This is a genomic window from Variovorax multivorans, from assembly GCF_051216835.1.
Lineage (GTDB): Bacteria > Pseudomonadota > Gammaproteobacteria > Burkholderiales > Burkholderiaceae_C > Variovorax.
Genome location: NZ_JBPJZL010000011.1, coordinates 113,616 through 168,906, shown reverse-complemented (window position 1 = coordinate 168,906; position 55,291 = coordinate 113,616). Strand labels below are relative to the sequence as shown.

Below are 55,291 nucleotides of genomic sequence, written 5' to 3'. Positions count from 1 at the left end.
CAGCGCGAGCACCGAGGTGCGCGAGGTCAGCGGCAGCGCCACCACCACGCCCAGCCCGAGCATCAGCACGAAGGCCGGAATGGCACGCAGCGGCTTGTGCGCGGCGATCTGTGCAATGCCCCACACGGCGGCGGTGGATGCCACCACGCTGAACAGCAGGGCGTTGCTGATCGACTTGTTGCCTACCTCCATGACCACCGCGCGCAGCGGCGACCAGATCGGAAAGCCGATGGCGTAATAGGCCATGATCAGCAGGATATTCAGCGCGGCGATCAGCAGGAAGCCGCGCAGCGCCCATATCGCTTCTTCGCGCGTGAGCGCCATCGCCATCAATATCGTGAGGCCGATGCGCACCCCGTGGAACAGGTTGGAGCCGGTTTCGGGGTAGTGCCGCCCGAAGGCCAGTACGAGGAAGGTCCAGGCCAGGTACGCCATCACCGGCCACCACAGCGGGTTGGCGCGCAGCCGCGCGTAGCGCTCGCGCAAGCCGCCGGCCACCAGCATGGTGAGCAGCAGCAAAATGGCCGAAAGGTAGGTGACGCCGACCGGCATGAACACCACCAGCCCCCAGAACATGGCCGCGGGCCGAACGATGTGCGATCTCTGCATAGGGGCGGGATTTTAGGTTGGCATCTGGGAGCCAACCTGACCACGGCCCTGCGCGGGCGAGGGTGGCGTACTCAGTGCCCGCGCGCTGCGGCCGGCAGCCGGATCACGAAGCTCGCGCCGCCACCGGGCCGGTCTTCGCAGCGCACGGTGCCGCCGTGCCGTTCGGCGATCGACTTCACCAGCGCCAGCCCCAGGCCCACGCCGCCGTTGCGCTCGCTGGCGCCTGGCAGGCGGTAGAAGGGCTCGAAGATGCGTTCGCGCAGGGCCGTGGGCACGCCGGGGCCACGGTCGTTGACGCGCACGGTGGCGTAGCCGTTGGCACTGCCCAGCTCCACCGCGATTTCGCCGGCGCCGTAGCGGCGGGCGTTTTCCAGCAGGTTGCGGATCGCCCGGCGCAGCAGGCGCGACACGCCGGGCACGGTGAGCGTGGCGTTGTCGGTGCCTTCGGCCAGGTCGAGTTCGGCGTTCACCTGCGAGCACTCTTCGGCCGCCAGGCCGGTCAGGTCCACCGCCTCGATGGTGCCCATGTCGGCCTCGCTGGCGTCGAGCCGGCTGGCCAGCAGAATCTCGTCGATGAGCTGGTCGAGCTCGCCGATGTTGCGCGAAATTTCTTCCCGAGCGGCCGGGCTCGGGCGCTCGCCCATCAGCTCCAGGCCCATGCGGATGCGTGTGAGCGGCGAACGCAGCTCGTGCGAGGCGTTGGCCAGCAGCGATTTGTGCGAACGCACCAGTTGCTCGATGCGTTCTGCCGACGCGTTGAATCGTTTTGAGAGATCAGCCACTTCGTCCTGCCCTTCTTCGGTCACCCGCACCGAGAGATCGCCCTCGCCCCATCGCTGCACGCCGCGCTGCAGCGATTCCAGCCGCTGCGTGATGCGCCGCACGATCGGGTACACGCCCAATGCCACCGCCACGCCCACCAGCGCGATCATCCAGCCCAGCCCGAAGGGCGTGCGCCACGGCGCGAAGCCGCCGGAACCGGTGGGCCGCTCGCGCGGCGCCACGCGCAGCGTGATGGCCTTGCCGTCGCTGAGCGTCACGTCGAATTCCAGGCCCTGGCCCGGTACGCGCAGGGCGGTGCCCGCGCCGATCGGCTTGTCCTGTGCGTCCAGCACGACCACGTTGCGCGGCACCGGCGCCAGGCGCTCGCGTTCGGCTTCGGCCGCTTCGCGCACGATCCAGTTGGCCATCAGCGTGAGGATGACGACGCCCCCCACCACCGCGAGCCAGATGCGGACGTAGAGGTGGCGTGAATAAAGGCTGCGCAGCATCGGCAGCCGCTCAGTCTTGTTGCTTGGCGAACACGTAGCCCACACCGCGCACCGTGAGGATGCGCTTGGGGTTCTTCGCGTCGACTTCTATGGCCGCGCGGATGCGGCCCATGTGCACGTCGATGGAACGGTCGAAGGCTTCGAGCTCGCGGCCGCGCACGGCCTCCATGATCTGGTCGCGCGTGAGCACGCGGCCCGCGCGCTCGGCCATCGCCACCAGCAGGTCGAACTGGTAGGAGGTGAGATCGGCCAGCGCGCCGGCCACCGACACGGTGCGTGCATTGCGGTCGATCTCCAGCGTGCCGAAGCGCATCACCGTGGAGGCTTCGGCCTCGGTGGCGTTCTCGCTGCGGCGGCGCAGCACGGCGCGGATGCGCGCCAGCAGCTCGCGCGGCTCGAAGGGCTTGGGCAGGTAGTCGTCGGCGCCGATTTCGAGGCCGATGATGCGGTCCATCGGGTCGCCCTTGGCCGTCAGCATCAGCACCGACACCTTCGACAGCGGGCCGGGCAGCGCGCGGATGCGGCGGCAGACTTCGAGCCCGTCGGTGTCGGGCAGCATCAGGTCGAGGATCACCAGGTCGGGCGCGTGCTGCTGCAGCTGCTCGAGCCCGGCGGCGCCGTCGCCGGCATGGTTGAACGCGAAGCCCGACTGCGTCAGGTATTCGCCCACCATCTGCGCCAGGCGGGCGTCGTCTTCGATCATCAGGAGTTGGGGGGTGCTCATGCGCTTCATGGTCGTCCACAGGGAGCAAGCAGGCTTGAACGCTCCGTAAAGTTGGGTAAACCTCGAATATCCCTGTCAACCGGCGATGCTGCGAAAAGCATAGCGCCGGGGGCAGGGGGCACGGTACTCAGCCCCGGCTGTGCGGCCTCAGCTGCAGCCGCAGCGACAGCGTGGGAGACAGCGGCAGGTCGATGGGGGCCGAACCGTTGCCATTGTCGATGTGCGCCAGCGATTCGAACAGCGGCAGCGCCTGCGCCATGGGGTTGATTTCGGCGAGCGACTTCGCGGCCTCCGAGCGCGGCGGCGTGGCACTGTTGTTGTCGCTGCTGGCCAGCGACCAGTCCAGCGCCGCCACGGTGCGTTCGGTCGGCTCGCTGGCGATCACCAGCGCCAGCGCCAGCAGGCCGCGGCTGTCGGTGACGGAGGTCAGCGCACCCACCGTGGGCGCGTCGTAGCCCACCAGCAGTACTGGCTCCTGGTCGCAGGCGCATTGCACCGCCGCCTCCAGCAGGCCCGAGGCAAAGCTGTGCTCGTAGGCCGACACAGCATTGCTGGCCGCCATGCAGCCGGTGCCGATGGTCCAGTAGCCCACGGCCGCGTTGTGCACCGAGTTGTGGAACTTGGTGGGCGACAGCATCTTCGGGTCGCCCGCGAGCGTGCTGCACATGTAGTCGTTGATCGACAGGTCGCCGTGCGCCGACGTGAACACGCAGGGCACGTCGGCTGCGTTGCGGCCCGAGCCGGCCAGGGCGGCGGCCGCCACCTCGAGCGCCAGCGCCACGGTGTCGGGCGCGCGGCGGCGTTCGGCCGGAGCCAGCACCTGCGGCGACGGGCGCTTGGCGGGCGGGTCGGACAGCGTGCCTTCGCCGCGGAAAGCGGCGCGCGCGGCCTCCCAGCCGGGCAGCGTGGGCGTCCAGAAGGCGGGGCCTTCGATGTAGAGGGTCGGGGGCGTGGGGGCTTGGTTCATCTCGCTCATGCCGCTTTGCCGAAAACGAGCGAACAGTTGTTGCCGCCGAAGCCGAACGAATTGGTCAGCGCATAGCGCACCTCGCCGCGCGCCGGTTCGAGCCTGATCTGCGGGCCGAAGCCTTCGTCCAGCGTGTGGGTGTTGACGGTGCCCGGCATCACGCCGCGCTCGATGGCCAGCAGGCTGATGACGGCCTCGACGATGCCCGCCGCGCCCAGTGTGTGGCCCATGAAGCCCTTGGTCGAGCTGGCGTGCGTGCGCGCCGGGAAGCGGCGCGCCACCAGCGCGCCCTCGACCTCGTCGTTCTTCTGGCTCGCGGTGCCGTGCATGTTGATGTAGTCGATGGCCTCGGGCGCGAGGCCGGCGCGCGCCAGCGCCTCGTCGAGTGCGCGTTCGGCGCCCAGGCCCTCGGGGTGCGGCGTCGACATGTGGTGCGCGTCGCTCGCCTCGCCGTAGCCCAGCAGGTGCAGCGGCGCGGCATCGGCGCCGGTCTGCACGCGCTCGACCAGCGCGAAGCCAGCGGCCTCGCCGAGGCTGATGCCCTTGCGGGTGGCGTCGAAGGGCCGGCACGGCTCGCTCGACACCAGTTCGAGCGAGTTGAAGCCGAACAGCACGCTGCCGCACAGCGTGTCGGCCCCACCGACCACGGCCGCGTCGGCCAGGCCCAGGCGGATCAGCCGCTCGGCCGAGGCGAACACCTTGGCGCTCGACGAGCAGGCGGTGGAAATGGTTTCGCTCGGGCCGCTGATGCCCAGCACCTGCTGCGTGAACATGGCCAGCGAATGCGGCGTGTGCACCGCGGCGCGGCGCTGGTTCACCGGGAACATGCCCTGCTCGTCGAGCTGGGTGTAGGCCAGCTCGGTCTCGCCGATGCTGGCGGTCGAGGTGCCCAGGATCAGCGCGATGCGCGAGGCGCCGTACTTTTCGCGCGCGGCGGCCACGGCCTCGATGAAGCCGTCGGCATGCAGGCCCAGCCAGGCGAGCCGGTTGTTGCGGCAGTCCCAATGGGCGAGGGATTCGGGCAGGCGGATCTCCTCGAGGCCGTCGACGCGGCCGATCCAGGTGGGCAGCGGTGCATCGCCGAAGTCATTGGCGCGCAGCCCGCTGCGCGACTGCGCGAGCGCGTCGGCCAGCACGTCCTTGCCGACACCGACGGCGGAGGTCGCCGTGTAGGCGCTGATTTGGAGAGGAGAAATTCGGGACGGCACGATCTTGTAGGGGCTTGCTGGCTGGCTCGCGGACGATGGGTGCGCAGGAAGAGGGCGCAGGAGGGAAAGGAGAATGAAAGAAACGAATGTATACCGGCACAGCCTACCAGTTGCGCGGCGCGTGCAGCGTCGGCTGTTTCCTATAGGGCCCAGGCCCTATTGACGGTCCGTGGGGCTTGTGATGGCCGTCATTCGCGAGGCCAGCGCCACCAGCACCAGCACCGGCGCGCCCAAGAGCGCGGTGGCGACGAAGAAGGTGCTGTAGCCGTAGGCATCGACGAAGACGCCTGAATAACCGGCGATGAACTTCGGCAGCAGCAGCATCAGCGAGCTGAACAAGGCGTACTGCGTGGCCGAATAGCTGATGTTCGTGAGGCTCGACAGGTAGGCGATGAAGGCCGCCGAGGCGATGCCGCCGGCCAGGTTGTCGGCCGAGACCACGGCGATCAGCGCCGTCAGGTCGTGCCCGCGCGAGGCCAGCCAGGCAAACAGCAGGTTGCTGGCCGCGCTGAGCACCGCGCCCAGCATCAGCACCCGCATCACGCCCAGGCGCATCGACAGCACGCCGCCCACGAAAGCGCCCACCAGTGTCATGATCACGCCGTAGATCTTGCTGACCGAGGCCACCTCGTCCTTGGTGAAGCCCATGTCCACGTAGAAGGGGTTGGCCATGATGCCCATCACCACGTCGCTGATGCGGTAGATGGCGATCAGCGAAAGGATCAGCATGGCCTGCCATTTGTAGCGGCGGATGAAGTCGGCGAAGGGCTCCACCAGCGCGCTCTGCAGCCATTCGGCGGCATTCTTCGCCTTGGGCAGCACGCGCGGCACCGGTTCGGGCGACAGCAGCACCGTGATCACGCCCACCGCCATCGAGGCCGCCATCACCAGGTAGGCCGTCTTCCAGGCACCGTTCTGGTACGCCGCCGCGCCCGTGACTGCGGCGGCCGGCGCCACCTCGGCCCAGGCCGCGACCCACAGCACGCCCGCGCCGGCCCAGATCATGGCGAGGCGGTAGCCGGTCTGATAGGCCGCCGCCAGCGCGGCCTGCTTGCGCGTTTCGGCCGATTCGATGCGGAAGGCGTCGAGCGCGATGTCTTGCGTGGCCGAGCCGAAGGCCACCAGCAGAGCGCACCAGATCAGCGGCGTGAGTCCCAGCCGCGGGTCGTTCAGCGCCATGCCTATCAGCCCGGCAATGACCACGCACTGCGCCAGCAGCAGCCAGCCGCGCCGGCGCCCCAGCAGTGTGGTCAGCGGCGGCAGCGGCAGCCGGTCGACCAGCGGCGCCCAGACCCACTTGAAGCCGTAGGCCAGGCCGACCCAGCTCAGGTAGCCGATGGTGGTGCGGTCGATGCCCGCTTCGCGCAGTCGGAAACTCAGGGTGCCGAGCACCAGCAGCAGCGGCAGCCCGGCCGAGAAACCCAGCGCCAGCATGCGCAGGGTGGCGGGTTCCAGGTAGACCTTCAGCGCGTCGCGCCAGGGCGGAGAGGGGGTGGTGGGGGTTTCTGCGGGCGAGGCGGACATGAACCCCGGATTGTCCATGAGTGGCGGGGGACATCGGCCAGGGCCTTTGTCTTCATTTGTTCCTATGATCCGCCTCCTATGTGCACACGCTGCGATCGCCCTGTTTCCGCCATCTCTGCCGCTTCTGGGTGGAATCCCCGGCGGGCCTTTCTTCTGGCCGCCGCCGGCGCGGCCCTGAGCGCGCCGGCGCTGGCGCAGGTCGATGTCGGCAACGCCTCGGTGGCGCGCAACCTCGTGCCGGCCGACAGGATCGAGGCGGCCGGCGTGCAGCAATACGGCCAATTGCTCGAACAGGCACGCGCCAAGAATGCGCTCGCGGGCGACAGCAACCCGCAACTGCAGCGCCTGCGCGCCATCGCCAAGCGGCTCATTCCTTTCGCCACGCCGTGGAATTCGCGCGCCCGCGACTGGAAGTGGGAGGTCAACCTGATCGGCAGCAAGCAGATCAACGCCTTCTGCATGCCCGGCGGCAAGATCGCCTTCTTCACCGGCATCCTCGAACAGCTCAAGCTCACCGACGACGAGGTCGCGATGGTCATGGGCCACGAAATGGCCCACGCGCTGCGCGAGCATGCGCGCGCCCGCATGGCCAAGAGCGCGGGCACGGGCGCGGCGCTCTCCATCGGTGCGCAACTGCTCGGCTGGGGCCAGGTGGGCGACCTGGCGGCACGCGCTGGCACGCAGCTCCTCACGCTCAAGTTCAGCCGCAGCGACGAGTCCGAGGCCGATCTCGTGGGGCTCGAACTCGCGGCGCGCGCGGGCTATGACCCGAAGGCTTCTGTGTCGCTCTGGCAGAAGATGGCCGCGGCGTCGAAGAACCAGGGCAGCCTGAACTTTCTTTCGACGCACCCGAGTGGGCCGGATCGCATCACGAAGCTGGAAGCGAACCTGCCGAAGGTCGAGAAGCTCTACCGCGACGCGAAGAAGAGCTGACCTGCATGACTCCCTCTCCCCTGGGGAGAGGACGGGGGTGAGGGCGGCGGCCTCTAGATAAGAGCCGCGCTTCATCGTCCGCACTTGCCCTCACCCCAACCCTCTCCCCGAGGGGAGAGGGAGCCGATCGCAACGCATTTCCGCTGGCACGCCGCTTGCATCTCAACTTGTACACATGTTTGGATGCCTAATGATGGTGCATGAAGAAAACGGAGAAAGCGGATCGCCCGCCGCCGCCTGGATCGCGAAATTCGCGGCCCCCGTGGCGGACGCCGCGGCCGGCAAGGCCCTGGGTTTCGCCCTGCCGCTCGCCGGGCTGAGCTTCGCGGTCAAGGACAACATCGACGTGGCCGGCGCGCCCACCACGGCCGCCTGTCCAGCCTTCGACCGCCTCCCCAAGGCCCACGCAGCAGTGGTGCAGCGCCTGCTCGAAGCCGGTGCATCGCTGGCCGGCAAGACCAACCTCGACCAGTTCGCCTGCGGCCTGAACGGCACGCGCTCGCCGTACGGTGAGGTGCCGAACGCCTTCGACGCGCGATACGTTTCGGGCGGCTCCAGCTCGGGCTCGGCCTATGTGGTGGCGGCCGGCGAGGTCGACTTCGCGCTGGGCACCGACACCGCAGGCTCTGGCCGCGTGCCTGCCGGGCTCAACAACATCGTCGGCCTCAAGCCCTCGCGCGGCCTGCTGAGCACCTTCGGCGTGGTTCCCGCGGCGCAGAGCGCAGATTGCGTTTCGATCTTCGCGCGCACTGTCGCCACCGCGGTCGACGTGCTGCTCGCCGCAGTCGGCCACGACGCGCGCGACCCGTACTCGCGCGACCTGGCCCTGAGCCGCAAGCCGCTGCCCGCGCACTTCCGCTTCGGCGTGCCCGACAGGCTGAGCTTCTTCGGCGACGCCGCCGCCGAACGGGCGTTCAACGACGCGACCGCGCGCCTGCTGGCCATGGGCGGCTCGCCGGTCACCATTTCCTACGCCCCGCTCGCCGAGGCCGCCGCGCTGCTCTATGAAAGCGCGCTGGTCGCCGAACGCTACGCCGCGGTGCGCGAGTTCTTCGATGCGCACGGCGACGAGGTGATCGAGCCCGTGCGCGGCATCCTCGCGAGCGGCCGCAACTACAGTGCTGCCGACGTGTTCGAGGCCCAGACGCGGCTGCGCGCCATCGCTCAACAGGTCGAGCCGATGTGGCGCGACATCGACGTGCTGCTCGTGCCCACCGCGCCCACGCACTACACCCGCGAGCAGATGCGCGCCGACCCTGTGGTGCTCAACCGCAACCTCGGCGCGTACACCAACTTCGTCAACCTGCTCGACTACGCCGCGCTCTCCGTGCCCAGCAGCCTCCGCCCGGACGGCCTGCCCTTCGGCATCACGCTGATCGGCCCCTGCGGCAGCGACCTCGCGCTGGCCGACCTGGGCCAGCGCTACCACCACGCCACCGGGCTCGCGCAAGGCGCGACCGGCGTGCCGCTGCCCGAGCCGCGCGCCATTCCCGGCCTCGCCGCGCCGGACGCCGGCACCCTGCCCATCGCCGTGGTCGGTGCGCATCTCTCGGGCATGCCGCTCAACGCCCAGCTCACCGAGCGCGGCGCCAAGTTGCTGCGTGCCACCACGACCTCGCCCTTCTATCGCCTCTACGCGTTGCCGGGAACCGTGCCGCCTAAGCCCGGCCTGCAGCGTGTGGTCGAAGGCAATGAAGGCGCCGCCATCGCGCTCGAAGTGTGGGCCGTGCCACTGGCGCAGGTCGGCAGCTTTCTCTCCCTCATTCCACCGCCCCTGGGCCTCGGCAGCGTCGAGCTGGCCGATGGCAGCTGGGTGAAAGGCTTCATCTGCGAGGGCCATGCGCTGGCCGGCGCGCAGGACGTGACCTTCCATGGCGGTTGGCGCGCATACGTCGCGAGCCGCGCTACCCCGAGTTCCAACTGACCAGGAGTTCCGATGAGCACCCAAGACAAACCTCCCGCATCGCGTCGCCGACAGCTGCTGCAGGCCGGCGCCGCAGGCCTGGCCGTGCTGGCCGCGCCAGCCATCGTGCGTGCGCAGGGCGCGGTGAAGCTGCGCATCGGCTTCTGGCCAGTGGCCGCCGGCCTGCCGTTCTTCGCCGCAGTCGACAAGGGCTACTTCAAGGAGGCCGGCCTCGAGGTGGAGCCACTCAAGTTTGCCGGCGCACAGCAGGTGATGGAAGGCATGCTCGCCGGCCGCTGCGACGGCAGCGCCAACGGCACCGGCTCGGCCAACCTCGCCATCGGCGAGATCGCGCAGCCGGGTCTCTTCAAGATCTTCTGCACCAATCCGAGCAACGCGAAATACGTGCTCGACGAATTCATCGTCGCCAAGGACAGCCCCATCAAGACCATGGCCGAGCTGGCCGGCAAGAAGGTCGCCTCGGGGCCCGGCATCCAGAACGTCACTCTGTGCAAGACCATGCTGGAACGCGCGGGCGCCAAGGGCGCGACCGTGAGCGAACTGCCCATCGGCCAGCACGTGGCCGCACTGGTCGCGGGCCAGGTCGACGCCTGCTACACGCTGGAGCCCACCGGCACCGTCGGCCGCATGAACGGCACCACGCGCGTCATCGAGGCCGGCGTGGTTGCCAAGTACATCCTCGGCGACCCGATGGCGCCCTGGCACGGCGGCGCAGCCAGCCTGACCACCGAGTTCATCAAGAAGAACCCCGAGATCTCGAAGAAGTACATCGCCGCCTATGCGCGCGGCGTGGAACTGGTGCGCACCAAGCCAGACGAAGCCCGCCAGTTCATGAAGGGCTACACCGCCATCGAAGGCAAGCTCACGGCCGAAGTGCCGCTCGCGTCGTACATGCTCTACAACGAGTTCAAGCCCAGTGACGTCGCGTACTTCCAGAAGTTCTACGACCTGTTCACCGACAAAGGCATCTTCGAAAAGAAGGTCGCGGTGGACGCTTTGCTCTACAAGGCCTGAAGACCATGGCCGAAGCAAGCACGACCACGGCCGCGCCGTGGACCCCGCCGACCAGCGCTGCCACTGCGGCGCCGAAGCCGCCGCTGCGCGACCGCATGCTGCCCTTCATCGGCCCGGTGGTGCTGTTCATCGTGTGGGACCTGGTGGTGCGGCTCGGCTTCATCAAGCCGATCTTGCTGCCCACGCCCGCCGACACCATCGCCGCGCTCATCACCGGCCTGGCTGGTGGCCCGCTGCTCACCGACTTCGCCATGACCGTGTGGCGCACTGTGCAGGCCTTCGTCATCGCGGCGGCCATCGGCGTGCCGCTGGGCGTGCTGCTCGGCAGCAACGAGAAGGCGTACCGCAGCGTGGAGTTTCTGATCGACTTCTTCCGCTCCACGCCGTCGTCCGCGCTCATTCCGCTGTTCCTGCTGATCTTCGGCGTGAGCGACGTCAACAAGGTGGCCATCGCGGCATTCGGCGCGCTGCTCATCGTGGTGTTCAACAGCGCCTACGGCGTCATCAACGCACGCAAGCAGCGCGTGATGGCGGCGCGCGTCATGGGCGCATCGCGCTGGCAGATCTTCAAGGACGTTCTCGTGTGGGAAAGCCTGCAGCCCAGCTTCGTGGGCCTGCGCTCGGCGGTATCGATGGCGCTGGTGATCGTCATCGTGGCCGAGATGTTCATCGGCTCCGACACGGGGCTCGGCCATCGCATCATCGATGCGCAGCAGGTGCTCAACGTGAAGAGCATGTACGCCGCGATCCTTGCGGCGGGCGCGCTGGGCTATGCGCTCAACATCCTCTTCCTCATCGCCGAACGCCGCATCGTGCACTGGAGCGGAAGATGAAAGTGACGCCTGACATCGTTCTCAACGGCCCGGTGTACGCCGACGTGCCCAAGCCCGCATTCAAGCCCGGCCCGGCCGGCACGCACATCACCATCCGCGGCCTCACCAAGTACTTCGCGGGCTGGCCGCTGTACGAGAACTTCGACCTCGACATTCCCAAGCACGCCATCGTCTCGGTGTTCGGGCCGAACGGCTGCGGCAAGTCCACGCTCATCAACATGATCGCGGGGCTCATTCCCATCGACTCGGGCGAGATCCTGTTCGACGGCAAGCAGCGCAAGGACACCAAGATCGGCTACGTGTTCCAGAACTACCGCGAGGCAATGTTCCCGTGGATGCGCACCATCGACAACATCGCCTATCCGCTGAAGCTCGAAGGGCGTAGCAAGGCCGAGGTCGACCGGCGCATGGAAGAGCTGGTGGCCTCCTTCGACGTGAAGTTCGACTTGAAGCGCTTTCCGTACGAACTCTCGGGCGGCCAGCAGCAGACCGCGTCGATCATGCGTGCGCTCGCGCCCAACCCCGAGGTGCTGTTTCTCGACGAACCTTTCTCGGCGCTCGACTTCGAGATGACGCTTTTCATCCGCGAGAAGCTGCAGGAGGTGTTCATGCAGACCGGCACCACCATGCTGCTGGTGTCGCACGACCTCGAAGAGGCGGTGTACCTCGCCGACGAGGTGCTGCTGCTGACCAAGCGGCCCACCAAGGTCGCCGAGATCCTGCGCTACGGCGATGCGCGCCCGCGCACCGTCGAGACGCTGAGCACCGAAAGCTTCGTCGCCATGAAGAAGCTCAGCCTCGACATCTTCCAGCGGGAGGTTCGCCGGTGACAGCCGAGATCAACATCCCCGACGTGCTCGCCGAAGTGCAGGCCGTGTTCGCGCGCTACGAGGCGGCGCTGGTCGGCAACGACCGCGCGGTGCTCGACGAGCTCTTCTGGAACAGCCCGCACACGCTGCGCTACGGCTTCTCCGAGAACCACTACGGCCACGCAGACATCAGCGCCTTCCGCGCATCGCTGCCCCAGCAGAGCCCGCCCCGCGAACTGCTGCGCACCGTCATCACCACCTACGGCCGCGACTTCGCGACCGCCAACGTCGAGTTCCGCCGCGAAGGCAGCCGCCAGACCGGCCGCCAGAGCCAGACCTGGCTGCGCACGGCCGATGGCTGGCGCGTAGTCGCCGCCCACGTGAGCCTGCTCGGCTGACCCGCGGGCACATTCTTTGCACCCACCTCAAATCCAAGACCGGAGTACGTCATGACCAGCCAATTCAATCGCCGTGATTCCCTCAAGACCCTGGCCGCACTTGGCGCGGCAGGCAGCCTCGGAAGCTGGAGCGCCCTTGCCAGCGCGCAGGCCAAGCCCAAGCCGCTCACCGTGGGCGTGATCTACGTCGGCGCGCGCGACGACTACGGCTACAACCAGGCGCATGCCATGGCCGCCGCCGAAATCAAGAAGCTGCCCGGCATCAAGGTGGTCGAGGAAGAGAACGTACCCGAGACCGCCGCCGTGCAGAAGACCATGGCCGGCATGATTTCGCAGGACGGCGCCAAGCTGCTGTTTCCCACCTCGTTCGGCTACTTCGATCCGCACATCCTCGCGGTCGCGCCCAAGAACCCCGACGTGCGCTTCTCGCACTGTGGCGGCCTCTGGACCGAAGGCAAGCACCCCAAGAACGTCGGCAGCTTCTTCGGCTACATCGACGAGTGCCAGTTCCTGAACGGCGTGATCGCCGCGCACATGACGAAGAGCAACAAGATCGCCTTCGTCGCCGCCAAGCCCATTCCGCAGGTGCTGCGCAACATCAACGCCTTTACGCTCGGCGCGCGCTCGGTCAAGCCGAACATCACCTGCAGCGTGATCTTCACGGGCGACTGGTCGATGGCGGTGAAAGAAGCCGAAGCCACCAACAGCCTGGCCGACCAGGGCTGCGACGTGTTCACCATGCACGTGGACGGCCCCAAGGTAGTGGTCGAGACCGCAGCCAAGCGCGGAAAGATGGTCTGCGGCTACCACGCGAGCCAGGCCAAGCTCGCGCCCAATGCATACCTGACGGGCGCCGAGTGGAACTGGCTCACCGCCTACAAGACCGCCATCGAAGCCGCGCAAACCGGCAAGCCGCATCCCAACTTCCTGCGCGGAGGTTTGAAGGAGGGCTACGTGAAGATGTCGGCCTATGGCCCCATGGTGCCGGACGCCGCGAAGAAGCAGGCCGACGACATCAAGGCGAAGATGATCGCGGGCACTTTCGACATCTTCAAGGACGGCATCAAGGACAACAAGGGCGCGGTCGTGGTGCCGGCCGGCAAGGTGCTCAAGCAGACCGACCTCGAACTCGAGAAGATGAACTACCTCGTCGAAGGCGTCGTCGGCCAGGTCTGAGCCGCGCAGCAACAAGCATCGCCATGCGCCACGCGCTCAAGGAATTCGCATTGCCGGTGTTCGCCATCGCGGCGGCGCTGCTGGTGTTCGGCCTGTTGGTGGCCTTCGCGGGCGTCGACCCGGTGGAGGTGTGGACCACGCTGTTCCAGGGCGCGTTCGGCGACTGGTTCTCGTGGCAGAACACGCTGCAACGCGCCGCACCGCTGATGCTCACGGCCCTGTGCGTGGCGCTGCCCGCGCGTGCGGGGCTCATCATCATCGGCGGCGAGGGCGCGCTGGTACTGGGCGGGCTCGCCTGCGCGGCGCTGGCGCATGCGGTGCCGCTGCCTGGCAATGTCATCGGCACGGTGATCGTGTGCATCGCCGGAGCAATCGCCGGTGCGGTGTGGATCGTGCTCGCGGGCTGGCTGCGGCAGTTTCGCGGCATCAACGAAACCATCAGCAGCCTGCTGCTGGCCTACATCGCCATCGGCATCTTCAAGCACCTGGTCGAAGGGCCGCTGCGCGACCCGGCGAGCCTGAACAAGCCATCGACCTATGCACTGAACGACGGGCTGCTGATCGGTGGCATCGGTGGCTCCGACGTGCACTGGGGGCTGGTGATCGGCGTCGTGGCCTGCCTGGGGCTCGGTTGGTGGCTGCGCGCCACGGCTTCGGGCTTCTCGGTGCGCGTGGTGGGCGGCAATCCGCGCACCGCGCAACTCGTGGGACTGCCGGCCACGCGGCTCATTCTTTCGGCCTGCGGACTCGGCGGTGCATGCGCGGGGCTTGCGGGCGCGGTCGAGGTGGCGGCGGTGCACACCAATGCCAATGCCTCGCTGATCGCGGGGTATGGCTACGCGGGCATCCTCGTGTCCTTCATCGCACGGCACAACCCGGTGGCCATCGTGCCGGTGGCGATCCTGTTCGGCGGCTTCGGCGCGGCGGGCAGTTTGCTGCAGCGGCGGCTGGGCTTGCCCGATGCGTCGGTGCTGGTGCTGCAGGGCATCGCCTTCGTGCTGATTCTTGCGAGCGAGGGCCTGCGCACGGTCAACTGGAAGAAGTTCGGCGACCGCATGCTGCCCGAAGCCAGGAGCTACACATGACGGCTGACCAATGGATCGCGCTGGTCGCTGGCATCGTCGGTGGCGCGCTGCGCGTCGGCGCTCCATTCCTGTTCGTGAGCCTGGGTGAATGCCTCACCGAGAAATCGGGGCGCATCAACCTCGGGCTCGAAGGCGTGCTGGTGCTGTCGGCCATGGCGGCTTTCGGTGGGGCCTACCTCACCGACTCCGCATGGCTCGGCGTGCTGATCGGCGCGGTGGCCGGCGCGGCGCTCGCGCTGCTGCACGGCTTGCTGTGCTCGCTCGACCGCGTGAACGACGTGGCGACTGGCATCGCGTTGATGCTGCTCGGCACGGGGCTCGCGTTCTATCTGGGCAAGCCGCTCATTCAACCGCAGGCGCCGCAGATTCCTGCGATTCCTCTGGGCTTCTGGAGCGACAACACTGTCGTGCGCTCGGCACTGCAGCTCAACGCGCTGGTGCCCATCGGCGTGGCGCTCGCGGTGCTTCTGTGGTGGGGCTTCGCGCGCACGCGCGCCGGGCTGCTGGTGCGCATGGCGGGTGACTCGGCGCAGGCCACGCGAGCGCTCGGCTACTCGGTCTCGGGCCTGCGCATCGCGGCCACCACGGCGGGCGGTTTCATCGCCGGGCTCGGTGGTGCGTCGCTCACGCTGTTCTATCCGGGCAGCTGGAACGAAGGCATCTCCAGCGGCCAGGGCCTGATCGCGGTGGCGCTCGTCATCTTTGCGCGCTGGAGCCCATTGCGCTGCGTGGGTGCGGCGCTGCTCTTCGGTGGCGCGGGCGCCATCGGCCCGGCCCTGCAGTCCATCGGCATCGGCTGGGGCTATCACCTCTTCAACACCGTGCCGTATGTGCTCACGCTGGTGATTTTGGTGTTCACCTGCAAGCCGGGCAGCGCGGCCGTCGGCAGCCCCGGCGAACTCTCGTCCACAAGGAGCTGAACGTCATGAGCGGTCTCGGAGGCCTCAACAAATCGGCGCACGGCGTTGTCGTCGGTCTGGTGCAATTGCAACTGCCGAGCGTGAAGACGCCGGCCGACCTCGCCGCACAGGCGCAGCGCATCTGCGAGATGGTGGGCAAGGCCCGCCGCAACCAGTCGACCATGGACCTCGTGGTGTTCCCGGAATACGCGCTGCATGGGCTCTCGATGGACACCAACCCCGAGATCATGTGCACGCTCGACGGTCCCGAAGTGGCCGCCTTCAGGAATGCCTGCATCGAGCACCGCATCTGGGGCTGCTTCTCCATCATGGAAGCCAACCCCGGCGGCAATCCCTACAACAGCGGCCTGATCATCGACGACCACGGCAAGATCAGGCTCTACTACCGCAAGCTGCACCCGTGGGTTCCGGTCGAGCCTTGGGAGCCTGGCAACCTGGGCATTCCGGTGTGCGACGGACCCAACGGCAGCAAGCTGTCGCTCATCATCTGCCACGACGGCATGTTTCCCGAGATGGCGCGCGAGGCCGCATACAAGGGCGCGGACATCATCCTGCGCACGGCCGGCTACACCGCGCCCATCCGCCATGCGTGGAAGATCACCAACCAGGCCAACGCTTTCTGCAATCTCGCGTACACCGCGAGCGTGTGCCTGTGCGGCAGCGACGGCAGCTTCGACTCGATGGGCGAGGGCATGTTCTGCAACTTCGACGGCACGGTGCTGGTCGAGGGCGGTGGCCGCGCCGACGAGATCATCACCGCCGAGCTGCGCCCCGACCTCGTGCGCGAGGCCCGCACCGGCTGGGGCGTGGAGAACAACATCTACCAGCTCTATCACCGCGGGTACGTCGCGGTGAAGGGCGGCGCACAGGACTGCCCCTACACCTACATGCACGACATGGCCGCCGGCACATACAAGCTGCCGTGGAGCGCCGAGGTGAAGGTGACCGACGGCACGAGTTGCGGCTTTGCGCCGCCGCAACGCAACTACGCAGGATGACGACCATGACCACCACCATCGCCAACACCACCGAACGCCACGTCGCAGCCGAGCCCTATGCCTGGCCCTACAACGGCGCGCTGCGTCCCGACAACACCGCGCTCATCGTCATCGACATGCAGACCGACTTCTGCGGCAAGGGCGGGTACGTCGACGTGATGGGCTACGACCTGTCGCTGGTGCAGGCGCCGATCAAGCCGATTGCGCGCACGCTGGCTGCGTTGCGGCCGCTGGGCTATCACATCATCCACACGCGTGAAGGCCACCGGCCCGACCTCGGCGATCTGCCTGCCAACAAGCGATGGCGGTCGCGGCAGATTGGTGCGAATGGCGTGGGCATCGGCGATGACGGGCCATGCGGGCGCATCCTTGTGCGTGGCGAGCCGGGTTGGGAAATCATTCCGGAACTGGCGCCGTTGCCGGGCGAGATCGTGATCGACAAGCCGGGCAAGGGGTCGTTCTATGCAACGGATCTTGAACTGATCCTGCGTACGCGTGGCATCGAGAACATCATCCTTGCTGGCATCACGACCGATGTTTGCGTGCACACCACGATGCGCGACGCTAACGACCGCGGCTTTGAATGCTTGCTGCTGTCGGATTGCACGGCGGCGACGGACTACGGCAACCACCTCGCTGCGCTGAAGATGATCACTATGCAGGGCGGCGTGTTTGGGGCGCATGCCACCTCGCAGGCTTTGCTGGCGGTTGTATGAAGCTGCTTTGTTCGGGGCACGATCACGCCGACGGGGTACCTTGCTCCGCGAATGTCCCCCGGCCTGCGGCCTCCTCCTTTATTTCGCTGCGCAAGGCACCCCATCGGCGTGATCGATGGACGCAGCGCTTGTGCGGCCGGCATAACGACTGTGCTCATGTGCGAATGGCACCGGGTGCTCCCCGCAGCGAAATAAAGGAGGAGCCGAAGGCGGGGGACATTCGCGGAGGGGAGTACCCGGTGTCATTCGCACGTACCCCGAACACGCACCCAAGGGATGGCAAACGAACATGAGCGCCACATCACCTCACGCCATCGGCGGCCTTCCCTCAGGCACTGGCGCTCTCGCGCTGGACACCTACGAGCTCACCAAACGCTTCGGAGCTTTTACCGCCATGGACCGCGTGACGATGCGCGTCGAGCCCGGTACGGTGCATGCGCTGCTCGGCGAGAACGGCGCGGGCAAGAGCACGCTGGTGAAGTGCGTGGCGGGCTTCCAGCGCGCGGAGGAGGGCAGCATCCTGATCGACGGGCGCGAGCAGGACATCGCCAACCCCATCGTGGCGCGCGCGCTGGGCATTGGCATGGTCTACCAGCACTTCACGCTGGCACCGGGCATGACGGTGGCGGAGAACCTGTTGCTCGCGGGCGGCAAGACGCCGGCGCTGATCGATTGGAAAACGAAGCGCGCGGAGCTGAAAGACTTTCTTGCGACCACGCCGTTCAGCCTCGACCTTGATGTGCGGCCATCGGAGCTTGCGGCTGGCGAGAAGCAGAAGCTCGAACTGCTCAAGCAGCTGTATTTGAAGCCGCGCCTGCTGATCCTCGACGAGCCGACCTCGGTGCTCACGCCGCAGGAGGCCGACGAGGTGCTGGGCCATGTGCGCGAGTTCGCGCGCAGCGGGCTGTGCACGGTGCTCATCATCACGCACAAGTTTCGCGAGGTGATGGCGTATGCCGACAGCGTAACGGTGCTGCGGCGGGGCAAGGCGGTGCATCACTGCCGCGTGGCGGACACCAGCCCGGCGCAACTGGCGCAGGCCATGATGGGTGGCGAGCAGGGGTCGGCATCGGCTCCTGTCGCCAGAAAACCAGTGCCTGCCAACGCGCCGGTTGCATTGAAGGTCGAAGGACTCAAGGCGCAAGGCGATCGCGGCACGCTGGCCTTGCACGACCTGAGCCTGTCTGTGCGCGCAGGAGAAATCCTCGGCGTGGCCGGTGTCTCCGGAAACGGGCAGCGCGAACTTGTAGAGGCTCTCGTCGGCCAGCGTCCGCGCCTTGCGGGCAAGGTCACGGTGATGGGGCAGCCCTACGGTGCGCATCGCGCCGAGAACCGCAAGCTCAAGGTCCGCAGCCTTCCGGAAGAGCCGCTGCGCAACGCCTGTGTTGGCGACCTCAGCGTTGCAGAGAACATGGCGCTGCGTGATTTTGATCAACCGCCCTTGTCGCGCGGCGGTGTGCTGAGCTTTCCGTATTGGCGCAGCCGGGCGCGGGAATGGATCGCCGAATATGGCGTGAAGACGCAGGGCGAGGGCGCGCCGATCCGCAGCCTTTCGGGCGGCAACGTGCAGCGCGCGGTGCTGGCGCGGGAGCTGGCCGGTGACATCAACGTGCTGATCGCAGCGAACCCTGTGTTCGGGCTCGACTTCGCTGCCGTCGCCGAAATCCACTCACGCATCGTGCAGGTGCGCGAAAAGGGCGGGGCGGTGCTGTTGATCAGCGAAGACCTCGACGAACTGCTCGAACTGGCGGACTGCATCGTCGTGATGAGCGAAGGGCAGATCGTTTTCGAGACTTCGGCGGCTGGTGCGGAAAGACACGTGATCGGAGCGCACATGGGCGGTGGGCATCACGAGCCGTTGAAGGCTGCGGCATGAACGCATCGGAACCAGCGAGCAAAAGCATGCGCATAGAACAAGCCAACCCATTTCCCTACGAGTTCGACGTAGCAAAGACCGCGCTAGTCCTCATCGACATGCAGCGTGACTTCATCGAGCCGGGCGGTTTCGGCGAAACGCTGGGCAACGATGTCTCGCTGCTCGAAGCCATCGTCCCTGCAACGAAAGAAGCACTGCGGGCGTGGAGACAGGCCGGTGGCCTCGTAGTGCACACAAGGGAAGCACACGCCGCCGACCTCAGCGACTGCCCGCCCGCCAAGCGAAACCGCGGCAACCCCACGCTGCGCATCGGAGACGAGGGCCCCATGGGCCGCATCCTCGTGGCCGGCGAGCCCGGCAACCAGATCATCGAAGCGCTTGCCCCCCTCGACGGCGAGATCGTCATCGACAAGCCCGGCAAGGGCGCGTTCTACGCTACCGGTCTGCACGAGCTGCTGCAGCAGCGCGGCATCACCCATCTGCTGTTCGGTGGCGTCACGACCGAGGTCTGCGTGCAGACCAGCATGCGCGAAGCCAACGACCGCGGCTACGACAGCCTGCTGCTCGAGGATTGCACCGAAAGCTATTTCCCGGCATTCAAGGCGGCCACGCTCGACATGGTCCGTGCACAAGGCGCCATCGTCGGCTGGACCGCGCCGAGCGCAGCACTGCTTGCAGCGCTGAACAGCAGTCCTTCTTCTTGATGCCGACGCCAGCGACTACCATCCCACACGTGTCTACCGTTCGAACCCGCCCCGAAACTCCCGCTACCGCCACCGATACGGCCGTTTTCCGTACCCGGGCCGACGAGGTCTACGCGCAGCTCAAGCGCGACGTGGCCGATTTCATCCTCGTGCCCGGCGACCGTTTCACCGAAGGCGAGATCAGCGACCGGCTCGGCGTATCGCGCACGCCGGTGCGGCAGGCGCTGTTCCGGCTGCAGCAGGAAGGCTTCGTCGAAGTGCTGTTCCGCAGCGGCTGGCGCGTGCTGCCCTTCGACTTCGACCAGTTCGAACAACTCTACGACCTGCGCATGGTGCTGGAGACCACCGCCGTGCACCGCCTGTGCGAGACCGACCGTCACATCGATCGCGGCCTGCTCGACACGCTGGCCGGCATCTGGCTGGTGCCTGCGGCGCAGCGCAGCAGCGACATGGCGCAGGTGGCGCAGTGGGACGAAGCCTTTCATTGCTCGCTCGTGGCGGCCGCCGGCAACGCCGAGATGGCACGCGTGCACGGCGACGTGACCGACCGCATCCGCATCATCCGCCGGCTCGACTTCACCAAGCAGCCGCGCATCGACGCCACCTACGACGAGCACGCGAAGATTTTGAAGGCCGTGCGCGCCAATCGCGGCGACCAGGCCGCGATGCTGCTGCGCGCGCACATCGAGACCAGCCAGGCCGAGGTGCGCAAGATCACGCTGCACCAGGTGCATCTGGCGCGGCACGCGGGGAAGGCCTCGGCGCCGCGCTGAAGCTGTCTGCTTCAGTCCGCGGTGATGTTGCCGCGCTTGACCACTGCGGCCCAGCGGTCGGCATCCTTCTTCATCAGCGTGCCGAATTCGGCTGGCGTCGAGCTCGCCGGCACCATGCCCTGCGACTCGAACGACTTCGCCACTTCAGGCTGCTTCAGCACCGCCGCGATCTCCTTGTTGAGCCGCGCCACCACGTCAGGCGGTGTGCCCTTGGGCGCGAGCACGCCGTACCACATGTCCACGTTGTCGGCGGTCACGCCGGCCTCGGCCAGCGTCGGCACGTCAGGCAGTTGCGGCAGGCGCTTGCCGCTGCCGGTGGCAATGGCCTTGAGCTTGCCGACCTGGATGTGCTGCAGCGCCACGTGCACCGGCAAAAACATGTAGTCGATGCGCCCGCCCAGCAGGTCGGTCACCGCGCCGGCCGTGCCCTTGTAGGGCACGTGCAGCATCTCGGTGCCCGTGCCCTGCATGAACAGCGCCATCGACAGGTGGTGCGGCGTGCCGACGCCCGGCGTGGCATAGGTCAGCTTGCCGGGCGCTGCCTTGGCCGCGCTCACCATCTGCGACACGGTCGTCGCCTTCTGCACGTTCGGGTTCGTCACCAGCAGCAGCGTGCCCCACGAGGTGAGCGACACCGGCGCGAAGTCGGCCACCGGGTCGTAGCTCAGCGAGCGATAAAGGCTGCGGTTCATCACCAGCGTGTTGACCTGCACCATCAGCGTGTAGCCGTCGGGCTTGGCGCGCGCCACGCGTTCGCTGCCGATGTTGCCGCTGGCGCCGGCCACGTTCTCGACGATCACCGGCTGGCCCAGCAGGGCGGGCAGGCGGGCCGAGAGCTGGCGCGCCACCAGGTCGATGCCGGTGCCGGGCGTGTAGGGCACCACCAGCGTGATCGGCTGGTCGGGCCAGGCACAGGCGGCGGTGGCGCCTGCTGCGAAGAGCAGGGCGGCAAGGGTTTTTTTGATAAGCGAACGCATGGTCGTGTCTCCGTGTTCTTTTCAGTGATGCTCAAAGGTAGGAAGCGCGCGCCTTCAGCGCCACCGGGTCGTAGCCGGCCACGCGCTTGTAGTTGTCCGAGATGGCCTGCAGCTCGGCGACGGGCACAACGTCTTCGATGTTCTGGAAGCGCTTGCCGCCCGAGCGCTCGAACACTTCACGCAGGATCGCGTCGGGCGGGTTGCTGCGGTTGGTCAGCACCACGCTCGTGGTGGCCTTGACGCGCACGCGGTCGTAGTCCTCCAGCGCGGCGGTGCCTACGCCCAGGTCCTTCAGCGCGCCGGCCAGGAAGCGCGCATCGATGATCGCCTGCCCGGCGCCGTTGGAGCCCCGCGGCACCATGGGGTGCGCCGCGTCGCCCAGCAGCGTGAGGCGGCCGTGCGTCCAGCGCGGCAGCGGATCCTGGTCGACCATCGGGTACTCGAGGATGGTGTCCGACGCGAGGATCAGCGCGGGCACGTCGAGCCAGTCGAAATGCCAGTCGGCAAACGCCGGCAGAAAGTCTTCGAGCCGGCCCGCGCGGCTCCAGTCGCGCAGCGCGGGCTGCGGCGCGTGGATCTCGGCGACCCAGTTCACGAGCTGATTGCCCTCGGCGTCGATGTCGTTGCGGATCGGGTAGATCACCATCTTGCCGACCGCGAGCCAGCCCGCGCGCACCATGCTGCCGCCCGAGAGAAAGGGTTTCCAGCGCGCGGTGCCGCGCCACATGTTCACGCCCGAGTAGCGCGGCGCGCCTTCATCCGGATACAGCTGCTTGCGCAGCGCCGAGTGGATGCCGTCGCAGCCGACCGCGATCGCGCCGCGCACCGAAGGCGCATCGGCAAAGTGCACGGTGACGCCCCCGGCGTCCTGTGTCACGCCCGTGCAGCGGCGGCCGCACACCACGCTGTCGGGGCCGAGGCGCTTCAGCGTCTCCTCGTACAGCACCGTCTGCAGGTCGCCGCGGTGGATGGAGAACTGCGGCCAGTCGTAGCCCGCGTGCTGGCCGGCGGCCTCGCGGAAGATCAGCTGGCCGTGCTCGGTGAAGAACACGGCCTCCTGCGTGCGCACGCCCACCTTGTCGAGGGCGTCCAGCAGCCCTAGTTCGGTGAGTTCGCGCACCGCGTGCGGCAGCAGGTTGATGCCTACGCCCAGCGGCTTCAGCTCGGGCACGGCCTCGTAAACGCGGCAGGGAATGCCGGCCTGGTGCAGGCTCAGCGCCAGGGTCAGGCCGCCGATGCCGGCGCCCAGGATGATGACTTCGTTGCTCATGGATGGTCGGTCGTTGCGTTCGGTTTTGTCTCGGGCCGCATTAGGAACGCAAGCTGGTCATTTGGGAAATTTAGATGTGATATGGATTTATCATGAATCTTTATGAACCTCTCGACCCGCCAGATGCGCGCATTCCTGCAGGTCGCGCGCATGGGCAACTTCACGCGCGCGGCCGAGCAGGCGCACATCACGCAGGCGGGGCTCAGCATCCTGATCCGCGAGATGGAAAAGCAGCTGGGCTGCCGGCTGTTCGACCGCACCACGCGCGTGGTGAGCCTCACGCCTGCGGGGAGACGCCTGCTGCCAGTGGTCGAACGCCTCGTCACCGACCTCGACGACGTGGCGGCCGAGCTGGGTGCCGAGGGCGACGCCGCGCGCCAGACGCTGCGCATTGCGGCCACGCCGCTGGTGTCCTCGCATCTGCTGCCGCAGGTGTTCACCACCTTCCGCGCGGCGCATCCGCAGGTGAGCCTGCGCCTGTTCGACGCCGACCTGCGCGACGTGGAGGCGATGGTGGCGGCCGGCGATGCCGACGTGGGCCTGGGCTTTTTCTTCAAGGCCGCGGCGGGGCTGGAGCGCACGCCGGTAGGGCGCTTTCACCTGATGCGGGTGGCGCCTTGCGATGGTGATGGCGAAGAGCCGCCGGCCATCGGCACCGCGCCATGGTCCGCATTGCGCAGCGCCGAACTCCTCGGCCTGCCGCCCGGCAACCCGATCCAGAAGGTGATTGACCAGCATCTGGCCACCATCGGCCGTGCCGACGCGCAGCGGCCCGCGTTCAACTTCTTCGGCACGCTGATCTCGATGGTGGAGGCCGGCTTCGGCACGGGCGTGATGCCGACCTTTGCGCTGGCCGCCTGCCGCCGGCACCGCGTGCGCACCGACGTGCTGACCAAGCCGAAGGTGGGGCTGGACTTCTTCCGCATCACTAAGCGCGGCGCGCACGAGACCGAGGCCATGCAGGCCTTCGTCGCCACGCTGGAGAAGGCGCTGCCCGCGCTGTCGCGCTAGCGGGCGTCCGCGGCCTGCGCTCCGGTGAGCCGCTTGCGCAGGAACTCCGCGAAGGCATAGGCGATCACCGGCAACTGCCGGCCGCGCAGGCTGGCCAGTACCAGTTCGCCACGCGGAAAGCCGCGGTCCTCGATGTCCCGCGCCACGATGTCGGGGGCTTCGGCCGCGGCGCCGATGGCCATCTGGAACGAGATCGAGCGCCCGTCGTAGAGGCAGCCGCGCAGGAACTCGAAGCTGTTGCTCTCCACCATGGCCCTTATCCGCGTGGAGCTGCGGGCGAGAAAGCGCTCCAGCATCTGGCGCCCGCCGGTGTCGCGGTTCGGCAGCACCACAGGGTAGTCGGCGCAATCGCTCAGGCGCAGGGTCTTGGACTTCGCCAGCGGATGGCGCTTGTGCATGATGGCCATGAGCTTCTGCTCGACCGCGCACACGCGCTCGATGTCGGACTCCGGCGCCAGGTTGAACACCAGCGCGAGGTCGCTCTCGAAGCTGCGCAGCGCGTCGGCGGCCTGTACGTGGTCGCCGATGCGCGCATCGAAAGCCACCAGCGGATGCTCCGCAGCGAAGTCATTCACGGCCGCCGGCAGGAAGCGCGGCGCGAGCGCCTGGCTGGCCACCAGCCGGACGGCGCCCCGGCGCAGGCCCTGCAGGTCTTCTATTTCGGAGCGCACCCGCTCCAGCTCCGAAGAGCGGCCGCGGATGTAGCGCACGAACAGTTCGCCCGCGGCGGTCAGGCGCATGCCGCGCGGCAAACGCTCGAAGAGCGGTGTGCCCAGTTCGTCCTCCAGGTCCTGGATGCGGCGGTTGACGGCGGAGGGCGCGACATGGAGCCGCTCGGCCGCCTGGCGGATCGAGCCGGCCCGGGCGACCTCGTCTGCATAGCGCAGGAAGCGAAGGTGGTTCATGCCCGTGGCGATTGCACGAAGCGCGCCAGGAGTGCCGCTTTTACCGTTGCCGCAACGGCAACGGGCAGTACGTGAATCGGTATGGATTCGGAGCACCTTCTGGCACGGCGACTGCGTGCCGATCTCGCATGACACGCCGATCTGCACCCTCGCGCACCAATGCGGCGCAACCGCCCGTCCGTTTCGGTCCGGCGCCCCACAACGCCTGGACGCTCGCCGGCGGCCGGGTCAGCCTCTTGCGCTCCCCGAAGCGGCCACGGCCCGTGCAGATGCCCGCCGAGCCGCAGCCGATCGAGTTCGACCTGGCGCGCAGCGCGCTCGTCGTGGTCGACATGCAGAACGACTTCTGCCATCCCGAGGGCTGGTTCGCGCAGAAGGGCATCGGCATTCGCGCGGCGCGCAAGCCCATTCCGACCATCGCGCGGCTCCTGCCGGCGTGGCGCGCGGCGGGCGGCGCCGTGGTGTGGCTCAACTGGGGTATTCGCGCGGACCGCCTCAACCTATCGCCCACGGTGCAATTCAAGGGCAAGCGCAGCGCAGACGGCGTGGGCTATGCGGAGCATTCGCCCATCGACCACGGCCCGTCGCTCGTGCAGGGCGAGTGGGGTGCGCAGGTGATCGACGAGCTGGCTGTAGCGCCCGGCGACATCACGGTGCACAAGCACCGCCTCAGCGGCTTCTGGGACAACGAGCTCGACAGCGTCCTGCGCCAGCAGGGCATCACGACGCTGCTGTTCGCGGGCATCAACACCGACCGCTGCGTGTTCTCGACGCTGCAGGACGCGAACTTCCTCGGCTACGACTGCGTGTTGCTGAAGGACGCGTGCGGCACCCCGTCGCCGGCCTACGTGACGCGCGGCATTCATTTCATCGTGCAGCAGCTGCACGGTTTCGTTGCAACCGCCGAGTCGCTGCTCGCTTCGCTTTCCTCACTCTCCAAGAAACGCTAGGAGTCCTCCGCATGCCACTGTCCTTCTTCGCCAACTCGCGCCTCGTGCGTTTGCTCGCTTCGCTGGGCGCTGCCGCCGGCCTGGCCCTGGCGGCCGTTTCCGCCGCCGCGCAGGTGCCGGTCAAGCTCGTGCTCAACTGGAAGTACGAAGGCCCGCAGGCCTGGTTCTTCGTCGCCCAGGACAAGGGCTACTTCAAGGCCGAGGGCCTCGATGTCGAGATCGACCAGGGCGAGGGCTCCGCGGCCTCGATCCCGAAGGTGGCGGCGGGCGCCTACCAGGCCGGCTTCGGCGATCTCAACGCACTGGTCGACCTGGCATCGAAACGCCCGGCCGATGCGCCGGTGGCGGTCTACATGCTCTACAACACGCCGCCCTTCACGCTGGTGGTGAAGCAGGGCAGCCCCATCAAGACGCCCAAGGACCTCGAAGGCAAGACCATCGGCGGCCCAGCCAACGACGGCGCGCTGAAGCTGTTCCCGGCCTTCGCCAGGATCGCGAAGGTCGATGCGTCGAAGGTAAGCATCACCAACATGGCGCCCAACCTGCGCGAGCAGATGCTCACGCGCGGGCAGATCGACGCCGCCTTCGGCTACGTCACCACCGTGAGCTTCAGCGCGAAGGCGATGGGGCTCGATCCGGCGAAGGACCTGCGCTTCATCCGCTACGGCGACCACGGCATGGACCTGTATTCGAACGCCGTGTTCTTCTCGCGCGTCTTCGCCCGGGACAACCCCAAGGCGGTGCAAGGCTTCGTGAAGGCGCTGAACCGCGCGGTGAAGGAAGTCATTGCCGACCCGGACATGGGCATCGACTACGTCATGAAGCGCGAGCCGCTGCTCAAGCGCGAGGTCGAGAAGGAAAAGCTGCTCGCCACGCTGCGCAACGACATGAGCCACCCGGAGGTGGCCCGCATCGGCCTAGGCGACGTGGACGACGCGCGACTGAAGAAATCCATCGACATCGTGGTGGACGCCAACCAGCTGCCGCGCACACCGGCGCCCGCCGAAGTGTTCGACCGCAGCTTCCTGCCCGCGCGCAGCGAGCGCCCCTCCAAGACTTTGAACTGAAAGCGAGAAACGACATGGAACTGCAACTGAGAGACAAGGTGGCGCTCATCACCGGCCCGGCCAAGGGCATGGGGCGCGCCGTGACGCTGGCCTTTGCACGGGAAGGCGCGAAGCTGGTGCTGGCCGGGCGCGACACCGGTGCCATCGAGCCTGTGGCCGAAGAGGCGCGCGCGCTCGGCGTCGATGCGGTCGTCGTGCCCTGCGACCTGACCGTGGGCGCGCAGACCGAGGCATTGGCGTTGCGCGCGCTGCAAGCCTTCGGCCGCATCGACGTGCTGGTCAACGTGGCTGGCGGCTCGGGCCCGATCGGCAAGACCGGCTGGGAAACCACGAGCGAGGAATTCGACGAGATCGTGCAGCTCAACATGACAGGCTGCTTCAACACCATGCGCGCCGTGCTGCCCTCGATGATCGAGCGCAGGAGCGGAAAGGTGGTAAACGTCGGCGGCACCTTCGGCATGCGCGGGCGCGCCGGCCGCATGGCCTACTCGGCCTCGAAGTGGGGCCTGCGCGGCATCACCAAGAGCTTTGCGCTGGAGGCCGGCCCGTACGGCATCAACGTGAATTGCGTGGCGCCCGGCATGGTCGACGGGCCGCGCTTTCGCGAGAAGGTGTGCGCCAACATGGCCGACAAGCTCGGCATCACGCTGGAAGAAGCGATGACGCGGCACGCGGCCGACTACGCGCTGCGCCGCGTCTCCACCGATGCCGACGTTGCCAACGCCTGCCTCTTCATGGCGAGCGATGTGTCCCGACAGATCACCGGCGTCGACCTGCCCGTCGACGGCGGCTGGGCCATGCTCTGAGGAGACCGGCATGAAAGAAGTCGACCTCGTCATTCGCGGCGCGCGCGTCGTGTCCGCAGACCAGATCATCGAAGCCAGCGTGGCCATCGCAGACGAGCACATCGTGGCCGTCGGCCATGACGACACCATGCCGCCGGCGCGCGAGGAGATGCGCGCCGACGGGCTGTTCCTGCTGCCGGGCGCCATCGACAGCCACGTGCATTTCCGCGACCCGGGCTACCCGAACAAGGAAACCTGGAAGACCGGCTCGGCCGCCGCCGCGATGGGCGGCGTGACCACCGTGTTCGAGATGCCCAACACCAATCCCGCGACGGGCACCGTCGAGGCCCTGCGCCTGAAGCAGAAGGCGGCCGAGTCTTCGTATTGCGACTTCGGCATCCACGGCCTGTTGGGCGACGATACGGTCGAGCGGCTCGAAGAACTTCTCGACGCCGGCGTCACCAGCTTCAAGGCCTTTGTCGGCAACACCTTCGGCAACCTGCCCGCGCCCACCGATGGTGCGTTGCTCGAGGGCTTCGAGAAGCTCGCCCCGTTGGGTATCCGCACCGTGGTGCATGCGGAGAACTCGTCAATCCTGCAGCGCCGCCAGCAGAAGATGAAGGCCGCCGGCCGCATCGACGCGATGGCGCACCTGGCCGCGCGCCCGGCGGTGGCCGAGATCGAAGCCATTGGCCGCGTGCTCACGCTGGCCGAGTGGACCGGCGCGCGCGTGCACATCGCGCACCACAGCGCGGCCGATTCGCTCTTCCTGCTGCGCGAAGCCAAGCGCCGCGGCGTCGACGTGACGGCCGAGACCTGCCCGCAGTACCTGCTGCTGAACACCAGCCACATGCTGAAACTCGGCGGCGTGATGCGGCTCAACCCGCCGATCCGCGAGGCGCGCCACAACCAGCCGCTATGGGACGCACTGCTCGACGGCACGCTCGACATGATCGCGACCGATCACGCGCCGCACACCCCCGAAGAGAAGACCCGCGAGAGCATATGGGACTGCGACTGCGGCTTTCCAGGCGTGGAGACGCAGATGCCGCTGATGCTGACCGAGGTAAACCGCGAGCGCGCCACGCTGATGGACTACGTGCGCTGGAGCGCGGTGAACCCGGCCAGGGCCTGGGGCCTGTATGGCACCAAGGGCGTGATCGCACCGGGCGCGCACGCCGACATCGCGATCGTCGACATGCAGCGCGCCGGCACGCTGTCGCAGAGCCGGCTGCAGAGCATCAGCAAGATATCGCCGTGGAACGGCCGCTCGGTGAAGGGCTATCCGCTGCACACGCTGCTGCGCGGGCGCTTCGTGATGCGCGAAGGCAAGCTGGTGAGCGATGCGGTCGGCTGGGGGCGCACGGTGAAGGGTGTGCAGAAGATGCCCACTCCGAAGCCGCGCAACACCGAGCACTACAGCAGCGCCATCCTGCAGACGCCGGCCGGCGTGCCTGCGACGGCCGTGCCGGTGGGTGCGGTGAATTGGGACGCGGCATGAGCGCGGCACGCGTCCAGCAAGTGGGGGTCTGGCGCATTCCGTGCAACGGCCCGGGCGACCTGAGCGGCGCCAGGGCGCTGATCGATGCGGGCGAGATCGTCGCGGCCGACATCGTGGCCGTGATGGGAAAGACCGAAGGCAACGGCTGCGTCAACGACTTCACGCGCGAGTACGCATCCAGTGCCTGGTGCCATCTGCTGGCGCCCGCGCTGGGTTGCACGCCCGACGCGGTGCATGCCCGCGTGGCGCTGGTGATGTCGGGCGGCACCGAGGGCGTGCTGTCGCCGCACTTCACGGTGTTCACGCGGCGCTGGGTGGCCGAAGCGCCGGCTGGCCTGGGCAAGCGCCTTGTGGTCGGCGTCGCGCACACGCGCGCCTTCCTGCCGGAGGAATTGGGCCGCACCGCACAGGTCGACGCCACGGCCGAAGCCGTGGCCGAGGCCATGCGCGATGCGGGCATCGAGAGCGCGGACGACGTGCACTTCGTGCAGGTCAAGTGCCCGTTGCTTACCGCGGCCAAGGTCTCCGCCGCGCTGGCACGCGGCGCCGCACCCGTGACCCACGACAGCTATGAGTCGATGGGCTATTCGCGCGGAGCATCGGCGCTCGGTGTGGCGGTCGCGCTTGGCGAAGTCGCGCGCGAAGAGGTCTGCGATGCCAGCGTGATGAGCGATTGGCGGCTGTTCTCCGCGCGCGCATCGGCCTCGGCCGGCATCGAGCTGGAAGACAACGTCGTCATCGTGCTCGGCGAGGCGCAAGGCAGCGCGTCGGCGTTCCGCATCGCCCACGCGGTGATGCGCGATGCGATCGACGCCGCGAGCGTGCGCGCCTTGCTGCGCGATGCCTTCGGGCTCGACCCGGAGCGCGATGCGCAGGCCTTGTCGGCGCGGCTCGTGAACCTGCTCGCGAAGGCCGAGGCCAGCCCCGACGGCCGCGTGCGCGACACGCGCCACACCATGCTCAACGACTCCGACATCCACTCGACGCGCCATGCGCGCGCCGTGGTGGGCGGCGTGCTGGCCTCGGTGGCCGGCCATACGGCGCTGTACGTGTCGGGCGGCGCCGAGCACCAGGGGCCCGCGGGCGGCGGCCCGGTGGCCGCGATCCTGCGGGTGGACGACACGGACTCCACTTTTTCCTGAAGGACCTCATGGGCAACGCATTCATCCAACTGTCCGACGTGATGCTGCGCTATGGCGGCGGCACCATCGCGCTGGACCATACGACGCTGGACATCGAGAAGGGCGACTTCGTCGCCCTGGTAGGCCCGAGCGGCTGCGGCAAGTCGACCATCCTGAAGCTGGTGGCTGGCCTGCTGAGGCCGAGCGCGGGCGCGGTGATTGCCGGGGGGCGCGAGGTGGGCGCGGCCGGCACGCTGGCCCCGGCGGGTGTGCATGCGTCGACGGCGCCGCGCCTTCGCATCGGCCTCGCCTTCCAGAACCCGACCATGCTGCCGTGGCTCACGATCCGCGAGAACGTGATGATCCCGCTGAAGATCGTCGAGCCCTTCCGGCAGCACTACCGCAGCAAGAAGCGCGGCGAATACGCCGAGCGCGCCGATGCGCTGCTGGCGCAGGTGGGCCTGAAGGGCTTCGGCGACAAGCGGCCGTGGCAGCTGTCGGGCGGCATGCTGCAGCGCGCCTCGCTGTGCCGCGCGCTGGTGCACGAGCCCGAGCTGCTGCTGCTCGACGAGCCCTTCGGCGCGCTCGACCAGTTCACGCGCGAGGAGCTGTGGGACATCATGCAGACGCTGTGGATCGCCAAGCGCCCGACCGTGCTGCTGGTGACGCACGACCTGCGCGAGTCGGCCTACCTGGCCAACCGCATCTGCGTGATGAGCGCGCGGCCGGGGCGCATTCTCGAAACGCGCGACGTGGGCTTCGCGCGGCCGCGCACGCTGGAGAGCAGCTATGCGCCCGAGTTCGCGGCGCTGGTGCAGCAGCTGCGCATGCGCATCGCGCAAGCGCGCCGCGAAAGCGATGCGGTGCCAGTACCGATGCCGGTGCCGCCTGGGAATGTGCTCGAAGAGGTGGCCGCATGATCGCGCCGCTCGCACGGCAACGCCTGCTTTCCGCGGGCGCGCTCGTCGGCTTCTTCGTGCTCTGGGAGGTAGTGTGCCTGGCCTTCGGCGTGTCCGACCTGATCCTGCCGCGCCCGAGCCAGATCGCGGCGGTGTTGATCCAGAAGATGCCGCTGCTGTGGCCGCACACCGTGCAGACGCTCTACACCACGCTCGCCGGCTTCGTGCTGGGCGTGGGAGCGGGCATCGTCATCGGCGTGATGATCGGCTCTTCGAAGCTGGCCTACGACGTGACCTATCCGCTGCTGGTGGGGTTCTCCAGCATTCCGAAGGTGGCGGTGGTGCCGCTGTTCGTGGTGTGGTTCGGCGCGGGCACGGTGCCGGCGATCCTGACCTCGATGGTGATCAGCATCTTTCCGGTGGTGGTCAACGTGGCCACCGGCCTCGCGAGCACCGAGCCCGAGCTGGAGGACGTGCTGCGCGTGCTCGGCGCGAGGAAGCGTGACATTCTCTGGAACGTGGGCCTGCCGCGTGCGCTGCCCTACCTGTTCGCCTCGCTCAAGATCGCGATCACGCTGGCCTTCGTGGGCACCGTGCTGAGCGAGACGGTCGCGTCCAACCAGGGCATCGGCACGGTGATGATGATCGCCAGCGGCAACTTCGATGTGCCGATGGTGTTCGCCGGGCTCTTCCTGCTTGCGGCGATGGGGGTGGCGCTGTATGCCGTCTCCTCGCTGGTCGAGCGGCGCATGACGGGCTGGGCCCAGCGCAAGACCGACATGGCGATGGCATGAACGACATGAACGATCTCGTCCGTATCACCGCCGGCGGCCTGCGTTTCGTGGCGCAGACGCACCCCGACGCGCCGCTCACCGTCGCGGCTTTCCGCCGGCTGCTGCCTTACCGGCAGAAGCTCATTCACGTGCGCTGGAGCGGCGAAGGCTGCTGGGTGCCGCTGGGCGACTTCCAGCTGGGCGTGGGCTTCGAGAACCACACCAGCCATCCGTCGGTGGGCGACATCCTGTTCTACCCCGGCGGCTACAGCGAGACCGAAATCATCCTGGCCTACGGCGCCTGCAGCTTCGCCAGCAAGATGGGCACGCTTGCGGGCAACCACTTCCTCACCATCGTCGAAGGGCGGGAGCAGCTGCGCGAGCTCGGCACCAAAGTGCTGTGGGAAGGCGCGCAGGACGTTCTCTTCGAAACCATCTGATTCAACCCACGGGAGCCTCGCATGTTCTTTCCAGTATCCCGCCGCGCAGCGGTCGTCGCGGTGTCCGCCGCGTTGGGCGCATCGCTCGCGGCGCTTCCGGTGCGCGAAGCACGCGCCCAGCAGCTCACGCCCATCAAGTTCGTCCTCGACTGGAAGTTGCAGGGCATCCATGCCTGGTACTACCTCGCCGAAGACCGGGGCTACTTCGCCGCGGAAAAGCTCGCGGTGACGATCGACCAGGGAGACGGCTCGGCAGCGGCCGTGACCAAGGTGATGGCCGGGGCCTACGACGCGGGTTTCGGCGACGTGAATGCGGTCATCCAGAACGCGGCCGCCAAGCCCGGTGCCGCGCCCGTGATGGTCTACATGGTCTACAACCGCGCGCCGTTCGCGCTCATCGTGAAGGCGGGCAGCCCCATCAGGACCCTCAAGGACCTTGAGGGCCGCACGTTGGGCTCGCCGGCTGGCGGCGCCGCGCAACGCATGTTCCCGCTGATGGCGGCCCGCAACGGCGTGGACGCGGGCAAGGTCAAGTGGACCAGCATGGCACCCAACCTGCAGGAGCAGATGCTGCTGAAGGACCACGTCGAGGGCTCGGCCGTGTTCTCGGTGACCAGCTACATGAACCTGGTGGCGCAGGGCGTGGACCCGGACAAGGACATCCGCTGGTTCCACTACGGCGACCACGGCGTCGACCTGTACGGCAACGGCGTGCTGGTGTCCCGCCAGTTGCTCAGGGACAAGCCGCAGGCCGTGGCCGGGCTGGTGCGTGCCGTCAACAAGGCGGTGCGCGACACCGTGGCCGACCCCGACGCGGCCATTGCCGCGCTGATGAAGCGCGAGCCGCTGCTCAACCAGGCGCTGGAGAAGCGGCGCCTGCTCTACACGCTTCGCACCGTGATGCTGACGCCCGAGGTTGGCACCGGCGGCATCGGTGACGTGAACGACGCGCGCATGACGCGTGCCATCGGGCAGGTGAAGGAAGCGTTCGAACTGGCGAATGCACCGACCGCAGGCGAGGTCTTCGACCGGCGCTTCCTGCCGCCGCTTGCGGAGCGCAAGATCGCTGCGCCCTGAACGATTGACCGACGACGAAGGAGACGCCATGTCCGCTCGCATGCACGAAGGCCCGCTCGACTGCGCATGGCTGCTGGCCGATCCCGGCGCGCAGCCTGCGCAGTCGGATGTGCGCATCGAGCTGGAGGGCGGCTGCATCCGGTCGATCGCGCCGCTGGCGGAAGAGGCCGTCGCCGGCACGGGCACGCCGCGCCTGCTCGCGCTGCCGGCGCTGACCAACGCGCACGATCATGCGCGCACCTTCCGCAGCGCCACGCTGGGCGCCTTCGGCCAGCCGCTCGAAGGCTGGCTGCCGTTCCTGGGCGTGGTGCCGGGCATGGACCCGTACCTTTGCGCCGCGACCTCGTTCGCGCGTTCGGTGCGGCATGGCGTGGCGAACCTGATGGTCCACTACACGCGCGTGCAGGGCGGCATGGCCTATGTCGACGAGGCCCGGGTGGTGGCGCGCGCGGCGCGTGACGTCGGCGTGCGCATCGGCTTCGCCATCGCCATGCGCGACCGCCACGGCATTGCCTACTGCGATGACGCGAGCGTTCTGGCGGCACTGCGCCCCGGCATCCGCCATGCAGTGGCCGAACGGCTGGCGGTGAAGCCGGTGGCGCCCGCGCAGCAGCTTGCGCTGGTCGACGAGGTCGCGCGCATGGTGGAAGAAGACGGCCATGGCGGCCACGCGACCGTCCAGTACGGCCCGACGGCGGTGCAGTGGTGCAGCACGCCGCTGCTCGAGGCGATCGCGCAGGCATCGGCCGACACGGGCCGGCCTGTTCACATGCACCTGCTCGAAACGCGCTACCAGCGCGACTGGGCCGATGCCAACCACCCCGGCGGCATCGTCCGTTTTCTCGACGACATCGGCCTGCTGGGCCCGCGCCTCACGCTCGCGCACTGCGCCTGGGCGCGGCCCGAGGAACTGGCGCTGATTGCCGAGCGCGGCGCGACGATCGCGGTCAACACCAGCTCCAACCTGGGGCTCAAGTCGGGCATTGCGCCGGTGCCCGAGATGCTGCGGCACGGATGCCGCGTGGCCATGGGCCTGGACGGCATGGCTTTCGATGAAGACGACGACGCGCTGCGCGAGATGCGGCTGGCGTACTCGCTGCACCGCGGCTGGGGCTACGACACCACGATGACGCGCGACCAGCTCTGGGCCTTTGCCGCGCGCAACGGTCCGCGCAGCGTGCGCGGCGGGCTGGCCGGCGGCGGCAGCATCGTGCCCGGCGCCGCGGCCGACCTGGTGTTGCTGGACTGGGATGCGCTCGACGACGACGCGCTCTTCGCCGAGACGGACCCGCTCGACCTGCTGTTGGCGCGCGGCAACGGCAGCCACATCGCCAAGGTGCTGGTAGGCGGGCGCGTGGTGGTCGATGCAGGCCGCGTGCAGGGCATCGACGAGCCCGCGCTGCGTGCCGAACTGCTGGCGCGCATGCGCGGCGCACTGGCGGCGGATGCTGCCGGCGCCTTGTCGTGGCGCGAGACCGTCAAGGCGCTGGCCGAGGACCTCGGGCCGTTCTACCGGCGCGGGCGGATGGGTGGCTGCTGCGGCTAGGCCGCGCCTTACAGCTTGAAGTCGTAATCCACCGTGATCGGCGCGTGGTCCGAGAACTTCACGGTCTTGTAGATCTGCTCGGTGCGCGCCAGCTCGGCGGTCTTCGGCGTAGCAAGGTGGTAGTCCAGCCGCCACCCCACGTTGTTCGCATAGGCCTGCCCGCGGTTGCTCCACCAGGTGTAGGCATCGCCGGTGGTGTCGGGTTTGAGCATGCGGTACACGTCGACCAGGCCGGCGCCCTCGGCGCCGGCGTCGAGCAGCTTCGTCATCCAGGCGCGTTCTTCGGGCAGGAAGCCGCTGTTCTTCTGGTTGCCGCGCCAGTTCTTCAGGTCGATCTCTTTATGGGCGATGTTGATGTCGCCGCACAGCACGAACTCGCGCTCTTTCTTCAGTGCCAGCAGGTGCGGAAAGAAGCCTTTGAGAAAGCGGAACTTGGCCTCCTGCCGCTCCTCGCCCGAGCTGCCGCTCGGGAAGTAGCAGCTGATGACGGAGAACTTGCGCTTGGGCGTGTCGAAGCGCAGTTCGAGGTAGCGGCCCTCGGCGTCGAACTCGGCGTCGCCCCAGCCCACCACGACCTGGCTCGGAGCGTGCTTGGTGTAGATGGCGGTGCCGGCGTAGCCTTTTTTCTCGGCGAAGTGGAAGTGGCCCTTGAGGCCGGCCATTTCCTCGAACCGGCCCTCGATGTCGCTGGCCTGGACGCGGATCTCCTGCATGCAAATACAATCCGGCGCAAGTTCGGCCACCCAGTCGGCCACGCCTTTGGTAGCGGCCGAACGCAGGCCATTGAGATTGAGACTGGTCAGTTTGAACACAAGGAATTCCCGATGGCTGTAGATGGTGAGAAAAGCAGCGCGGTCGCACAGGACTTCGTCCAGTTTGCGTTGGATGCCGGCGTGCTGCGCTTTGGCGAATTCAAGACCAAGGCCGGTCGGATGAGCCCTTATTTCTTCAACTCGGGGCTCTTCGACGACGGCGGCAAGATCGCCCGGCTCGCCGGATTCTATGCAGACCGGCTGATCGAAAGCGGGCTTGAATTCGACATGATCTTCGGCCCAGCCTACAAGGGCATTCCGCTGGGCGCCACGGTGGCCGCGGAGCTGGCCCGGCGCGGGCGCAACTACCCCTTTGCCTACAACCGCAAGGAAGCCAAGGCACACGGCGAAGGCGGCAACCTGGTGGGCGCGCCGCTCAAGGGCCGCGTGCTGATCGTCGACGACGTGATGTCGGCCGGCACCGCGGTGCGCGAGTCGATCGCGGCAATCCAGGCGGCCGGCGCCACGCCGCATGCGGTGGCCATTGCGCTCGACCGGCAGGAAAAAGCCACCGAGAACGGTGTCGACGTGGATCACAGCGCCGTGCAGTACGTGCGCAACCAGCTCGGCCTGTCGGTGATTGCCATCGCCACGCTGGACGACCTGCTGAGCTACCTCTCGGGCAACGCTGCCGCCGACCTGGGCGCGCACCGCGAACGCGTGCTGGCCTACCGCACGCGCTACGGCGCCACCAGCTGAGGCAAGGGCGCCCATGCACGACGCACGCGACGATCAGGGCAAGCCGATCCGCCTGCTGGCGTCGGCTTCTTTCTTCCTGGCGGTTTCTTCGTTCTGCGGCGCCTTGCAAGCGCAACCGCAGAAAGTGGAAGGCGCCTCCCCCGGCATCTATACCTGCACCGATGCCCGCGGCCGCACGCTGACGGCCGACCGGCCGATTGCCGAGTGCACCGACCGCGAGCAGCGCGAGCTGAACCCGAGCGGCTCGGTGCGCCGCAAGGTCGAGCCGACCTACACCGCGCGCGAGCTGCAGGAGCGCGAAGACCGCGCCCGCGAAGCCGCCATCCAGACCGCGCGCCTGACCGACGAGCGGCGCCGCGAACGCGCGCTGCTGGTGCGCTACCCGAACCTCGCCACGCACGACCGCGAACGCAGCGAGGCGCTCGCGCAAATCGACGCGGTGACTCAGGCGGCGCGCAAGCGCATCGCCGAGCTGAGCGAAGACCGCAAGAAGATCGACGAGGAGATGGAGTTCTACAAGCAGGACACCAGCAAGGCGCCGGGCGCGGTGCGCCGCAAGCTCGAAGACAACACGCAGAGCGTGGTGGTGCAGAACCGCTTCATTGCGGAGCAGGAAGAAGAGAAGAAGCGGGTGAATGCGCGCTTCGACGAAGAGCGCACGCGTCTGAAGACGCTCTGGTCGCCGCAGAACGGCGGCAACCCCCGCTGATGAATCTGCCGGGGCCTTGCACCAAGGCCCCGGTTTCTTGCCATCAGCCCAGCTTGGCTTTCAGCAGCTCGGTGACCTGCGCCGGGTTCGCCTTGCCGCCGCTGGCCTTCATGACCTGGCCCACGAGGGCGTTGAGCGCTTTCTCCTTGCCGCCGCGGTATTCCTCGACGTTCTTCGCGTTCTTGGCGATCACTTCGTCGAGGATCTTGTCGAGTGCGCCGGTGTCGTTCATCGGCTTCAGGTCTTTGGCCTCGATGATCGCGTCGACATCGCTGCCTTCGCCGGTCCACAGGGCTTCGAACACCTGGCGCGCGGCGTTGTTCGGCAGCGTGCCGTCTGCGATGCGCTTCACCAGCTGCGCCAGTTGCTGCGCTTTCACCGGTGCGGCCTCGATGCCGATTTCGGCGGCGTTCAGGCGGCGCGCCATCTCGCCGGTGATCCAGTTGCTCGCGAGCTTGGGCGTGGCACCCGCGCCCACGGCTTCGTCGAAGTAGGCGGCGAGCGCGGCGCTCTGCGTGAGCTGCGCCGCGTCGTATTCCGACAGGCCGTGGTCGCGCACGTAGCGCTCGACCATCGCGCGCGGCAGTTCGGGCATGGTGGCCTTCACGCGCTCGATCCAGTCGGCGGCGATGACCAGCGGCGGCAGGTCGGGGTCGGGAAAGTAGCGGTAGTCGGCCGAGTCTTCCTTGGCACGCATCGCGCGCGTCTCGCCGGTGTCGGGGTCGAACAGCACGGTGGCCTGCTCGATCTCGCGGCCGTCCTCGATCTCTTCGATCTGCCAGCGAATCTCGTAGTCGATCGCCTGCTGCATGAACTTGAAGCTGTTCAGGTTCTTGATCTCGCGGCGCGTGCCCAGCTTGTCGCCGGGCTTGCGCACTGACACGTTGGCGTCGCAGCGGAAACTGCCTTCCTGCATGTTGCCGTCGCAGATGCCGATCCACGTGACGATCTTGTGCAGCTCCTTCGCATAGGCCACGGCCTCGGCGGTGGAGCGCATGTCGGGCTCGGTCACGATTTCAAGCAGCGGCGTGCCGGCGCGGTTCAGGTCGATGCCGCTCTGGCCGATGAAGTCTTCGTGCAGCGACTTGCCCGCGTCTTCCTCGAGGTGGGCACGCACGAGGCGCACGGTCTTCTGTTCTTCGCCGAGGAAGAACGACACCGAGCCGCCCTGCACGACCGGGATCTCGAACTGGCTGATCTGGTAGCCCTTGGGCAGGTCGGGGTAGAAGTAGTTCTTGCGCGCGAACACGCTGCGCGGCGCGATGTGCGAGCCCAGCGCCAGACCGAGCTTGATGGCGCGTTCGACGGCGCCCTTGTTCATCACGGGCAGCGTGCCGGGCAGCGCCAGGTCGACCGCGCAGGCCTGCGTGTTGGGCTCGGCGCCGAAGGCGGTGGAAGCGCGGCTGAAGATCTTGCTCGCGGTCGACAGCTGGGCGTGCGTCTCGAAGCCGATGATGACTTCATAGCCGCGCACCAGCGGACCGGTCGGGCGGCCCTGTTGTTGTGCTTCGAATGTGTTCACGGTCTCGCTCATCTCAAAAGCCCTCCGGTGTGCGCGCGTGCCAGTCGGTGGCCTGCTGGAAGCGGTGCGCTGCGTTCAGCAGCTTCGCTTCGCCGAAGTAGTTGCCGATCAGCTGCAGGCCCACGGGCATGCCGCCGTCGAAGCCTGCGGGCACGCTCATGCCGGGCAGGCCGGCCAGCGAGGCAGGCAGCGTGAAGATGTCGGCGAGGTAGTCGGCCACGGGGTCGTCGCCATGTTCGCCGAGCTTCCACGCGGTGGTGGGCGCGGCGGGGCCGGCGATCACGTCGCACTGCCTGAAGGCCTGCTGGAAGTCGTCGGCGATCATGCGGCGCACTTTTTGCGCCTGCAGGTAGTAGGCGTCGTAGTAGCCGTGCGAAAGCACGTAGGTGCCGATCATGATGCGGCGCTTGACTTCGTCGCCGAAGCCTTCGGCGCGCGTGCGTTCGTACATGTCGGACAGGTCCTTGTACTGTTTCGCGCGGTGGCCGAATTTCACGCCGTCGAAGCGGCTCAGGTTGCTCGAGGCCTCGGCCGCGGCAATGATGTAGTACACGGGAATCGACAGTTCGGTGCGCGGCAGCGTGACCTCGACGCGCTTGGCGCCGAGCTTCTCGTACTGCGCGAGCGCCGCGTCGATGGCCGCGCGCACGCCGGGCGCCACGCCTTCGCCGAAGAACTCCTTCGGCACGCCGATGCGCAGGCCTTCGAGCGAGTCGTTCAGCGAGCGGCCGAAGTTCTCGGCGGGCTTGTCGAGCGAGGTCGAATCGCGGTCGAGATCGGGGCCGCAGAAAGCCGACAGCAGCAGCGCGCAGTCTTCGGCGGAGCGGGCCATCGGGCCGGCCTGGTCGAGGCTCGACGCAAAGGCCACCATGCCATAGCGCGAGGCGCGGCCGTAGGTGGGCTTGATGCCGGTCACACCGCAGAACGACGCGGGCTGGCGGATCGAGCCGCCGGTGTCGGTGCCGGTGGCCGCGGGGGCCAGACGTGCCGCGACTGCAGCCGCGCTGGCGCCCGAAGAGCCGCCCGGAATGCGTTCGCGGTTCCAGGGGTTCTGCACGGGGACGGCCTTGTCGTGGCCCACGGCGGGCACGGCGACGTTCTCGTTGGCGGAGCCCATGGCGAACTCGTCGCAGCTGAGCTTGCCGAGCGTGACCGCGCCGGCCTCGGCCAGGCGCCTGACCACGGTGGCGTCGAAGGGCGAGCGGTAGCCCGCGAGCATCTTCGAGCCGGCGGTGGTGGCGAAATCGGCGGTGGCGAAGATGTCCTTGTGCGCGATCGGCACGCCGGCCAGCGACGGAGCATTGCCGGTGGCGATCAGTGCGTCGGCGGCGCGTGCCTGGGCCAGCGTGACTTCTTCATTGACGTCGACAAAGGTGCCGAGCGACTCGTGCGCCTTCATGCGGCCGAGAAAAACCTGCGAGGCCTCGACGGCCGAGACCTTGCGCTCGGCCAGCGCCTTGGCCAGCGCGACCACGCTCATCTGGTGCAATTCACCGCTGCTCATTATTCGATCACCTTCGGCACGAGAAACAGGCCGGCTTCGACGGCCGGGGCGCTCTTCTGGTTGGCTTCGCGGTTATTGGGTTCGCTCACCACGTCGTCGCGCAGGCGCAGCGTGATGTCTTCGAGCGCGGCCACCGGATGGGCCAGCGGCTCGACGCCCGTGGTGTCCACGGAACGCATACGTTCGACTAAATCGAAAAAGCCGTTGATCTGGCTGAGCATGCGCTCGCTTTCATCGGAGGCAAGCTGCAGCCTCGCCAGAGAGGCAATGCGCTCAATATCGGAAGCGGAGAGTGACATAGGTCGGAACGGCCCAAAAAAGCGAAGGTAATCGCACGCCGAAGCGGGTGCTAATACAGGAATCAGAGGGGATTCGGGTATTATCCCGCCTTTGCCGCAACCCCCGCGAACGCGCCGGCTTTTGCGCCAAAAACGATCAATTCACCCCGTCAAACGACCCAAAAAATAGAGTGACGACCTGCCGATGCGCAGGCCGTACTCAGAGGAATTCCGCACATGTTTGGAGCTTTCCGTCGGTACTTTTCCACCGACCTTGCGATCGACCTCGGCACCGCCAACACCCTGATATTTGCCCGTAACAAGGGCATCGTGCTGGACGAGCCCTCGGTTGTCGCCATTCGCCACGAAGGCGGCCCCCACGGCAAGAAGGTGATCCAGGCCGTCGGCCGCGAGGCCAAGGCCATGCTGGGCAAGGTGCCTGGCAACATCGAGGCGATCCGCCCGATGAAGGACGGCGTCATTGCCGACTTCGTGATCACCGAGCAGATGATCAAGCAGTTCATCAAGATGGTGCACCCGCGCACGCTGCTCACGCCGAGCCCGCGCATCATCATCTGCGTGCCCTGCGGCTCCACCCAGGTCGAGCGCCGCGCCATCAAGGACGCGGCCGAAGCAGCTGGCGCCACCTCCGTCTACCTCATCGAAGAACCCATGGCCGCGGCCATCGGCGCGGGCCTCCCCGTCAGCGAAGCCTCGGGCTCGATGGTGGTGGACATCGGCGGCGGCACCACCGAGGTGGGCGTCATCAGCCTGGGCGGCATGGTCTACAAGGGCTCGGTGCGCGTGGGCGGCGACCGCTTCGACGAAGCCATCATCAACTACATCCGCCGCAACTACGGCATGCTGATCGGCGAGCCGACGGCCGAAGTCATCAAGAAGAACATCGGCTCGGCCTTCCCGGGCTCCGAAGTCAAGGAAATGGAAGTCAAGGGCCGCAACCTTTCCGAAGGCGTGCCGCGCAGCTTCACCATCAGCAGCAACGAAGTGCTGGAAGCCCTGACCGATCCGCTCAACAACATCGTCTCGGCCGTGAAGAACGCGCTGGAGCAGACGCCGCCCGAGCTGGGCGCCGACATCGCCGAGCGCGGCATGATGCTGACCGGTGGCGGCGCCTTGCTGCGCGACCTCGACCGCCTGCTGGCCGAGGAAACCGGCCTGCCGGTGCTGGTGGCCGAAGACCCGCTGACCTGCGTGGTGCGCGGCTGCGGTATCGCCCTGGAGCGCATGGATCGCCTGGGCAGCATCTTCACGAGCGAGTAAAAGGCGAAAGCCATCATCGGCCGGCCTCTGCTTGCGCAGGCCGGCTTTTTGTTATTTGATTCCGCACCACCGCCGGGTCTGAATTCATGCCTCTGGGCACGCTCGATCGCACAGCGCCACCCCTGTTCAACCAGGGGCAGTCGGCGCTCAGCAAGCTGATCTTCTTCGGCGCGCTCGCCCTGTTCCTCATGGTGGCCGATGCGCGCTTTCACATCGTGCAGCCGATCCGCGCGACCATCGGCGCGGTGCTCTACCCGGTGCAATGGGTGGCGCTGAAGCCGGTGCAGGCCGTGCTGGGAGGTGGGCGCTACCTCGAAGACCTGCAGACCGCGCAGCGCAACGAGGAAGACGCCCGCAAGGCGCTGATGATGCAGGCCGAACGCGCCGCCCAGGCCGACACGCTGCTGCAGGACAACGCCCGCCTGCGCGAGCTGCTCGAACTGCGCCAGACCACGGCCACGCCGGGCCGCGCGGCCGAGGTGCTCTACGACGCGGCCGACCCCTACACCCGCAAGATCGTCATCGACCAGGGCCTGACCCAGGGCGTGGCGCCCGGCTCGCCGGTGATCGACGCGCGCGGCGTGCTCGGCCAGGTCACGCAGGTGCTGCCCTTCACGAGCGAGGTCACGCTGGTGATCGACCGCGATCTTTCCATTCCCGTGCAGAACACCCGCACCGGCGTGCGCAGCGTGGCCTTCGGCGACGCCTCGGCCCACGGCGGCGGGCTGGAGCTGCGCTTCATGGCCGCCAATGCCGACCTGCAGGAGGGCGACCTGCTCTCCACCAGCGGCGTCGACGGCATCTATCCCGCCGGCCTGCCGGTGGCGAAGATCGAGCGCATCGAGCGGCGCGCCGACTCGGCTTTCGCCCGCATCTACTGCGTGCCACTGGCCCATGTGACGGCCGCGCGCTATGTGCTGGTGCTCGAGCCCACCGGCACGCCGGCCGCGCCGCCGCCTGCCGCGCCCGCCGCCACCCAGCGCAAGCGGCCTGAAGGCAAGCCCGGCGCGGGCAAGAACGAAAAGAAGCCAGCGGGAGCGCGCCCATGATCAAGCGTCCAGGCCAGCAGCAGCTCCTGCTGCCCGTCAGCCCGCTCTTCATGTGGAGCAGCCTCGTGGTGGCGCTGCTCATCAACATGATCCCCATCGGCCGCGCGGTCTGGATGCCCGACCTGCTGGCGTTGGTGATCGTGTTCTGGGGTGTGCACCAGCCCGCGCGCGTGGGCATCGGCGCGGCCTTCGTGTTCGGCCTGTGCATGGACGTGCACCAGTCGTCGATGCTGGGCCAGCATGCGCTGTCCTACACCACGCTGGGCTTCTTCGCGATCACCATCCACCGGCGCCTGCTCTGGTATCCGGTGCTCTCGCAGGCGCTGCAGGTGCTGCCGCTCTTTGCGCTGTCGCAGCTGATCGAGGTCGTCACGCGGATGATCGGCGGCGGTGTGTTCCCGGGGTGGTCTGTGCTGATCTCGCCTGCCATCGAGGCCGCGCTGTGGCCCTTGGTCACCGCACTGTTACTGGCCCCGCAGCGCCGCACCCCGGAACCGGACGAGAACCGCCCCCTCTAAGCCCTGCCCGCCGCATTTGCCAAAAGCAACTGCACGCGCCTAAGCTCCCACCGCCATGACCGAAATCCGCAACGTCGCCGCCGACCTCGCGCGCTTCAAGCGCCGCGTGATCGTCATTGGCCTGGCGGTGCTGTTCGCGTTCAGCCTGCTGTGTGCGCGGCTGGTGTACCTGCAGGTCACGCGCCACGAAGACCTGGCCGAGCAGGCAGAGAGCAACCGCACGGCCGTGGTACCGGTGGTGCCCAACCGGGGCCTGATCCTCGACCGCAACGGCATCGTGCTGGCCTCGAACTATTCGGCCTACACGCTGGAGATCACGCCCTCCAAGGTGAACGACGTCGAGGAAACCATCGACAGCCTGACCCAGGTGCTCGAAGTCTCGCCGCGCGACCGCCGCCGCTTCAAGCGCCTGCGCGAAGACTCGCGCAGCTTCGACTCCATCCCCATCCGCACCCGCCTGAGCGACGAAGAGGTGGCGCGCTTCGCGGCCCAGCGCTATCGCTTCCCTGGCGTGGAGATCAAGGCGCGCCTGTTCCGTAACTACCCGCAGGGCGAGCTGGCCTCGCACGTGCTTGGCTACATCGGCCGCATCAACCAGCGCGAGAAGACCGCGATGGAAGACTGGGACGAGGAAGACCAGGCCAACTACAAGGGCACCGATTACATCGGCAAGCTCGGCATCGAGCAGAGCTACGAGAAGACGCTGCACGGCCAGACCGGTGTCGAGCAGATGGAAACCTCGGCGGGCGGCCGCGCCGTGCGCCGCCTGGCCAGCCACCCGGCCACACCGGGCAACACCGTGATGCTGTCGCTCGACATCAAGCTGCAGAAGCTGGTGGAAGACATGTACGGCGACCGCCGCGGCGCGCTGGTGGCCATCGACCCCAAGACCGGCGAGGTGCTGGCCTTCGTGAGCAAGCCCACCTTCGACCCCAACCTGTTCGTCGAAGGCATCGACAACGAAAGCTGGGCGGCGCTCACCGAGTCCCTCGACAAGCCGCTCCTGAACCGCGCCCTGCGCGGCACCTATCCGCCCGGTTCCACCTACAAGCCCTTCATGGCAATAGCGGCATTGCAAACCGGCAAGCGCGGGCCCAACGTGGTGGTGAACGACCCCGGCTACTTCAACTTCGGCGGCCACCGCTTCGGCAGCCCCGAAGGCAACCTGGGCGGCGTCGACATGCGCCGATCGATCCAGCTGTCGAGCAACATCTACTACTACTCGCTGGCCAACGAGATGGGCGTGGACCTGATCCACGACTTCATGAAGCCGCTGGGCTTCGGCCAGATCACCGGCATCGACCTGGGCGGCGAGGTGCGCGGCGTGCTGCCCAGCACCGAGTGGAAACGCAACACCTACAAGCGCCCCGAGCAAAAGAAGTGGTACGCGGGCGAGACCATCTCGCTGGGCATCGGGCAGGGCTACAACGCCTTCACGATGCTGCAGCTGGCGCAGGCCACGGCCATCGTGGCTGACGGCGGCTTGAAGCACAAGCCGCACCTCGTGCTGGCCACGCGCAACACCGTGAGCGGGCAGGTGGTGCCGCTGCAGCAGCCGCCGGCGGAAAACCTCGGCTTCTCGGCGGCCAACGTTGCGGTGGTCCGCGACGGCCTGACCAGCGTGGTCACCGCCGGCACGGCGCGCGGCGTGTTCGCGGGCGCGGCCTACCAGGCAGCCGGCAAGACGGGCACGGCGCAGGCGGTAACGCAGGCGCAGAACACCAAGTACAACGCGCGCGCACTGGAAGAACACCAGCGCGACCACGCTCTTTTCATGGCCTTCGCGCCGGTGAACGACCCGAAGATCGCCGTGGCTGTGATCGTGGAAAACGCCGGCTGGGGCGCGGGCGCCGCGGCCCCCATCGCGCGCCGGGTGTTCGACTACTGGCTCGCGAACCAGTACCCGAGCGAGGCCGACCTGGCGGCCATCAAGACCGGCAAGGCGACCGCGCCAATCGGCAAGCCGCGCGTGGCGAGTGAAGTGGCGTGGCCGGTGCCTGTGGCGACGCCCGCCACGGCGCCCTGACCCGTATTACTCCCTCTCCCTCTGGGAGAGGGTTGGGGTGAGGGCGAGCGGCCTCACCTCCATCGCGCGCGTTCTGACGCCGCTGCCCTCACCCTAGCCCTCTCCCAGAGGGAGAGGGGACAAGATGGAGGGGGGCAACGCAAGCCTCAAACCACCGTTCCGCTGACCTCGCCGAGGCCGATGCGCACCGCGCCCGCGCGCTCGCAGTAACCGCGAATGATCAGCGTGTCCCCGTCTTCCAGGAACGTGCGCTTCTCGCCATTCGGCAGCGTGATCGGCTGCTTGCCGCCCAGCGTCAGCTCCATCATCGAGCCGGCCTCGTCGGGCTTCGGGCCCGACAGCGTGCCCGAGCCCAGCAGGTCGCCCGGCTGCAGGTTGCAGCCGTTCACCGTGTGATGAGCGATGAGCTGCGCGGCCGTCCAGTAGGCGGCCTCGGTGGTGTTGCCGCGCGTGAGCAGCGCCGGGGCAACGCCCTCGGCGCGCATCTTCGCGGTCTGTAGCAGCACTTCGAGCGTGATGTCGAGTGCGCCGCTCTCGCGGTTCGATGTCGAATCGAGGTACGGCAGCGGCTGCGGGTCTTCCGCGGGCCGTTCGAACTTCGCGCGGAACGGCGCCAGCGCCTCCATGGTCACGATCCACGGCGACAGCGAGCTTGCGAAATTCTTCGAGAGGAAGGGGCCGAGCGGCTGGTACTCCCAGGCTTGCACGTCGCGCGCCGACCAGTCGTTGAGCAGCGTCACGCCGAACAGGTGGTCTTCGGCCTCGCCGATGGCAATGGGTTCGCCTTGCGCGTTGCCGCGGCCCACCAGGAAGCCCAGCTCCAGCTCGTAGTCGAGCCGCTTCGAGGGGCCGAAGCTCGGCTCGGCCGCATCCGGCGCCTTGGTCTGGCCCTGCGGGCGTTTGAAGCTCTGGCCGCTCACGACGATGGACGAGGCGCGGCCGTGATACCCGATGGGCACCCACTTGTAGTTGGGCAGCAGCGGCTGGTCGGGGCGGAACAGCTTGCCGACGGTGGTCGCGTGATGGATGCCCGTGTAGAAGTCGGTGTAGTCGCCAATGCGGCAGGGCACCGTCATCTCGGCCTTGGCCTGCGCCAGCAGCGCCTTCGACCACGCGGCCTGCTTGTCGCTGCCTTCGGCAAGGCCCGCGGAGATCGCGGCGCGCAGGGCCTGGCGGTCCTTGATGCTGGCGTTCATCAGCACGTTCATGTCGTCGGTGTCGACGAGGCCCGTTGCGCGCAGGTCCAGCACCTGGTCGCCGATGGCGACGCCGATGCGGAAACCCTCGCTGCTGCCGGCCGTGCGGAAGCGACCGAGGGGCAGGTTCTGGATCGGGAAGTCGGTGCCAGCTTCATGGGCCGAGGCGACCCAGCTGCGCAGCTTCGGGTCATGGGTGGCGTTCAGTGCGGTCATGGATGTCTTTCTGTGAATCGGTTCAGTCTGCGGTCATGCCGGCCTTTTGGGCCACATCGCCCAGGCGCTTGTATTCGGTTTCGGTCAGCGTGGTCAGCTCTTGTGGGGTCGAGCTGCGCGGCGAGAAGCCGGCCTGCGCCAGCTTGGCCTTCACGTCGGGCATGGCGAGCGCTTCGACAAAGGCCTCGTTCAGCGCCTTGACGATCGGCACCGGCAGCTTCGCCGGGCCGTACACGCCGAACCACGGTTCCAGCGCGTAGCCCTTGAGCCCGGCTTCGGCCATCGTCGGCACGTTGGGCAGCGAAGGCGAGCGCGTAGGGCCTGCCACCGCCAGCGCGCGCAGCTTGCCGGCCTGTATGTGCGGCAGCGACGCCGGCAGGTTGTCGAACATCACGCCGATGTTGTTGCCCAGCATGTCGGTGATGGCCGGGCCGCTGCCCTTGTAGGCAACGTGCACGAGCTCGGTGCCGGTCATCTGCGCGAACATCACGCCGGCCAGGTTCATCGAGGTGCCGGCGCCCGCGGTGGCGTAGGGCAGGCCGGGGTTCTTCTTCGCGGCGGCAACGAGGTCGGGCACGGTCTTGATGGCGGAGGCCGCCGGCACTTCGAGCACGATGGTCGAGGTGCCCAGCAGGCTGATGGCCGTGAAATCCTTACGCGGATCGAAGGCCATCGATTTGTAGATGTGCGGGTTCAGCGCGTTGGTCGAGATGGCACCGAAGCCGATGGTGTAGCCGTCGGGCGCGGCCTTGGCCACGGCGTCCATGCCGATGTTGCCGCCCGCGCCGCCGCGGTTGTCGATCAGCACCGGCTGGCCCAGCTTCTCCGACACCTTCTGGCCCACGGTGCGCGCCACCAGGTCGGTGGTGCCGCCCGGCGTGTAGGGCACGATGAAGCGGATGGGCTTGGACGGAAAGTCTGCGGCCTGTGCGACGTGCACGAGGAAGGGCGCCGCCAGCAGCGCCACGGCCGCCGCCCGGCGGGTGAGGGTGAATGCGTTCTTCATGCCTTGAACTGGTCCTTCAGCCCGGCCCAGCAGTCCGCGTAGTCGGTGTCCAGCGCAGGGCTCTTCAGCGCGAAGTCCGTCGGAATGAAGCGGTAGCGGCTCTCGAACATGAAGGCCAGCGTGTTGTCCAGCTTGTGCGGCTTCAGGTCGGCGTGCGTGGCCTTGTCGAAGGCTTCCTCGTCGGGGCCGTGCGGCACCATGCAGTTGTGCAGGCTCGCGCCGCCGGGCTTGAAGCCGCCCGGCTTGGCGTCGTACTCGCCCAGCACCAGGCCCATGAACTCGCTCATGAGGTTGCGGTGGAACCATGGCGGGCGGAATGTGTTTTCCATCACCATCCAGCGCGGCGGGAAGATCACGAAGTCGCAGTTGGCAGTGCCGGGCGTGTCGCTGGGCGAGGTCAGCACGGTGAAGATCGACGGATCGGGATGGTCGAAGCTGATCGAGCCGATCACCATGAAATGCGCCGTGTCGTACTTCACTGGCGACAGGTTGCCGTGCCAGGCGACCACGTTGAAGGGCGACTGCTTCATCGGCGCCTGCCAGAAGCGGCCGCCGAATTTCTTGACGATTTCGTAGGCGCCTTCTTCCGATTCGAAAGCCGCCACGGGCGCCTGGAAGTCGCGCGCGTTGGCCAGGCCGTTCGAGCCGATCGGGCCGAGCTCGGGCAGGCGGAAGTGCGCGCCGTAGTTCTCGCACACGTAGCCGCGCGAGAGCCCGTCGGGCAACGCCACTTTGAAGGCCATGCCGCGCGGCAGCACCGCGATTTCGCCGGGCTTCACGTCGAGCACGCCCAGTTCGGTCGTGATGACGAGGCGGCCCTGCTGCGGCACCAGCAGCATTTCGCCGTCGGCGTTGACGAAGGCGCGGCGCTCCATCGAGCGGCCCGCGAGGTACATCAGCGAGCCGATGCCGACCTGCGACTCGGCATCGCCGTTGGCCGCGATGGTGCGCATGCCGTCGACAAAGTCGATGTCGGCCGCGCCGTCCAGCGGCTGAGGATGCCAGCGCAGGGGCTCGGGCGGCAGGGGGATCTCGCGGTCGGCGCCGGTCGTCCAATGCGCCTGCGCGTAGGGCTGGTAGCGCCCCGACACCACCGAAGGCTGCCGGCGGTACAGCCAGGTGCGGCGGTTCTCGTGGCGCGGCGCGGTGAAGGCGGTGCCGGAGATCAGCTCGGTGTACAGGTCGAAGGGGCCGCGCTGCGGGTTGTTGCGGCCTTGGGGCAGGGCGCCGGGCACCGCCTCGGAGGCGTACTCGTTGCCGAAGCCGCTCTGGTAGCGCCGTTCAGAGGGCGAGGTTGCTGGGGTCATGGGCTTCTCTTTCGAAAGTCGCAATGAGGAGATTGGAATGCGTGGAGCCTAGCCGGCGCGCGCCGCATCGAAGGCTTCGCGCAGCACGGCCAGCGAGCCGACGTGGTTGGCCAGCACGAGCACGAGGCGCGCATTGAAGGCATGGCTTTCCTCGGTGGAAAGCCCTTGATGCGCCTCGATGAGCGCTTCGTAGAAGTCATCGGGCGCTTCGAGGTTCGGTGCGGTGGTCAGGTGCTGTTGCTGCTGCATGGTGTTCACGCCTTTGCCAGTGCGCGGCCGATGGCCGCGCGGATGTTCACTGCCGTGGGTTGCCGCCAGCGCGCGCACACGTGCTGGTCGGGCCGCAGCAGGTAGACGGTGCCGGGCTGCGCGTCGTAGCGCTGCGTGGCGAGTGCGACGTCGGTGCCGCCGCCTTCCACGCGCACGACGTGCAGCGGAAAGTCGCTCGCCTTCAGCGCCTGCAGGCTGCGCTCGGCCGTCTCACCCTGGCCGAACACAAGTGCGGTGAACTGCGAGACATGGCACTCGCGCAGCAGCCAGCCGGTGCTGCCATCGGCGCGCACGACAGGCGCATCGGCGGCTGCCGCGCCCGGCACCATCGCGCCCGCGAAGGCCTCGGCATCGGCCGTGTTGAGCGGCGAGTCGCGCAGCACCGTGGCCACCGACAGCCGCCCGCTGTTCACCAGCGTGCGCGCAAAGGCGTGTCGTTTGGTCAGCTCCAGCACCGCATCGCGGAACAGCCGGCTCACCTCGCTCTTGGGCGTGATGAAGTCGGTCGCGCGCGTGGAGTTGCGGATGTTCTCGTCGGCCGCGAACTCGCGCTCGCTGGCGTAGCTGTCGAGCAGGGCGTCGGGCGCCTCGCCGCGCACCACGGCCGCGAGCTTCCATGCGAGGTTGTCCGCGTCCTGCACGCCCGAATTGGCGCCGCGTGCGCCAAAGGGCGACACGCCATGCGCCGAGTCGCCCGCGAACAGCACGCGGCCGTGGCGGAAGCGCTCCATGCGCTGGCAGGCGAAGGTGTAGACGCTGGCCCAGCCGATCCGGAACTGCACGCCTTCGAAGCCGATGCTGTCGAGCAGCGCGCGCACGCGCGGCGTGATGTTCTCGGGCTTGCGCTCTTCCACCGGGTCGGCGTCCCAGCCGAGCTGGAAGTCCACGCGCCACATGCCGTCGGCCTGCTTGTGCAGCAGCACGCTCTGGCCGGGGTGGAACGAAGGGTCGAACCAGAAGCGCCGCTCGGTGGGCAGGTGCGCGTCCATCGTGATGTCGGCGATCAGGAAGCGGTCGCGAAACACACGGCCTTTTGCTTCCTGGCCCAGCAGCTGACGCAGGTTGGAGCGCGAGCCGTCGCAGGCGGCAACGTAGTCCGCCTGCAGCCGGTAGTCGCCCTCGGGCGTCTCCACGGTCAGCACCGCGCCGTCGTCGCGTTGCTCGATGCCCGTGACCTTGTTGTTCCAGCGCAGGTCGATCAGCGGCAGCGTGGCCGCGCGCTCGACGAGGTAGCCCTCGACGTAGTACTGCTGCAGGTTGATGAAGGCCGGGCGCTCGTGGCCGGGCTCGGGCAGCAGGTCGAAGCGGTAGACCTGCTCGTCATGGAAGAACACCTTGCCCACGTTCCACGACACGCCCTTGTCGACCATGCGGTCGCCACAGCCGAGGCGGTCGAAGATCTCCAGCGTGCGCTTGGCGAAGCAGATCGCGCGCGAGCCGCTGGAGAGCGTGTTGTCGTTGTCGAGCAGCACCACGGGCACCTGCCGCAGCGCAAGGTCGATGGCCAGCGCCAGGCCGACCGGGCCGGCGCCGACGATCACCACCGGGTGGCGGGCGGGCGTGGCCGAGTCCTGGTCAGCGTGGCGGCGATAGTCGAAGCGCAGGCTCTGATAGTCGATCACGTGTTGTCTCCGTGTCTTCTTCTGTCGTCTCGCGCAATCAGCCTTCCAGTGCCTTCCACATCTCGATGTCGCGCTCGGCTGTCCACACGCGCGGGTCGGCGTGGCCCGAGGCCTCGTCGTAGGCGCGGCTCACGTCGAAGGGCATGCAGTGGTCGAAGATCACCCACTGGCTGTACTTGGGCTTGAGCTTCTCGTAGGTGTCCTTGTAGACCGCGTTCAGGTCGCGCCCGGCCTTCACGCCTTCCTGCACGCTGGCGTACACGTCGGAGATGAAGTTGCGCGTACCGGTCAGGCCCTCGGCCACTTCGGCCGGCGTGGTCAGCGCGGCGCCGCGGCCCGGCACCAGCGCGGCGGGCTTCAGGGCTGCGATGTTGTCCAGCGTCTGCGGCCAGTCCTTGAAGTAGGCGTCGCCGGCATACGGCGTGGCGCCGAACTCGACCAGGTCGCCCGACAGCAGCGTCTTCTCGCCCGGCAGCCAGACGACGGTGTCGCCCTTGGTGTGGCCGCGACCGAGCTGGATCAGCTGCACTTCGAGCTTGCCGAGCCACAGCGTCATCTTGCCGGTGAAGGTCATGGTGGGCCAGGTCAGGCCGGGCGGCACCGTCTCGACGTTCTGGAACAGGCGAGGGAAGCGGCCGATTTCGCTGGCCTTGTCCTGCTCGCCGCGCTCGACGATCAGGTCGCGAGTGTCCTGGCTGGCCAGGATGTGTTCGGCATCGTAGCCCGCCGCGCCCAGCACGCGCACCGCGTGGTAGTGCGTGAGCACCACGTACTTGATGGGCTTGTCGGTCACTTCGCGGATGCGGCGCACCACGTCGGCCGCCATGGCGGGGGTGGCCTGGGTATCGGCCACCAGCACGCAGTCGTCGCCGATGACGATGCCGGTGTTGGGGTCGCCCTCGGCGGTGTAGGCCCAGGCATGTTCGGAGATCTGGCTGAAGGTGATCTTCTTCTCTTCCATGTCGGCCTGGCTGGCGAATTTCTTGGCTTGGCTCATCGGTTGTCTCCGTTGGTGGGGTGAGGTTGGTTTTGCGATTCGTCTAATCTGAACGAATTCGCGGTGAACGAATTTCCGCAGTGTAAGCCGCTGATCAGTTAATGTCTAATCCCTTCTTCATGAACGAACGACCAGAAGGCGAGGCCGGCCATGGCAGCCAGTGACACCGACCGCGCCCAGCGCGGCATCCAGAGCATCGAAGTCGGTGGCCAGCTGCTGCGCGCGCTGGTGCACCACGGCCGGCCCATGGCGCTGAAAGACCTGGCGCGCGAGGCCGACATGACGGCCGCCAAGGCGCACCCGTACATGGTCAGCTTCGGGCGCCTGGGCCTGATCGAGCAGGACCGTGCCAGCGGCCACTATCTGCTCGGCCCGCTCGCCTTGCAACTGGGGCTCATCAGCCTGCAGCAGGCCGACCCGGTGCACATTGCCACCCCGCTGATCGCCCAGCTGGCCCAGCAGACCGGCCACACCGTGGCGCTGGCCGTGTGGGGCGCGCGCGGCGCAACCATCGTGCGCACGGCCGAATCGCCCTCGCCGGTGCACGTGAACATGCGGCACGGCACGGTGTTCTCGCTGACCAATACGGCCTCGGGCCGCGTGTTTGCAGCCTTCCTCGATGCCGACGCGGTGCGCCAGCTGCTCGAGGACGAGCGCCAGCGCCAGAAGCAGCGCAAGGGCGCCGAGCCGGCCCCGGCCGCCGGCATGCCGCCGGTGCAGCCGTTGCCCTCGTGGAGCGACTTCGAGCGCCAGTTGCAGGAAGTGCGCGCGCACGGCATCAGCCGCTCCGACGGCGAGGTCATCGAAGGCGTCAGCGCCATGGCTGCGCCGGTCTTCGACCACACTGGCGCCATCGTGCTGGCCGTGACCGCCATCGGCCCGGCCGGTATCTTCGACACCGCGTGGGACGGCGAGATTTCCCGCGCGCTCAAGGCCTGCGCGGACACCGTGTCGCAGCGCCTGGGCGCCACCGCCAACCCGCCTGCCGCGAATCCCCCCAGACCAGAGCGATGACGCCAGTCAAACCAGATATCTCTTCTCCTCCTCTCCACGCGGCCATCGAGCTGCTGCGCAACGCCCGGCGCATCGTCGTGTTCTCCGGCGCTGGCCTGTCGCGCGCCTCGGGCATCCCGACCTACCGCGATGCGGACGGCCTGTGGAAGAACCAGAATGCACTGCAGTTCTCCCATGCCGAAGACCTCCAGCGCGACCCGTCGGGCTTCACGAAATTCTGGGCGCAGCGCCTGTCGATGATCGAATCGGCACAGCCCAACCCGGGCCATACCGCGCTAGCGCTGCTGCAAAGGCTGCGGCCCGCCACCCGGCTGGTCACACAGAACGTCGACGGCCTGCTGACCCAGGCGGGCGGGCTCGACGTGCTCGAACTCCACGGTTCGCTGCGCCGCTGGCGCTGCGACCACTGCGGCAACCGCAGCGGCCCATGGCCCTTTCACCGCTGCCTGCGCTGTGGCTCGCACGCGCGGCCCGACGTGGTGATGTTCGGCGAGATGCTGAACGAAGGCGTGCTGCTCGACGCGCAGGTGGCCGCGCAGGAGTGCGATCTGTTCATGGTGGTCGGCAGCACGACCATCGTCTATCCGGCGGCCGAGCTGCCGCAGACGGCGCTGGCGCACGGGGCTCGGCTCATCACGCTCAATCTGGAGCCGCTGCCTCATCTGGATGAAGCAGCGACCGTGGTGCTGCGCGGCGCCTCGGAAGACCTGCTGCCGCAGCTGCTCGCAGGCCTGCCAGGCTGAAAGGCTAAGAAAGGGGGCTGAGGGCGCTCAGCCCTTCTTGCCGCCCAGCAGCACCAGCGCCCCGCCCACCACGATCACGGCCACGCTGGCCCAGGTGGGGAAGTTGACCGTCTGCTTCTCCTTCATCGAGAACTCCAGCGGGCCGAGCTTGGCCTCGTGGGTTTCCTTGGTGAAGCTGAAGCTGCCGAGGCCCAGGGCGGCGATGCCGGCCACGATCAGCAGGATGCCGACGATGCGTGTTGCGTTCATGGGGTCGATCCTCCGTCCGTTGAATGGCTATTGCCGGGGCTGCTGCGGTGTCTGCTGCTGCAGCTGGTCCACCCATTGCACCACCTCGGCCATCGCGGCATCGCTGGCCGAGATCAGCGCCTTCACACCGCCGGGTGCGTCGGCGCTGGAAGCAGGGCGGCGCACGGTGAAAGTGCGCTGGCCCAGCACGCGGTCGCCACCGGGCGCGCTGCGGACCAGCGTGGCGCGCAGGCGCACCAGGCCCACGCTGGCGCTGGCCGAATCGAAGTAGTGGCTGAACTCGTCGAGCGAGATGCGCAGCGTGTCGGGCACCTCGCCCCGGCTGCGCGAGATGGTGGCGCTTTCTTCCGGGCCGAGCACGGTGCGGCGCTCCGACAGCGTGTCGCGCAGCCGCTGGCGCAGCAGCTGCGCGGGCGGCAGGCTCCAGCGCGACTGGCCGTAGGGGCGCAGCTCGTTGGCGTCGGCGTACCCCAGCCGGTAGAGGATCTGCGTGCCGTCCAGGCGGGAGTTGCTGTCGAACTCGGCCAGCGCCAGCGTGGGCAGGGCGGCTGCGGCGGGCGCGGCAGCAACAGGCGCCGTCAGGCCGGGGCCGAAGTCGTACAGCGTGGTGCGCGCGGGCTTGTCGGGCAGCGCGCCGCAGCCTGCGACCAGCAGTGCGGCGCCGAGCGCGATGGCGGCCGGGTTCATCAAGGAGCGAATGGCGTTCTTCATGGTGGATGGTTCTCCCTGGATGGTGCTCAGGGCCGCGTCGCAGCGGGCGCGCTGAACCCCGGCTCGCCCGGGCCCGCGACTGCGCCGCCGTTGCCGAACAGCAGCGATTGCGGGTTGTCGTTGATGTTGTCCGCTGCGCGGCCCAGCCGGCGCACGGCGTGCGAGGTGTCGTCGGCCACGCGGTTCACGCGCGGCAGCGTGGCCGCGTTGAACGAATCGACGGCCTGCGCCAGCGCCTTGGTGCCGTCGCTCAGCCGCTCGACCGGGCCGTCGGGCGCATTCAGCCGGCCCACGGTGGTGTTGAAGTTGGTGGCCACGCGCGAGACGTCGCCAGCGGCCTTCTTCACCGAGGCCAGCGTGTCGGGCAGCTTCGTCAGCGCGGGGTTCAGTCCGGTCTTCACCGTGTTGTCGAGCGTCTTGAGCAGCGTGTTGGCGCTGGCCGAGGCGGCCGCGATGTTCTCCAGCGCTTCGGCCGCGCGCTTCTGGTTGGGGTCGCTCAGCAGCTGGTTGGCGCGCTTCGTCACTTCCTCGACCTGGTTGATGATGGCCTCGCCGCGGTCCTGCAGCTGCGCCAGCATCGAGGGCTTGAGCGGAATGCGCGGCGGGTTGTCGTCGTCCGGTTTGAGCGACACCGTCGATTCGCCCTTGTCGTCCAGCGCGATGAAGGCCAGGCCGGTCACGCCCTGGTAGCTCAGCGTGGCAAAGCTGGAGGTGGTGAGCGGCACGCGCTCGTCGACCGTGATGCGCACGCGCACATTGCCCTTGACCTTGGGGTCGA

General features: G+C 67.9%; 55 protein-coding genes (2 of these 55 only partly in view). 33 read left to right on the top strand and 22 right to left on the bottom strand.

The features are described 5' to 3' along the window. The 6 genes from ACSFCA_RS26660 to ACSFCA_RS26635 all read right to left on the bottom strand — a co-directional run. Positions 1-609, bottom strand: the start of a protein-coding gene (locus tag ACSFCA_RS26660) for an O-antigen ligase family protein (RefSeq protein WP_435461562.1). 648 nt of this gene lie to the left of the window's left edge; only the first 609 of its 1,257 coding nucleotides appear in the window; its start codon is at positions 607-609; its stop codon lies off the left edge, out of view. Between the two features lie 71 nt (positions 610-680). Continuing rightward, the gene (locus ACSFCA_RS26655; protein WP_258351788.1) at positions 681-1,880 is read right to left on the bottom strand and encodes an ATP-binding protein; all 1,200 of its coding nucleotides are present in this window, start codon (positions 1,878-1,880) and stop codon (positions 681-683) included. Positions 1,881-1,890: 10 nt separating this feature from the next. Continuing rightward, positions 1,891-2,613, bottom strand: a complete 723-nt coding sequence (locus ACSFCA_RS26650) for a response regulator transcription factor (RefSeq protein ID WP_093053372.1) — start codon at positions 2,611-2,613, stop codon at positions 1,891-1,893. Positions 2,614-2,731: 118 nt separating this feature from the next. After that, a complete protein-coding gene (locus ACSFCA_RS26645) occupies positions 2,732-3,580 on the bottom strand; it encodes a beta-ketoacyl synthase chain length factor (RefSeq protein WP_435477456.1) in 849 nt (282 codons plus the stop codon). After that, positions 3,577-4,779: a beta-ketoacyl-[acyl-carrier-protein] synthase family protein gene (locus tag ACSFCA_RS26640; RefSeq protein ID WP_097200620.1), complete on the bottom strand. Its 1,203-nt coding sequence runs from the start codon at positions 4,777-4,779 to the stop codon at positions 3,577-3,579. Before ACSFCA_RS26640 ends, ACSFCA_RS26645 begins: the two co-directional genes overlap by 4 nt. 156 nt (positions 4,780-4,935) lie before the next feature. Next, a complete protein-coding gene (locus tag ACSFCA_RS26635) occupies positions 4,936-6,321 on the bottom strand; it encodes an AmpG family muropeptide MFS transporter (protein WP_435461564.1) in 1,386 nt (461 codons plus the stop codon). Between the two features lie 60 nt (positions 6,322-6,381). Here ACSFCA_RS26635 and ACSFCA_RS26630 point away from each other — a divergent pair, with 60 nt between their 5' ends. The 14 genes from ACSFCA_RS26630 to ACSFCA_RS26565 all read left to right on the top strand — a co-directional run bounded on the left by ACSFCA_RS26630 (position 6,382) and on the right by ACSFCA_RS26565 (position 20,462). Continuing rightward, a complete protein-coding gene (locus ACSFCA_RS26630; RefSeq protein ID WP_435461565.1) occupies positions 6,382-7,236 on the top strand; it encodes a M48 family metallopeptidase in 855 nt (284 codons plus the stop codon). Positions 7,237-7,426: 190 nt separating this feature from the next. Beyond that, on the top strand, positions 7,427-9,160 hold the full coding sequence (gene atzF, locus ACSFCA_RS26625; RefSeq protein ID WP_435461566.1) for an allophanate hydrolase: 1,734 nt from the start codon (positions 7,427-7,429) through the stop codon (positions 9,158-9,160). Positions 9,161-9,172: 12 nt separating this feature from the next. Beyond that, positions 9,173-10,174 (top strand): ABC transporter substrate-binding protein, encoded by a 1,002-nt coding sequence (locus ACSFCA_RS26620; protein ID WP_435461567.1) that lies wholly within the window; start codon positions 9,173-9,175, stop codon positions 10,172-10,174. A 5-nt stretch (positions 10,175-10,179) separates the two neighbouring features. After that, positions 10,180-11,007: an ABC transporter permease gene (locus tag ACSFCA_RS26615; RefSeq protein WP_435461568.1), complete on the top strand. Its 828-nt coding sequence runs from the start codon at positions 10,180-10,182 to the stop codon at positions 11,005-11,007. Continuing rightward, a complete protein-coding gene (locus ACSFCA_RS26610) occupies positions 11,004-11,837 on the top strand; it encodes an ABC transporter ATP-binding protein (RefSeq protein ID WP_435461569.1) in 834 nt (277 codons plus the stop codon). The genes ACSFCA_RS26615 and ACSFCA_RS26610 overlap by 4 nt, the downstream gene beginning before the upstream one ends. Further along, positions 11,834-12,214: an oxalurate catabolism protein HpxZ gene (gene hpxZ / locus ACSFCA_RS26605; RefSeq protein WP_435461570.1), complete on the top strand. Its 381-nt coding sequence runs from the start codon at positions 11,834-11,836 to the stop codon at positions 12,212-12,214. Before ACSFCA_RS26610 ends, hpxZ begins: the two co-directional genes overlap by 4 nt. A gap of 51 nt (positions 12,215-12,265) precedes the next feature. Beyond that, positions 12,266-13,390 (top strand): BMP family ABC transporter substrate-binding protein, encoded by a 1,125-nt coding sequence (locus tag ACSFCA_RS26600; RefSeq protein ID WP_093076738.1) that lies wholly within the window; start codon positions 12,266-12,268, stop codon positions 13,388-13,390. Between the two features lie 23 nt (positions 13,391-13,413). Beyond that, positions 13,414-14,475: an ABC transporter permease gene (locus ACSFCA_RS26595; protein ID WP_435461571.1), complete on the top strand. Its 1,062-nt coding sequence runs from the start codon at positions 13,414-13,416 to the stop codon at positions 14,473-14,475. Next, complete coding sequence (locus ACSFCA_RS26590; protein ID WP_093053407.1) at positions 14,472-15,395, top strand: ABC transporter permease; 924 nt, start codon at positions 14,472-14,474, stop codon at positions 15,393-15,395. Before ACSFCA_RS26595 ends, ACSFCA_RS26590 begins: the two co-directional genes overlap by 4 nt. Positions 15,396-15,400: 5 nt before the next feature. Further along, the gene (locus ACSFCA_RS26585) at positions 15,401-16,393 is read left to right on the top strand and encodes a formamidase (RefSeq protein WP_435461572.1); all 993 of its coding nucleotides are present in this window, start codon (positions 15,401-15,403) and stop codon (positions 16,391-16,393) included. Between the two features lie 5 nt (positions 16,394-16,398). Beyond that, positions 16,399-17,109, top strand: coding sequence for a biuret amidohydrolase (biuH, locus tag ACSFCA_RS26580; RefSeq protein WP_435461573.1), 711 nt, complete (start codon positions 16,399-16,401; stop codon positions 17,107-17,109). Between the two features lie 289 nt (positions 17,110-17,398). Further along, the gene (locus tag ACSFCA_RS26575) at positions 17,399-18,985 is read left to right on the top strand and encodes an ABC transporter ATP-binding protein (protein ID WP_435461574.1); all 1,587 of its coding nucleotides are present in this window, start codon (positions 17,399-17,401) and stop codon (positions 18,983-18,985) included. A gap of 26 nt (positions 18,986-19,011) precedes the next feature. Beyond that, positions 19,012-19,689 (top strand): cysteine hydrolase family protein, encoded by a 678-nt coding sequence (locus tag ACSFCA_RS26570; RefSeq protein ID WP_258351775.1) that lies wholly within the window; start codon positions 19,012-19,014, stop codon positions 19,687-19,689. A 29-nt stretch (positions 19,690-19,718) separates the two neighbouring features. Beyond that, entirely contained in the window at positions 19,719-20,462 is a 744-nt protein-coding gene (locus ACSFCA_RS26565; protein WP_258351774.1) for a GntR family transcriptional regulator, read from the top strand. A gap of 11 nt (positions 20,463-20,473) precedes the next feature. On the opposite strand, the gene ACSFCA_RS26560 is transcribed toward ACSFCA_RS26565, so the two are convergent. Beyond that, positions 20,474-21,439: a tripartite tricarboxylate transporter substrate binding protein gene (locus ACSFCA_RS26560; protein ID WP_093053422.1), complete on the bottom strand. Its 966-nt coding sequence runs from the start codon at positions 21,437-21,439 to the stop codon at positions 20,474-20,476. 31 nt (positions 21,440-21,470) lie between these two features. Continuing rightward, entirely contained in the window at positions 21,471-22,709 is a 1,239-nt protein-coding gene (locus tag ACSFCA_RS26555; RefSeq protein WP_258351772.1) for a flavin-dependent oxidoreductase, read from the bottom strand. A gap of 102 nt (positions 22,710-22,811) precedes the next feature. Here ACSFCA_RS26555 and ACSFCA_RS26550 point away from each other — a divergent pair, with 102 nt between their 5' ends. Beyond that, positions 22,812-23,720 (top strand): LysR family transcriptional regulator, encoded by a 909-nt coding sequence (locus tag ACSFCA_RS26550; protein WP_435461575.1) that lies wholly within the window; start codon positions 22,812-22,814, stop codon positions 23,718-23,720. Here ACSFCA_RS26550 and ACSFCA_RS26545 read toward each other — a convergent pair. Continuing rightward, positions 23,717-24,625, bottom strand: coding sequence for a LysR family transcriptional regulator (locus tag ACSFCA_RS26545; RefSeq protein ID WP_093175520.1), 909 nt, complete (start codon positions 24,623-24,625; stop codon positions 23,717-23,719). The two genes, ACSFCA_RS26550 and ACSFCA_RS26545, sit on opposite strands and share 4 nt — an antisense overlap. Positions 24,626-24,753: 128 nt before the next feature. Between ACSFCA_RS26545 and ACSFCA_RS26540 the strand changes: the two genes are divergently transcribed. The 10 genes from ACSFCA_RS26540 to ACSFCA_RS26495 are packed head-to-tail and all read left to right on the top strand — an operon-like array spanning position 24,754 to position 34,784. Then, positions 24,754-25,575, top strand: coding sequence for a cysteine hydrolase family protein (locus ACSFCA_RS26540; RefSeq protein WP_435461576.1), 822 nt, complete (start codon positions 24,754-24,756; stop codon positions 25,573-25,575). 11 nt (positions 25,576-25,586) lie between these two features. After that, positions 25,587-26,642, top strand: a complete 1,056-nt coding sequence (locus ACSFCA_RS26535; protein ID WP_435461577.1) for an ABC transporter substrate-binding protein — start codon at positions 25,587-25,589, stop codon at positions 26,640-26,642. Positions 26,643-26,656: 14 nt separating this feature from the next. Next, entirely contained in the window at positions 26,657-27,448 is a 792-nt protein-coding gene (locus tag ACSFCA_RS26530; RefSeq protein ID WP_435461578.1) for an SDR family NAD(P)-dependent oxidoreductase, read from the top strand. A gap of 10 nt (positions 27,449-27,458) precedes the next feature. Next, a complete protein-coding gene (gene allB, locus ACSFCA_RS26525) occupies positions 27,459-28,928 on the top strand; it encodes an allantoinase AllB (RefSeq protein WP_435461579.1) in 1,470 nt (489 codons plus the stop codon). Beyond that, entirely contained in the window at positions 28,925-30,070 is a 1,146-nt protein-coding gene (gene atzD, locus ACSFCA_RS26520; protein WP_435461580.1) for a cyanuric acid amidohydrolase, read from the top strand. The genes allB and atzD overlap by 4 nt, the downstream gene beginning before the upstream one ends. A gap of 8 nt (positions 30,071-30,078) precedes the next feature. Beyond that, a complete protein-coding gene (locus ACSFCA_RS26515; protein ID WP_435461581.1) occupies positions 30,079-30,969 on the top strand; it encodes an ABC transporter ATP-binding protein in 891 nt (296 codons plus the stop codon). Next, on the top strand, positions 30,966-31,742 hold the full coding sequence (locus ACSFCA_RS26510) for an ABC transporter permease (RefSeq protein ID WP_093076753.1): 777 nt from the start codon (positions 30,966-30,968) through the stop codon (positions 31,740-31,742). The genes ACSFCA_RS26515 and ACSFCA_RS26510 overlap by 4 nt, the downstream gene beginning before the upstream one ends. Positions 31,743-31,747: 5 nt before the next feature. Continuing rightward, positions 31,748-32,161, top strand: coding sequence for a DUF3830 family protein (locus ACSFCA_RS26505; RefSeq protein WP_435461582.1), 414 nt, complete (start codon positions 31,748-31,750; stop codon positions 32,159-32,161). A gap of 21 nt (positions 32,162-32,182) precedes the next feature. Then, the gene (locus ACSFCA_RS26500; protein ID WP_435461583.1) at positions 32,183-33,238 is read left to right on the top strand and encodes an ABC transporter substrate-binding protein; all 1,056 of its coding nucleotides are present in this window, start codon (positions 32,183-32,185) and stop codon (positions 33,236-33,238) included. A gap of 28 nt (positions 33,239-33,266) precedes the next feature. Beyond that, entirely contained in the window at positions 33,267-34,784 is a 1,518-nt protein-coding gene (locus ACSFCA_RS26495) for an amidohydrolase family protein (protein ID WP_435461584.1), read from the top strand. 8 nt (positions 34,785-34,792) lie between these two features. Here ACSFCA_RS26495 and ACSFCA_RS26490 read toward each other — a convergent pair whose 3' ends face one another. Then, positions 34,793-35,596, bottom strand: a complete 804-nt coding sequence (locus ACSFCA_RS26490; RefSeq protein WP_435461585.1) for an exodeoxyribonuclease III — start codon at positions 35,594-35,596, stop codon at positions 34,793-34,795. A 12-nt stretch (positions 35,597-35,608) separates the two neighbouring features. Here ACSFCA_RS26490 and pyrE point away from each other — a divergent pair, with 12 nt between their 5' ends. Together pyrE and ACSFCA_RS26480 are read left to right on the top strand one after the other, a co-directional pair. Beyond that, a complete protein-coding gene (gene pyrE / locus ACSFCA_RS26485) occupies positions 35,609-36,295 on the top strand; it encodes an orotate phosphoribosyltransferase (RefSeq protein ID WP_258351763.1) in 687 nt (228 codons plus the stop codon). Positions 36,296-36,308: 13 nt separating this feature from the next. Further along, positions 36,309-37,004, top strand: coding sequence for a DUF4124 domain-containing protein (locus ACSFCA_RS26480; protein ID WP_435461586.1), 696 nt, complete (start codon positions 36,309-36,311; stop codon positions 37,002-37,004). 43 nt (positions 37,005-37,047) lie between these two features. Here ACSFCA_RS26480 and gatB read toward each other — a convergent pair whose 3' ends face one another. Genes gatB through gatC form a run of 3 tightly spaced genes read right to left on the bottom strand, consistent with a single transcriptional unit; the run spans position 37,048 to position 40,329 of the window. Next, positions 37,048-38,538, bottom strand: coding sequence for an Asp-tRNA(Asn)/Glu-tRNA(Gln) amidotransferase subunit GatB (gatB, locus tag ACSFCA_RS26475; protein WP_435461587.1), 1,491 nt, complete (start codon positions 38,536-38,538; stop codon positions 37,048-37,050). Between the two features lies 1 nt (position 38,539). After that, complete coding sequence (gatA, locus tag ACSFCA_RS26470) at positions 38,540-40,030, bottom strand: Asp-tRNA(Asn)/Glu-tRNA(Gln) amidotransferase subunit GatA (RefSeq protein WP_435461588.1); 1,491 nt, start codon at positions 40,028-40,030, stop codon at positions 38,540-38,542. Further along, positions 40,030-40,329, bottom strand: a complete 300-nt coding sequence (gene gatC, locus ACSFCA_RS26465; protein WP_093053537.1) for an Asp-tRNA(Asn)/Glu-tRNA(Gln) amidotransferase subunit GatC — start codon at positions 40,327-40,329, stop codon at positions 40,030-40,032. Before gatC ends, gatA begins: the two co-directional genes overlap by 1 nt. Before the next feature lie 216 nt (positions 40,330-40,545). Between gatC and ACSFCA_RS26460 the strand changes: the two genes are divergently transcribed. The 4 genes from ACSFCA_RS26460 to mrdA all read left to right on the top strand — a co-directional run bounded on the left by ACSFCA_RS26460 (position 40,546) and on the right by mrdA (position 45,182). After that, positions 40,546-41,589 (top strand): rod shape-determining protein, encoded by a 1,044-nt coding sequence (locus ACSFCA_RS26460; RefSeq protein WP_007833435.1) that lies wholly within the window; start codon positions 40,546-40,548, stop codon positions 41,587-41,589. 86 nt (positions 41,590-41,675) lie between these two features. Beyond that, positions 41,676-42,638: a rod shape-determining protein MreC gene (mreC, locus tag ACSFCA_RS26455; protein WP_258351759.1), complete on the top strand. Its 963-nt coding sequence runs from the start codon at positions 41,676-41,678 to the stop codon at positions 42,636-42,638. Continuing rightward, positions 42,635-43,156, top strand: coding sequence for a rod shape-determining protein MreD (gene mreD, locus ACSFCA_RS26450; protein ID WP_093076761.1), 522 nt, complete (start codon positions 42,635-42,637; stop codon positions 43,154-43,156). Before mreC ends, mreD begins: the two co-directional genes overlap by 4 nt. A gap of 55 nt (positions 43,157-43,211) precedes the next feature. After that, positions 43,212-45,182, top strand: a complete 1,971-nt coding sequence (gene mrdA / locus ACSFCA_RS26445) for a penicillin-binding protein 2 (RefSeq protein ID WP_435461589.1) — start codon at positions 43,212-43,214, stop codon at positions 45,180-45,182. 146 nt (positions 45,183-45,328) lie between these two features. Here the strand turns inward: mrdA and fahA are convergent, their stop codons facing one another. From fahA to ACSFCA_RS26415, 6 genes are read right to left on the bottom strand one after another with little or no spacing between them, the layout of a single operon-like run. Further along, positions 45,329-46,594 (bottom strand): fumarylacetoacetase, encoded by a 1,266-nt coding sequence (gene fahA, locus ACSFCA_RS26440; RefSeq protein ID WP_435461590.1) that lies wholly within the window; start codon positions 46,592-46,594, stop codon positions 45,329-45,331. Positions 46,595-46,616: 22 nt separating this feature from the next. Further along, on the bottom strand, positions 46,617-47,600 hold the full coding sequence (locus ACSFCA_RS26435) for a Bug family tripartite tricarboxylate transporter substrate binding protein (RefSeq protein WP_435461591.1): 984 nt from the start codon (positions 47,598-47,600) through the stop codon (positions 46,617-46,619). Continuing rightward, positions 47,597-48,907, bottom strand: coding sequence for a homogentisate 1,2-dioxygenase (gene hmgA / locus ACSFCA_RS26430; RefSeq protein WP_435461592.1), 1,311 nt, complete (start codon positions 48,905-48,907; stop codon positions 47,597-47,599). Before hmgA ends, ACSFCA_RS26435 begins: the two co-directional genes overlap by 4 nt. 48 nt (positions 48,908-48,955) lie before the next feature. After that, complete coding sequence (locus ACSFCA_RS26425; protein WP_258351754.1) at positions 48,956-49,156, bottom strand: DUF2783 domain-containing protein; 201 nt, start codon at positions 49,154-49,156, stop codon at positions 48,956-48,958. A 5-nt stretch (positions 49,157-49,161) separates the two neighbouring features. Then, positions 49,162-50,799, bottom strand: coding sequence for an FAD-dependent oxidoreductase (locus tag ACSFCA_RS26420; RefSeq protein WP_435461593.1), 1,638 nt, complete (start codon positions 50,797-50,799; stop codon positions 49,162-49,164). Between the two features lie 37 nt (positions 50,800-50,836). Continuing rightward, positions 50,837-51,796, bottom strand: coding sequence for an MBL fold metallo-hydrolase (locus tag ACSFCA_RS26415; protein WP_435461594.1), 960 nt, complete (start codon positions 51,794-51,796; stop codon positions 50,837-50,839). 150 nt (positions 51,797-51,946) lie between these two features. On the opposite strand from ACSFCA_RS26415, the gene ACSFCA_RS26410 reads away from it, so the two are divergent. Then, positions 51,947-52,810, top strand: a complete 864-nt coding sequence (locus tag ACSFCA_RS26410) for an IclR family transcriptional regulator (RefSeq protein ID WP_435461595.1) — start codon at positions 51,947-51,949, stop codon at positions 52,808-52,810. Continuing rightward, complete coding sequence (locus ACSFCA_RS26405) at positions 52,807-53,553, top strand: SIR2 family NAD-dependent protein deacylase (protein ID WP_435461596.1); 747 nt, start codon at positions 52,807-52,809, stop codon at positions 53,551-53,553. Before ACSFCA_RS26410 ends, ACSFCA_RS26405 begins: the two co-directional genes overlap by 4 nt. 27 nt (positions 53,554-53,580) lie before the next feature. Here the strand turns inward: ACSFCA_RS26405 and ACSFCA_RS26400 are convergent, their stop codons facing one another. The 3 genes in view from ACSFCA_RS26400 to ACSFCA_RS26390 are tightly spaced (at most 27 nt apart) and all read right to left on the bottom strand, a layout consistent with a single transcriptional unit that may run on beyond the window. After that, positions 53,581-53,802 (bottom strand): hypothetical protein, encoded by a 222-nt coding sequence (locus ACSFCA_RS26400; protein WP_093053572.1) that lies wholly within the window; start codon positions 53,800-53,802, stop codon positions 53,581-53,583. 27 nt (positions 53,803-53,829) lie between these two features. Next, positions 53,830-54,513, bottom strand: a complete 684-nt coding sequence (locus ACSFCA_RS26395; protein WP_435461597.1) for an ABC-type transport auxiliary lipoprotein family protein — start codon at positions 54,511-54,513, stop codon at positions 53,830-53,832. Positions 54,514-54,539: 26 nt separating this feature from the next. Further along, on the bottom strand, positions 54,540-55,291 hold the 3' portion of the coding sequence (locus tag ACSFCA_RS26390) for an MlaD family protein (protein WP_097200589.1). 208 nt of this gene lie beyond the right edge of the window; only the last 752 of its 960 coding nucleotides appear in the window; the start codon falls outside the window, past its right edge; the stop codon is at positions 54,540-54,542.

Coding starts and splice junctions, on each gene's coding strand:
- ACSFCA_RS26415 (WP_435461594.1), bottom strand. CDS start 51,796: ATGAGCCAAGCCAAGAAATTCGCCAGCCAGGCCGACATGGAAGAGAAG.
- ACSFCA_RS26500 (WP_435461583.1), top strand. CDS start 32,183: ATGTTCTTTCCAGTATCCCGCCGCGCAGCGGTCGTCGCGGTGTCCGCC.
- biuH (WP_435461573.1), top strand. CDS start 16,399: ATGACCACCACCATCGCCAACACCACCGAACGCCACGTCGCAGCCGAG.
- ACSFCA_RS26595 (WP_435461571.1), top strand. CDS start 13,414: ATGCGCCACGCGCTCAAGGAATTCGCATTGCCGGTGTTCGCCATCGCG.
- ACSFCA_RS26610 (WP_435461569.1), top strand. CDS start 11,004: ATGAAAGTGACGCCTGACATCGTTCTCAACGGCCCGGTGTACGCCGAC.
- ACSFCA_RS26590 (WP_093053407.1), top strand. CDS start 14,472: ATGACGGCTGACCAATGGATCGCGCTGGTCGCTGGCATCGTCGGTGGC.
- ACSFCA_RS26570 (WP_258351775.1), top strand. CDS start 19,012: ATGCGCATAGAACAAGCCAACCCATTTCCCTACGAGTTCGACGTAGCA.
- atzF (WP_435461566.1), top strand. CDS start 7,427: ATGATGGTGCATGAAGAAAACGGAGAAAGCGGATCGCCCGCCGCCGCC.
- ACSFCA_RS26405 (WP_435461596.1), top strand. CDS start 52,807: ATGACGCCAGTCAAACCAGATATCTCTTCTCCTCCTCTCCACGCGGCC.
- ACSFCA_RS26550 (WP_435461575.1), top strand. CDS start 22,812: ATGAACCTCTCGACCCGCCAGATGCGCGCATTCCTGCAGGTCGCGCGC.
- hmgA (WP_435461592.1), bottom strand. CDS start 48,907: ATGACCCCAGCAACCTCGCCCTCTGAACGGCGCTACCAGAGCGGCTTC.
- ACSFCA_RS26495 (WP_435461584.1), top strand. CDS start 33,267: ATGTCCGCTCGCATGCACGAAGGCCCGCTCGACTGCGCATGGCTGCTG.
- ACSFCA_RS26655 (WP_258351788.1), bottom strand. CDS start 1,880: ATGCTGCGCAGCCTTTATTCACGCCACCTCTACGTCCGCATCTGGCTC.
- fahA (WP_435461590.1), bottom strand. CDS start 46,594: ATGACCGCACTGAACGCCACCCATGACCCGAAGCTGCGCAGCTGGGTC.
- ACSFCA_RS26505 (WP_435461582.1), top strand. CDS start 31,748: ATGAACGATCTCGTCCGTATCACCGCCGGCGGCCTGCGTTTCGTGGCG.
- gatA (WP_435461588.1), bottom strand. CDS start 40,030: ATGAGCAGCGGTGAATTGCACCAGATGAGCGTGGTCGCGCTGGCCAAG.
- ACSFCA_RS26620 (WP_435461567.1), top strand. CDS start 9,173: ATGAGCACCCAAGACAAACCTCCCGCATCGCGTCGCCGACAGCTGCTG.
- mreD (WP_093076761.1), top strand. CDS start 42,635: ATGATCAAGCGTCCAGGCCAGCAGCAGCTCCTGCTGCCCGTCAGCCCG.
- ACSFCA_RS26425 (WP_258351754.1), bottom strand. CDS start 49,156: ATGCAGCAGCAACAGCACCTGACCACCGCACCGAACCTCGAAGCGCCC.
- ACSFCA_RS26510 (WP_093076753.1), top strand. CDS start 30,966: ATGATCGCGCCGCTCGCACGGCAACGCCTGCTTTCCGCGGGCGCGCTC.
- ACSFCA_RS26615 (WP_435461568.1), top strand. CDS start 10,180: ATGGCCGAAGCAAGCACGACCACGGCCGCGCCGTGGACCCCGCCGACC.
- ACSFCA_RS26400 (WP_093053572.1), bottom strand. CDS start 53,802: ATGAACGCAACACGCATCGTCGGCATCCTGCTGATCGTGGCCGGCATC.
- atzD (WP_435461580.1), top strand. CDS start 28,925: ATGAGCGCGGCACGCGTCCAGCAAGTGGGGGTCTGGCGCATTCCGTGC.
- ACSFCA_RS26630 (WP_435461565.1), top strand. CDS start 6,382: ATGTGCACACGCTGCGATCGCCCTGTTTCCGCCATCTCTGCCGCTTCT.
- gatB (WP_435461587.1), bottom strand. CDS start 38,538: ATGAGCGAGACCGTGAACACATTCGAAGCACAACAACAGGGCCGCCCG.
- ACSFCA_RS26575 (WP_435461574.1), top strand. CDS start 17,399: ATGAGCGCCACATCACCTCACGCCATCGGCGGCCTTCCCTCAGGCACT.
- ACSFCA_RS26600 (WP_093076738.1), top strand. CDS start 12,266: ATGACCAGCCAATTCAATCGCCGTGATTCCCTCAAGACCCTGGCCGCA.
- allB (WP_435461579.1), top strand. CDS start 27,459: ATGAAAGAAGTCGACCTCGTCATTCGCGGCGCGCGCGTCGTGTCCGCA.
- ACSFCA_RS26650 (WP_093053372.1), bottom strand. CDS start 2,613: ATGAAGCGCATGAGCACCCCCCAACTCCTGATGATCGAAGACGACGCC.
- ACSFCA_RS26530 (WP_435461578.1), top strand. CDS start 26,657: ATGGAACTGCAACTGAGAGACAAGGTGGCGCTCATCACCGGCCCGGCC.
- ACSFCA_RS26435 (WP_435461591.1), bottom strand. CDS start 47,600: ATGAAGAACGCATTCACCCTCACCCGCCGGGCGGCGGCCGTGGCGCTG.
- ACSFCA_RS26480 (WP_435461586.1), top strand. CDS start 36,309: ATGCACGACGCACGCGACGATCAGGGCAAGCCGATCCGCCTGCTGGCG.
- ACSFCA_RS26410 (WP_435461595.1), top strand. CDS start 51,947: ATGGCAGCCAGTGACACCGACCGCGCCCAGCGCGGCATCCAGAGCATC.
- ACSFCA_RS26535 (WP_435461577.1), top strand. CDS start 25,587: ATGCCACTGTCCTTCTTCGCCAACTCGCGCCTCGTGCGTTTGCTCGCT.
- mrdA (WP_435461589.1), top strand. CDS start 43,212: ATGACCGAAATCCGCAACGTCGCCGCCGACCTCGCGCGCTTCAAGCGC.
- ACSFCA_RS26545 (WP_093175520.1), bottom strand. CDS start 24,625: ATGAACCACCTTCGCTTCCTGCGCTATGCAGACGAGGTCGCCCGGGCC.
- ACSFCA_RS26645 (WP_435477456.1), bottom strand. CDS start 3,580: ATGAGCGAGATGAACCAAGCCCCCACGCCCCCGACCCTCTACATCGAA.
- ACSFCA_RS26395 (WP_435461597.1), bottom strand. CDS start 54,513: ATGAAGAACGCCATTCGCTCCTTGATGAACCCGGCCGCCATCGCGCTC.
- ACSFCA_RS26560 (WP_093053422.1), bottom strand. CDS start 21,439: ATGCGTTCGCTTATCAAAAAAACCCTTGCCGCCCTGCTCTTCGCAGCA.
- gatC (WP_093053537.1), bottom strand. CDS start 40,329: ATGTCACTCTCCGCTTCCGATATTGAGCGCATTGCCTCTCTGGCGAGG.
- mreC (WP_258351759.1), top strand. CDS start 41,676: ATGCCTCTGGGCACGCTCGATCGCACAGCGCCACCCCTGTTCAACCAG.
- ACSFCA_RS26635 (WP_435461564.1), bottom strand. CDS start 6,321: ATGGACAATCCGGGGTTCATGTCCGCCTCGCCCGCAGAAACCCCCACC.
- ACSFCA_RS26515 (WP_435461581.1), top strand. CDS start 30,079: ATGGGCAACGCATTCATCCAACTGTCCGACGTGATGCTGCGCTATGGC.
- ACSFCA_RS26585 (WP_435461572.1), top strand. CDS start 15,401: ATGAGCGGTCTCGGAGGCCTCAACAAATCGGCGCACGGCGTTGTCGTC.
- ACSFCA_RS26460 (WP_007833435.1), top strand. CDS start 40,546: ATGTTTGGAGCTTTCCGTCGGTACTTTTCCACCGACCTTGCGATCGAC.
- pyrE (WP_258351763.1), top strand. CDS start 35,609: ATGGCTGTAGATGGTGAGAAAAGCAGCGCGGTCGCACAGGACTTCGTC.
- ACSFCA_RS26555 (WP_258351772.1), bottom strand. CDS start 22,709: ATGAGCAACGAAGTCATCATCCTGGGCGCCGGCATCGGCGGCCTGACC.
- ACSFCA_RS26540 (WP_435461576.1), top strand. CDS start 24,754: ATGACACGCCGATCTGCACCCTCGCGCACCAATGCGGCGCAACCGCCC.